Below are 57,671 nucleotides of genomic sequence, written 5' to 3'. Positions count from 1 at the left end.
GGGCTTAGGTCAACCTTCATCGCCACGACACCAATCACCTGTCCTTCGATATCTCGGACCGCCTCGGAAACAAAATATCCCGGTAAATTTGTGGTGACGCCAATGGCAAAAAATTCGCCTCGATTACCCTTTAGAGCCGTATGAAAATAGGGGCGAAAGCCATAATTTTTGCCAACATACGTTGGTGTTTTTCGCCAGTTTGAAGCCGCGATGGTCAAACCCTCGGTATTCATTACGTAAAGAGCGTCCACCTGGGCCTGCTTCGCAAATGTTTCCAAGCGTAGGTTTAGCACTCTGGTGCTGCCAGCTTCTAAACCTTTCACAACAACCGTGTCACGTGCCAATACGAACGGCAGATGCTGATAGCGCTCAAGTGCGGAAACCAGGGAGGAATTATAAAGCGCAGCCCGATCTGACACCCGCTCAAATTCACTTTGCCAATAAACCTGCCGGGCCACGCCATAGACTGTTGTCAATATGAGAGCGGCAACCAGAAAGGTGATTAATCTAAGGATAATTTTGCGCTGCATTAGGAAACGAAACAATTGATGGCTTAACCTTTAATCCAAACCGATCTCATCTGTAATCGATGAGAGGATTAGACATGATAATGATATCCAGCAAAAAATAAACCTGTGTAGGGTTTCTTCCCAGATAACTCTTGTGGGAAAATCAGGCGATAACGTCAATTTTTGCACCTTTTGCCTCTTTTATAGTGTCATCACGTAATATGTACAGGCTTGGTATTTCTCTGAAGAATCATAACAATCTTTGGGTATGTAAGAATTTTGTGTTGAGTCGTACTGAAAGCATAAAAAGGATATTCTGCACCCGATTTGAAATTTGCTAAAATTAAGATAGTCTTTTTGCAGTTTGAGACCGGGAGACCGAAGTATGTAAAGACGTAAATGAACGAGTGAGATGAAGGGCCTGATTGTTTTGTCTGGGCTGAAGGGACAATCTGTTAGCGATATATGCACTGAGCACGGTATCAGCCAGATGCAAATTATCAGTGGCAAGACCAGCTTCTGTCGAATGCTTTGAAAGCCTTTGGTTTGAATTAAAAGAAAGCGAACCGTGGCTATGAAGCGGGGATTTTGTAACAGTGGAGCTTGTTTAAAAGGCTATTAAATATATGACATATTTCAAAGATTTATCTGAATATTCCTACTTTCAAGAATATAATAGACCAAACACGGTGAATATTGGCTGGCTAGAAAATGGACGAAAGTTTCAAAAAGAAACTCCAACAGAAGAGTTTCTAAATCGATTATGGTCTCTTTGTTCCGTATCTGTAGCAGGATCAAGGGGGTTACACAGCTGTGATCTTTGTTCTGATAGCATTTTTATAGTGAATGAGGAACGAAATGGAACTAGCTATTGTTTGGGTAGTTCTGAAATTAGAGTTTTTTCAGATAATGGTATGATATATGCCTCTCCAAATATAATTTATCACTATGTTAAAAAGCATAAGTACAACCCCCCAGAAGAGTTTATTAATGCTGTACTTAGTAGCCCTATACCGCCAGACCCTAAATACTTTAAAATTCTTCATCTTCATGAGTTGGAGTGGCGAAATACACCGCCTAGAAATGATAATAAAATATTAAAACCTTATAGAAAAAATAAGAAAAGAATTTGAGAGAAGGGATACTATCCCTTCTCTCAAATAGGGGATTGATCTCATACAGCTTATTTTTTCCACTGGCGTATCTATCTATAAGTAGCTTATGTTAAAAGTGTTTATATATAGCTCATATCATCCCTGATATACTCTCTCACCCGCCACATAAGTGGCTGAAACCGCGCGGTCATCACCGAGAATCATGAGGGAGAAGAGGACGTCTTCGAGGTTTTCTGATACTTCCTGACGGCTTGCCAGAACGGGAGTACTCTTTGGATCCAGCACAACGATGTCAGCGAATTTCCCTGCATCTAAACTGCCGATTTCGCCGTCGAGTTTCAATTGTTTAGCGTTACCGAGAGTCGCGAGATAGAACGCGTCGTAGGCAGTAATCTTTCGGCCTTTAAGCATGGCAACTTTGTAGGCTTCACCCAAAGTTTGCAGCATGGAATAGCTGGTGCCGCCGCCGACGTCTGTGGCAACGCCGACGCCAACCGGGCGTTCTGATTTACCGAGATGATCGATATCGAACAGGCCAGAGCCTAAGAAGTTGTTCGATGTTGGGCAGTGAACCACAGTGGAACCACTTTCTGACAGGCGGGTGCATTCGCGGTCGGACAAGTGGATGCCGTGGGCGAAGAAGGAATTTTCACCAAGGAGATTAAAGTGATCGTAGACGTCCGTGTAATCCTTGGACCACGGGAACTGTTTTTGCACCGTTGCGATTTCGCCTGCACTTTCAGACAGATGGGTTTGCATCAGGCAATCAGGGTTATCTTTGTAGAGGTCGCCCGTAACCTGAAGCTGTGCATCAGTTGACGTCACAGCAAAGCGAGGTGTGATCGCATACTTCAATCGGCCTTTACCATTCCACTTGTTGATCAATTCTTGAGAATCTCGGCCTGCTGTCTCTGGCGTGTCCAAAACGTTGTCAGGGGCGAGGCGGTCCATCATGGTTTTACCCGTGATCATCGCCATGCCGCGCTTTTCAGCAGCAGCAAACAGTGTGTCTGCACAGGTCTTGTGTACGGAGCAGAAGGCGAGGGACGAGGTGGTGCCATTAGCAAACAGGCGATCAATGAAAAACTCGGCAGCTTTAGCTGCGTATTCTTCGGAACAATAACGGGCTTCTTCTGGGAAGGTGAACCGGTTCAGCCAATCGAGCAGATCTTTACCGGGTGCGGCCAGGATACGGTTTTGTGGAAAGTGAATATGTGGATCGATAAAGCCCGGCAGGATCAATTTGTCATCATAATCATCGCAAGGCAGATCTTTGAATTCGATCGGAAGGTTTGCAAAAGCACCTTGCCAGATAATATTTCCTGACGTGCTGATAACCACAGCACCCTTGGCCTCATAAGAGACAGAGTTTTCTTGCCCTGCTACCCGTGGGTTCGCCTTGAAATTAACGGTGGCTCCGCGCAGGATTTTGTCTGCTTGCTGATCGGTATTGGTCATGACGTGGGCCTTATCTTAACACGCTGGATTATTCGGCGCGCCGGAAGATCCGGCAGACGCGGTTACAAACTTTTGGTACAGAACTCATTTTATGGTGTTGTCAGCCGGGGGATAATCATAATCCCGCGCCGTACTGAGCTATATTCTATCTTTTCGATTGGGCACCAGCCTCAATTTTTATTAAGGCTGGTGTTCTTCCCAAACTTTTCTTCGAAACCCTACTATCGATAAAGTTTCTGTATTTCCTAAGTAACCTTAATTCGGCAACTTATCATCAACACCTTGGACGTACCAGTTCATGCCTAGGAGTTCTCCAACAGCAACGGTCTCGCCTTCTTTAGCTGCAACTGTGCCATCTTGTTTCGTGATTGGTCCTTGGAAGGGGTGTAATTCACCAGATGTGATTTTTGCCTCGGTTTCCTGAGCAGCTTTTTTTACATCATCAGGAAGGTTTGTATACTCAGCCATCACAACCATTTTCTCATTGAGGCCACCCCAGGTGTCTTCTGATTTCCAAGTGCCATCAAGAGCTGCTTGAGTACGGTTGATATAATAAGAAGCCCAGTCGTCGATAATTGATGTGTACTGTGCCTTAGGTGCAAAAGCAGCCATGTCTGATGCTTGACCAAAACCATGCACGCCTTGCTCACCAGCAATCTGAAGAGGGGCGGTAGAATCAGTGTGTTGAGTGATGATATCGGCGCCCTGGCCAATAAGAACCTTCGCAGCATCGGCTTCTTTACCTGGGTCAAACCAGGAATTAACCCAAACAACTTTAAGTTTGAAATCAGGATTTATGGACTGGGCACCAAGCATAAAAGCATTGATACCACGCACAACTTCTGGAATTGGGAAAGAAGCTATATATCCTGCAACACCTGATTTGGATTGCTTGGCAGCAATCTGACCGATGATGTAGCGGCCTTCGTAGAACCGAGAAGAATAGGTAGAAACGTTATCTGAACGTTTATACCCTGTTGCATGTTCAAACTTTACATCCGGGAAGCGTTTGGCAACTTTAAGAGTTGGTTCCATAAAACCAAAGGACGTTGTAAATATCAACTTGGATCCATCACGCACCATACGTTCAATCGCGCGTTCAGCGTCTGGGCCTTCGGCTACATTTTCAACGTAGGTGGTTTCAACTTTATCGCCAAAAGCTTTTTCAACTTCTTGGCGACCTTGGTCGTGTTGATAAGACCAACCGTGATCACCGACTGGACCGACGTAAACAAATCCAACTTTAAGTTTCTCAGCAGCATCGCCGCCAGCAACTTGTTCTCCGCCTGGCTTTTGCATGTTGAGGTAATAATAAGCGCCTGCTGCCACCAATGCGATGACGACGATTGCTCCCAGTATTTTATTCATTAGATATTCCTCCCCGAATGGGTCTAAAAATGTATGGTCTCAGGACGAAACTTTGTTTAAATCCAGTTATCTATCCGGAACAAAGGATTGACCAATACAGGCTGGTGTATTTACACGAGTAAGTGTCTTGTTTCCAGAGATAATAACCAGAGCGATTATTGTGACAAGGTACGGTAAAGACGATAGGAACTGTGATGGTATACCGAACCCGAGCGCCTGTACATAGAGGCCCATGATCCAGACGGCACCAAAGAGGTAAGCCCCGATTGCCAAACGTTTAGGTAGCCAGGTTGAAAAGACAACCAGTGCCAAGGCAATCCAGCCACGACCAGCAGTCATATTTTCAATCCACTGTGGTGTGTAGGCAAGGGACAGATAAGCCCCGGCCAAACCAGAACAGGCGCCGCCAAATAATATACAGGCATACCGTACGGCAATGACGTTGTATCCGAGTGCGTGAGCTGAATTGTGGTTGTCGCCAACAGAACGAATGATCAAACCTGTTCTGGTTTTAAACAAAACATATGTCGTTCCAAAAATAAGGGCGATAGAGGTATATACCAGAATGTCCTGACCAAAGATAATCGCACCAATAAACGGTATTGAAGTCAATAAGGGAACATCAATTTGGCCAAGTTTTACGCCGGGAAGACCAACATAGGCTTCACCGATCAAACCGGATAATCCAAGCCCCAGTAGGGTAAGGGCTAAACCTGTGGCAACTTGATTTGTGGCCAGAGTTTGCGTCATGAAGGCAAATATCAGCGCCATTACCATTCCACCCGCAACTCCAGCGATGATACCAAGTAGGGGAGATCCGGTTTCATATGCCACAGCAAATCCGCAGACGGCCCCCATGACCATCATACCTTCAACCCCAAGGTTGAGAACACCTGATCTTTCAGTGACAAGTTCGCCGATGGCTGCCAGCAACAAGGGTGTTGAGGCGGTGATAATCGTGAGAATGATTGCTTGTGTTGCATCCATTGGTCTTACTCCGCCGCTACTGATTGTTGTTGTTTCGTCGAGCTCAACATTTTAATCCGATAGAGGATCAATGTGTCACAAGCGAGAATAAAAAAGAGCAGTACGCCCTGGAATACCTGCGCCGTTTTATCGGACACACCCAGAGAAATCTGCGCAGCCTCGCCACCGATATAGGTTATGGCCAGCATAATCCCGGCGAAAAGAACTCCTATAGGATTTAAACGACCTAAGAAGGCGACGATGATGGCGGTGAAACCATAACCTGGAGATATACTCGTTTGTAATTGACCGCTGGGGCCTGCGACTTCGCCGATACCGGCAATACCCGCAAGACCACCTGAAAGAAGGAGGCAAAACCAAACGATTTTTTTGCGAGAGAACCCCGCGAAACGCCCCGCACGTGGTGCATTCCCGATGACCAGTATTTCAAAGCCTTTAAGAGTTCTGTTCATCAGCACGGTCAAGATAATGACAGTGATCACGGCAAGAATAATACCAATGTGAACACGTCCACTTCCTAGAGTGGGGAGTAGCTGCCAACCTTCAAACGCAATGGATTGGGGGAAGTTAAAGCCCTGGGGATCACGCCATGGGCCACGAACAACCCAGTCGAGAATAAGTTGGGCAATATATACCAACATCAGTGACGTCAGGATTTCATTGGCATTAAATCGATTTTTCAAAAAAGCCGGAATAGCAGCAAAGGCTGCTCCGCCGAGGGCACCCATAATAAGCATAATCACTAAGGCGAGCGGCGACTGCCAGGAAGAAAATACGATCGGTACAAAAGATCCGGCGAGAGCCCCCATAGTGAGCTGACCTTCTGCACCAATGTTCCAGACATTAGCCATATAACACACAGAAAGACCTGCACCGATCAAAATGAGGGGTGCTGCTTTAACCAGCACTTCCTCGATAGACCATAGAGACGTTATCGGTTCAATAAAATATACAAACAGTGCGGAAAAGGGGTTAAGACCCTGTACTGCAAAGATTATGGCTCCGGTGATCACTGTCAAAGCAATCGCCAATATTGGAGACATAAGCGTCATGAGTTCCGAATGTTCGGAACGCTTTTCTAGGACTAATTTCATGCGCTTACCTTCTCGTCTTGACGGGTGGTTTTCTTTTCGTGTTCGCCAGCCATCAGCAAGCCAATTTTTTCAAGTGACAGACCACTGGACGCATAGGTATCAGAAAGTTGTCCACGGGATATAACGGCAATGCGATCGGCCACTTCAAAAATCTCATCAAGATCCTGGGAAATAACCAAAACTGCAGAACCAGCCAACGAGAGATCAATCATGGCCTGACGGATCAAGGCTGCTGCACCGGCATCAACCCCCCATGTAGGTTGATTGATAACCAGAACCCGTGGTTTGCGATCTAATTCTCGGCCAACAACAAATTTTTGCAAGTTCCCGCCGGAAAGGGATCGAGCTTCAGGATCAGGTTTACCCTTACGGACATCATAATCGCGGGTAATGCGTTCGTTGATGGCAACCGCGCTTTCCCGGTCAAGGAAACCTGATTTTGCCAAGCCGTCATCATCGGAATGTCGGGTAAGAACAATATTTTCCGATAGAGAAAGCCCCGGTACCGCACCATGGCCAAGGCGTTCTTCAGGAACAAACCCTGCACCGTTTTTACGCCGTGTTGTTATATGATCCAAACCACTGTCACGCCCATCAATATGGATAGTTGCGGCAGAATTGGCGATGCGTTCGCCAGAAATAGCATCAAACAGTTCGGACTGACCGTTCCCGGCAACCCCAGCAATAGCCACGACTTCACCAGCTTTAACATCCAGATTGATGTCGAGTAGGGAAACGCCAAAAGGCCCGTCAGCTTCTTGAGAGAGATTATTGAGCTTTAGAAGTGTTTCACCAGGGTTATATTCGCGGTTGGCGTTAATAGCGTGGACATCCGCGCCAACCATAAGCCGGGCAAGACTAGCGGCGGTTTCTTGTTGAGGATCAACGTGTCCCACAACTTTACCCATACGGAGGATTGTCGCGTCGTGGCAAAGTCTTTTGACTTCATCCAGTCTGTGAGAAATATAAAGGACCGCACAGCCTTCGCTTGCGAGGCGCTCAAGAGTGAGGAATAACTGGTCAGCTTCTTGTGGCGTCAGAACGGCTGTAGGCTCATCCATAATGAGCAACCGCGGTTCTTGCAGCAGACAGCGCACGATCTCAATCCGTTGACGTTCGCCAACAGAAAGATCTGCAACCAGAGCAGTTGGTTCTAGAGGCAGGCCATATTCTTGAGAAACTTCAGAAATCTTTTCGGAAAGATCTTTAATATCAGTGTCTTTGGGAAGGGCTAGTGCGATGTTTTCAGCAACATTCAAAGCTTCGAAAAGTGAAAAGTGTTGGAATACCATGCCAACGCCAAGGTTACGCGCCGCGGCAGGATTGGGGATACTAACTTTATCACCGAGCCAGTAGAGTTCGCCTTCAGTTGGCTGAATTGACCCGTAAATGATTTTTACCAGAGTGGATTTTCCGGCCCCATTTTCACCGAGCAAAGCATGGATTTCGCCAGGTGCAATCTTCAGGGTAACATCATCATTCGCGGCAAGGTCACCGTACATTTTGGTGATACCACGCGCTTCAAGCAGATACTCTGCCGAGGCCGCAGTGCCACCTTTTGTGGATATATTTTTCCCCAACGTGAGGCCCTCCATTAGCCTTATTATTCCCTGTTCTGTAAGTTTTTAACTCTCCGGTTTTTAACTTACTAGTTTTAATTCGTTTTTCTTGTGTTATTTATCCAGCTACCGTTCTTGGGCGATCTTTAATGCCGGAAGTTGTTGCTTTGAAACGAGTTCTTCATCCCGCACCAATAGTTCCGCAATTACAGATGCTGCTATTGCGGCTGGGTGTTTTGAATTAATGCCCTCAATACCAATAGGGCAGACCAGTTTTTCAATCGTATCGCTTCCCAGACCTGCATTTCTCAGCCGATTTCGGAAACGGGCTTTTTTCGTTGCTGAACCGATAACACCAACATAGCCAAATCTGTCTTCAGAGAGTGCCGCGTTGACCAGATCCAAATCGAGAGAATGACTGTGGGTCAATATCACAACAAAGGCACCATCCGGAGCCTTACTAAGTGTGCTGACGGGCGAAGGCGTGAAGACCTTGGTCACGTTCCCCGGTACAATTGAGGGAAGGGCATTCTCGCGTGAATCAATCCATGTCAGATCAAAATCCAGGCTTGCCATGCTCAACATCATCGCCCGACCAACGTGCCCAGCCCCGAAAAGATAGACACTGCGTTTTTTCTGTCCAAAGCTTTCGTATAAATGACCATCAGAAGATATTGAAACGTGGGTCAAATCATTCGAAACATCGGGATCGATCATCCGATTAATTTTATTCGCAGTTATATGCCCAATAGTGGAAAAGGGGCCTAAACTCTCTTGTGCTGCTAGCAGCTGAACTTCAGGCAATTGAGATTTCTCAAATACCTCAATTGAAAGTTTGACGACACCACCGCAGCATTGCCCCAGTTCCGGGCCAAGGGCGTGTTTTTTCCAACTCAGTTGCGCCTCACTGTGGCGCATCAGTTTTTGCGCATCAGCCAACACACGCCATTCCAGAGTACCGCCGCCGATGGTGCCATGAAATCCACCATCCGGTCTTATGACCATGTGGGTTCCGGCTTCACGCGGAGCTGAGCCCAGCACTTCAACCATAGTCACCAAGGCACAACAGCTGTTTTCTCGCAGGTGTTTGGCAATGAGGGACCAGGTTTGCATGATTAGTTACCTGCCTGCATTTGTTTGACCGAACGCAGGATGTTTTCTGGGGTCGCCGGGGTATCAATTTGCGGAACGGATCCTGGTTTGAGGCTGGCGATGGCATTGGTAATTGCTGATGTCACGGCTGTCGCCAGCATAACGGGGGGCTCACCGACGGCTTTTGATCTATAGATCGTTTCTTCACGGTTTCCTGTTGAATTCCAGAGATTTACACGGAAGTCTTCAGGTATATCCGAGGCTGTCGGGATCTTATAAGTCGACGGTGCATGGGTTCTAAGTCGTCCTTGGTCATCATAGACCAGCTCTTCCGTCGTCAACCAGCCCATGCCCTGAACAAAACCACCTTCGATCTGGCCGATGTCAATGGCGGGATTAAGGGACTTACCGACATCGTGAAGGATATCAATGCGATCGACGGTCATTTCCCCGGTCAAGGTGTCGATGGTTACTTCAGCACAACAAGCGCCATAAGCAAAGTAGAGGAAAGGACGCCCGTCTTTGGTTTCGCGGTCCCATGTAATGTTCGGTGTCGCATAGTATCCCGTAGAAGACAGGGATACCCGATGCAAAAATGCCTGCTTGGTTAGCTCGGAAAAAGGAATTTCCTGATCACCAACTTGCACCATGTTCTTGGCAAAGGTGACCGTTCTTGCATCTACCTGATAAATTGTGGCGGCCAGATCAATGAGACGGTCTTTAATCGTTTCTGCAGCATATTTCGCTGCCATACCGTTCATGTCTGAGCCAGATGATGCGGCCGTTGGGGCGGTGTTTGGAACCTTGTCTGTCTTCGTCGCTGTGATCTTTACGTCGTCGAGATCAATACCGAATTCTTCGGCGACAACCTGTGCCACTTTGGTGTAGAGGCCTTGACCCATTTCAGTGCCGCCGTGGTTTACCTGAACGGAACCGTCGGTATAGACATGGACCAACGCACCAGCTTGGTTGAGGTGCTTGAGGGTAAAGGAGATACCAAACTTAATTGGGTTAAGGGCCAGACCCTTTTTAAGGAAAGGGCTGGTTTTGTTAAATTCGTTTAAGGCGTCACGGCGTTTACGATAGTCACTGGTTTGCTCCAGTTCTCCGACAAGTTCTTCGAGAATATTGTCTTCCACCTTCATGCCAAAAGGCGTGACATTGCGGCCTTCTTCACCGTAAAAGTTGACTTTGCGAACATCCAGAGGATCCATGCCGAGTTTAATGGCAATGCTGTCCATCATGCGTTCTGAAAAAACCATGCCTTGGGGACCACCGAAACCACGGAAGGCTGTATTGGAAACCGTGTTGGTTTTAACTCGCCGGGAGAAAATCCGGGCCTCAGGATAATAGTAGGAATTATCCGCGTGGAACATCGTCCGGTCATTCACCCCAAGAGATAAATCTGCAGAACAGCCACAACGCGACAGGAACTCAACGTCAACAGCTGAAAGTTTACCCTGATCGTCAAAACCGACTTGCCAGTCACAGCGTTGGTCATGACGCTTACCGGTCATGATCATATCATCATCGCGATCAAGGCGCATCTTGGCCGGACGTCCGGTGACGTGAGCAGCAAGGGCAGCAAGAGCTGACCACTGTGCGGCCTGAGATTCTTTACCACCAAATGCACCGCCCATCCGACGGCATTCACAAACAACAGAGGCATCACTGACACCCAGCATCTTAGCCACGGTGTGTTGAATTTCTGTTGGATGCTGAGTGGATGAATGAACCAGCATCTCGCCTTCATCACCTGGAATAGCCATAGATACCTGGCCTTCAAGGTAGAAATGTTCCTGTCCACCGATATGGAAGCTGTCTGAAATTTTATGCGGGGCTTTGTTAATGGCCTCAGCAGGAGAGCCTTTTAGAAACTCGTAGGGCGGCAGTACAGACGCATCTTGTTCTATACCGTCTTCGACCGTCACCATAGGTTTGGTTTCTTCGATTTCGATCTTGGCTAGTCTAACAGCTTTACGTGCTTCGAGATGACTTTCAGCAGCGACCGCAAAGATCACCTGACCGTGGAACAGGATATGGCCATCCGCCAATATCATGTCATCCCCCATCGCAGGGCTACAGTCATTTATGCCAGGAATGTCTTCCGCGGTTAAGACGGCGACAACGCCAGGGGCAGATTTAACAGCAGTTAGATCTAGTGATTTGATTTTACCACTTGTGGCCTGAGCGTAACCGGGTGCAAGGTGTAAAGTCCCCTTGGGCTCGCGAATGTCATCAATGTAAAGAGCGTTGCCTTTGATATGACGTTCGGCACTATCGTGTTTGTTAGATTTGCCAACAGTATCTGTTTGAACCTGTGTGGCCATATTTTCTTTTTCAGGAGATTTACGTAACATCGTTTTACACAGCCTCCCTGATACCGATAACACGGGTATTAGTTGTTGGGGTACCAGATGCCTCATGAAGTGCCTTTATGAGCAGACCCTTGGCAGCATCCATGCGGTATTCTGCCGAAGCTCGCATATCTGACATTGGTTTAAAATCCACCTCTAAGGCTGAGGCTGCCTTTTGCCAGTCGTCAAAATTGTTTAAATTCAGGCCGATCAGCATCTTTTCCGTTTCAGGGGCGCGTTTGGGGGTCGCTGCCATACCGCCATAAGCTACGCGTGCCTCACTAATAATGCCGTTTTCATGGCTGAACCGGAAGGCGGCGAGGGCGGCTGAGATATCCTGATCAAAGCGTTTCGAAATTTTATAACTACGCAGAGTTTGATTAGAGGCCAGCTTAGGAATGCGTACTTGAGAGACAAACTCACCTGCAACTCTATCCTGTTTGCCATAATCAACAAAGAAATCTTCCAATTCGATCTCTCTGATCTTATTCCCTTTTTGCAAGGTGAGTTTGGCACCCAAGGCAATTAAAAGTGGGGGACTGTCACCAATAGGGGAGCCGTTAGCAATGTTACCACCGATGGTTCCAGAAGCTCGAACCTGGGTAGAGCCAATCCGCCTGATAATTTCAGCAACATCAGGGTCAATTGTAGCTAAGCTATCAATGGCTTGGGCATAGGTCGCGCTGGCACCAATGACAATTTCATCGCCTTTGTCTTCAACAAGATCCAACCCTTCAACGCGGCCAAGGTGAATGATTTTGGGCAAATCGCGGAGTTGTTTGGTGATCCACAAGCCAACGTCTGTTGCCCCTGCAACGATGACGGCATCGGAATGTGTTTCGTATAGCGTGGCGAGGGAATTGATAGATGCAGGTGCAGCAAAAAAACTGATTTCATTCCCGACAAAAAGATCTTCACCATCGTCAATATTGTTAAGCAGGGTGGTTGTCGCTTCAAGGTTTTCTGCAAAACGATCTTCGGCTGATCCGGTACAGCTTTCAAGTGCGGCATCAATAATAGGTCGATAACCCGTGCAGCGACACAGATTGCCAGCGAGTTGGTTATTGATAGAATTACGATCAGCAGCTTTTTCAGCGTGGTAAAGCGTAAAAAGAGACATCACGATACCTGGAGTACAAAATCCGCACTGTGATCCATGGTGTTTGAGCATGGCATCTTGAACCGGGTGCATTCCCTCTTGGCCTTTTGACAGGTCATCAACGGTAATAACCTCTTTACCATCGAGCATGCCGAGCAACTGAATACAGCTGTTTACCGCTTGATATTCGAGTTTCCCATTGTTTACGCTGCCAACGGCTACAGTACAGGCACCACAGTCTCCTTCGCCACAGCCTTCTTTTGTGCCGCAGGATCCTTCACGCAAACGTAGGTAATCCAGCAGGGTTTCGTTTGGTCCCACATCCGTGAGCTCAACAGCTTTTCCATCCCGTACAAATTTGATGCTTTGACGCATTATCTATTAGCTCCCACGATAGGTTGAATAGCCAAAGGGCGACAAAAGAAGGGGTACGTGATAGTGAGCTGTTGCATCTGCAATACCAAATCGTATGGGGATTATATTTAGGAACAACGGATCCGGGAGGTCATGGCTTTGTTGCTTAAGGTAATTCCCAGCCATAAACCGTAGTTCGTATTCGCCAGTGGAAAATTCGTTGTCATCTAAAATAGGTCTGCCCACACGGCCATCATCATTAGTAGTGACAGATTTAACGAGTACAGATTTATCCCCTTCGAACTGCCAGAGTTCGATAGTAAGATCCTTCGCAGGCAAGCCACTTGCGGTATCAAGAACATGTGTTGTTAGTCGCCCCATGCGACCGTACTCCCCAAACGTGGCAATAGCTTGTGTCTCTTTATCGTGGACACTTAAGGCGTAGCCGTAATTATTACTTATTGATTAATTAAAGTATGACAGGTGCGGCGTGATCTAAAAAGAACAATGTTTAGATCTCTGGGATCTAAAAAAGGCATCAATTGATCGGGTGTGCTTTTAGATGTTCAACCACGTGACTTTCAAACATATGAGTGGCCGGAGAAGGTGTTCTTGCAGATTGTCTGATCAGCATCAACCTGTCCATGGGGAGGCTTTTGTCGGTCAGAGGCAGAAATTTTAAAGCTCCTGATTTGAGGTGATGTTCAATACCGACACGAGTTTGAAAGGCAACGCAACGCCCTTCTTGCGCCATGGCAGCCATAACCCGTAGAGAATTGGCTTCCAAAATGGGTTTACGGATAATTTTTGAAGAGCCAGAGGTCTGTTCATTTGTAAAGCCATCAATGGCAGCATCAAGTGCCAGCCTCAGGCTGAGGCCTCGTGCCGGATAGGCGTAGGGGTGCTCAAAGCATTCTTTTAGATCAACGCTTTTCTTTTTTGCCAGTGGATGTGTCGAAGATACAATTGCTCCGACCTCAATGCTTTCTTCAAAACCGATATCAAGTCCATCTAGCGTGGAAGGGTTATAAGTAAAACCAAGATCTGCTTCTCTGGAATGCACCATTTCTGTCACCGCATCGGCTACTGTTACGGTTAATAATATTTCTATTGAAGGGAATTTTTCTGAAAAATCTGCCAAAATTTTTGGAAGTAAATTCACGGAAACAGATTCTGCAGTTGCAATTTTAACCCGCCCTCTTTGCAAGCCTCTGAGCTCATCAATGACGCCAAGGGCATCTTCGTAATCCTGCAGAGATACTTTTGTTTGGGTCAAAAGAACCTGTCCCACTTCGGTAAGTAGCATCGTCCGCCCTGTGCGCTCAAACAATTGCATGCCCAGGGCTTCTTCCAGCATCAAAATCTGTCGGTTTACGGCAGAGGATGCAATATTCAGTTCTCGGGCCGCAGCGCGAATGGACCCGGCCTCTGCTGTGGCTGCAAAGTACCGAAAAGCGGTTGAGACAAAGGCATCATCTATGCGCATAATTAGTCGTCCGAGTAGAGAAAGTTGTTTAGTTATGATTGAGCTAATCTCTTCTTAGGCTATAAGAAAAGGAAATCTTTTCAAACCCATTGTCTGTTTTCGAGGATTCCAATCATTGAAAATTGAGCGCGCTCATACGCTATATTCACCCGCCTTACGGTATTTCGTTGCTGTTGCTGAGCATGGATCCATCCGCGAAGCAGCAAGACAACTCAATATTGCATCGTCTGCGGTGAATAGACAGATTCTTGGGCTGGAAGAAGAGTTTGGTATCCAGGTGTTCGAGCGTGTGGGGCGAGGGTTACGTATTTCACAAGCCGGAGAGTTACTTCTCAAACATGCAAAGGCGGTGCTAACTGATTTTGAGGCTGTTACCGAGCAGATAGATGATTTGCGCGGTCTGCGCCAAGGTGTGGTCAGGATTGCTTCTGTTGAATCCGTAGCCGATGCCGTCTTGCCTGGTTTAAGTCAAAGCTTCTTGGAACTTTACCCGGGTGTTACGCTTGAAGTGACCATAACCAGTTCTGAAAAAGTCAGTAAGATGATTTCTGCTGCGGAGGCTCATATCGGGTTTACTTTTAACCCGCCTGATCATGAAACACTTCGCGAGATTGTGAAGTGGGAGCTGAAAGTTGGTGCTGTCGTTGCGCCAAATCACCCTCTTGCCGGGAGGGAAAGTTGTTCTTTTGCAGATTGTCTGGAGTATCCCTTGGCATTGCCAGCTGGGAATTTGTCATTGGCCAAGATTATTGAAGTTCCCCTCGCACGGCTTAAGAGCAAACCAAAGTCTTTTATCAAGGCAAACTCTTTGAGGTTCATGCGAAACATTGCCCGCAATGGCGAACATGTCACTTTCCAAACCATTCTTGGTATTGAGGCGGAAAGAAAAGCAGGGCTGCTTGCACATATAGAACTTACCGATACCGATATCCCGTATGATCGACTGGTGGTTTTAACCAATGCCACCCGGCAACTTTCCCTTGCGCCTTCAATCTTTGCCGAACACGCTGAAAGCGCACTTAAAGAGTACATTTCAATCTAGTGATCACAAAATAGCATCGATACGATCTAAAAAGACTTCTTTTGTGATCATATAGACTGCGACATACTGCCCCACATAAAAATTAATAATAAAGAAGTTCAGGGTGAGCAGTATGGGGTGTTTAACAACACATGTGCTTGATACAGTATCAGGCACTGCAGCAGCGGGATTGCGTATTGAGCTTTTCCGGGTTGGAGAAACGACCCCGGTTAGGGATGTTGTTACAAATGAAGATGGCCGCGTTGATGGTCCAATTCTTGAAAAAGATAGCTTTTTAAATGGAAGCTATGAACTTCATTTTCATGCTGGTGACTATTTAAGAAACCTTGGGCAGGAACTTCCTGAACCTGCATTTCTTGATGTCATCGTAATCCGTTTTGGCATTGCCGAGACAGACCAGCATTATCACGTTCCCTTGTTACTATCGCCTTATGGTTATTCGACTTATCGGGGGAGCTAATGATGAAGCAATCAGGCTCCTTGATTACGGTTGTGCTAAAGGCACAGCACCTAGCAAAGTCGGGACAAAAAAGAATACCCGGCCTAAATAAAGCAACAGGGGGAAACCTGATATGAGTAAAGTATCCCAAGCAATGGGTAACGGGGGTGCTGCGGTTGATGCACAAACCCTTAAAGATCCCAATTATTGTCCACCTTTAAAAGAAGCTATTCCACTTGGCCTACAACACGTGCTCGCTATGTTTGCGGGTAACGTGACGGTTCCGATTATTATCGCTGGCGTGGCAGGTCTTTCTGGAGGAGACAAGATTTTCCTTATCCAGACCGCTATGTTTGTGGCCGGGGTCGCAACGCTGATCCAGACGATTGGTTTTGGACCTGTTGGTGCCCGTTTGCCGATCGTTCAAGGTACGAGTTTTGCTTTTATTCCGATCATGATCCCAATCGTGAAAACCGCTGGTTTAGGTGCTCTTTTCGCCTCTGCAGCAATTGGAGGGGTTTTCCACTTTTTCCTTGGTACCTTTATTGGGCGACTACGTGGATGCCTTCCACCGTTGGTTACTGGCATTGTCGTGCTGTCCATTGGTTTGGCCTTGATCCCCATTGGTATTAAATACGCAGCTGGTGGCGCAGGTCCTGTTCCTGATTTTGGGGCATGGCATCATCTTGGTTTGGCTCTTTTGGTGATTGTCGTCACCCTTGGGGTGAAGTTCATGGCCAAGGGTTTCCTTTCTGCTTCTGCCATTCTTGTTGGCCTTGTAGTTGGTTACCTCGTTGCGATCCCCATGGGCATGGTTGATTTTGGCCGGGTTGGTTCTGCTGATTGGTTTGCTGTGCCATCTCTTCTTCAGTATGGCTTTGAAATCAATATGGCTGCGGTTGCGGGTATGCTTCTAATATCTGTGGTCAGTGCGATTGAAACGGTTGGTGATATCTCTGGGATTACCACTGGAGGTGCTGGGCGTGAAGCAACGGATAAAGAGCTTGCTGGTGGTACCATGGCTGATGGTCTGGGAACCGCAGTCGGTGCGCTTTTTGGAGCGATGCCAAACACTTCTTATAGCCAAAATGTCGGTCTTGTTGCTCTGACAGGTGTCATGAGCCGTCATGTGGTTACCTGTGGTGCCGTGTTCCTGATCGTTGCAGGTCTGTTCCCCAAAATTGGCGCTGTTATTTCAGTAATGCCTAACGCTGTTCTTGGCGGCGCATCAATTATCATGTTTGGCATGATTGCTGGGGCAGGGCTCAAGCTCTTGTCTATGACGTCTTTATCTCGTCGTGACATGGTTATCATTGCTGTATCTCTGGGTATTGGTCTTGGATTGAAATCAGTGCCAGAAGCAGTCGCGGCTTTCCCTGCAACGGCTAAAATACTTCTTACTTCAGGTCTAGCACCTGCCGCATTCCTGGCAGTTATGTTGAACCTGATCATACCAAAAGAAGCTTCCGAAGAAGCTTAACGCTACTGGATATAAAGAACGATATGAAAACTCTATTAATTAAAAACGCACGTGTTCTCGTCACGATGGATGAGAACCGTAGAGAGCTCAAAGAAGGTGCTCTTTATGCCGTGGACGGTGTAATCAAGGCGGTCGGATCAGTAAGTGATCTGCCCCAGGATGCGGATACCGTTCTGGACTTGAGGGATCATATCGTTCTTCCCGGTTTGGTGAACACGCACCACCATCTCTACCAATCACTTACACGAACATTTGCCCAGGATGAACCCCTGTTTCCCTGGCTCCAGTCCCTCTATCCGGTCTGGTCACATCTAACACCCGATGCAATCAAAGTATCTGCTCAGGTGGGCATTGCCGAACTGTTGTTATCCGGCTGTACCACCACAAGTGATCACCTCTATCTATTCCCTAACGGCAGCCGCTTGGATGATTCCATTGAAGGCGCCATGGAAATGGGCATTCGTTTCCATGCAACCCGTGGCTCGATGTCCTATGGCGAGAGCGACGGTGGTTTGCCGCCTGATAGTGTGGTCGAAAAAGAAGATGCAATTCTCAAAGACAGCCAACGGCTGATTGAAACCTATCACGATGCTTCCGAGGGCTCCCGCCTTCGCATCGCCTTGGCCCCTTGTTCGCCGTTTTCCGTATCACGCGACTTGATGCGTGAATCTGCAATTCTTGCCCGATCCATGGGGGTTGGTCTGCATACCCATTTAGCAGAAAACGTCGAAGATGTTCTCTACAGTAAAGAAAAATTTGGCCTCACACCGGGACAGTATGCCGAAGAACTCGGATGGACCGGGGATGATGTCTGGCATGCCCATTGTGTGCAGCTTAATTCGGATGAAATCTCTCTCTTTGCCCGCACCGGAACCGGTGTAGCGCATTGTCCTTGTTCCAACATGCGTTTGGGATCTGGCATCGCTCCGGTTCGTGAAATGTATGATGCGGGGGTAAAGGTTGGCCTCGGTGTTGATGGATCAGCGTCGAATGATAGCGGACACCTGTTGGCAGAAGCGCGTCAGGCCATGTTGTTACAACGGGTTAAACTTGGCGCACGGGGTATGAAAATCCGTGAGGCGATTGAAATTGCGACAGTAGGCGGAGCCAAGGTGCTCAACCGATCTGATGTCGGGGTGTTGGCGCCGGGTTATCAGGCTGACTTTGCCGCTTTCAAACTCGATGCGTTATATCATTCTGGTGCGGAACTCGATCCCGTTGCAGGTCTCATGCTCTGCACGCCAGCCAATGCCAATTACACGGTTGTTGGCGGAGAACTTTTGGTCAGCGAGGGAAAAATCACCCGCTTAGACATGCAGCCTCTGTTACAACGCCATCGAAATATCGCAATCGATCTCGCAAATAAAGCGGTCTGATTGCTCACGCATTCGGTCATTATTCCGGGTGTAATTGAAATAATGGGTGTCATAACACCCGACTAAAATCGCGATTTATAAATTGCGAAATACGATCAGGAAGGATGAATTTTCATGGAATCATTTGCTGTAGACTGGCTCAACCTGCTTATCCGTTGGGCGCATTTGATTGCCGGTGTGGGCTGGATTGGAACATCCTTTTATTTCATCGGTCTCGACCTTTCTTTGCGTAAACGTGAAGGTCTGGACAAAGATGTTTATGGTTCCTCCTGGCAGGTCCATGGCGGTGGATTTTACAACGTCGAAAAATACCTCGTTGCCCCAAAGAAACTTCCCGATGATCTCGTGTGGTTTAAATGGGAAGCGTATCTGACCTGGGTGACGGGTTTTGCCTTGCTTGTGGTGCAGTATTATTGGAACGCAAACTCTTATTTGATTGATCCAGGCGTTATGGTTCTGGAACCTTGGCAAGCAATCTCGATTTCTGTCGCCAGCCTTATTGGCGGGTGGTTGATTTATGATGGCATCTGTCGTTCTCCCATAGGTAAGAACACAGGCCTGCTGGCTGTTTGCCTATTCATCCTGATCTTGGGTGCGAGTTATCTCTTTACCCATGTCTTCTCTGGCCGCGGTGCCCTGATCCATGTTGGTGCCTTTGTCGGTACGATCATGGCGGTCAACGTATTCGGGATTATTATTCCTAATCAGAAAAAAGTCGCTGCAGCTTTGATGCGCGGGGAAGCGCCGGATGCGCGTTATGGTCAAATTGGTAAACAGCGTTCCGTCCACAACAATTACCTGACCGTTCCTGTTTTGCTGATGATGGTGAGCAATCACTATCCTATGCTTACCGGGCATCCGCATAGCTGGCTCTTGGTTGCTCTTATCCTGGTTATAGGTGCATCCATACGTCACTTGCTTAACCGTCACGAAGCCGGAGATGTGTTCAAACAATATGCCTGGACATTGCCGCTTGCGGCTGTTGGTTTGATCGCAGCGATGATCATGACGGCACCTGTTGCACGGGATTACGGCGATGGTAAAGTTTCTGACACCGCTGTGTTAAACTTGATGGATAAGCATTGCACCAGTTGTCATGCTGCGGCACCGACCAGTGATATGGTTGATGAAGCCCCTCAGGGACTTGAGTTTGAAAGTATAGCAGATATCAAACGCTATATGGGTCGGATCAAGGCCCAGACGGTTGATAGTGATGCCATGCCACTCGGTAATGAAAGCGGTATGACCGAGGCAGAGCGCACCACGCTTGGTGCTTGGATTGCGCAACAGTAAATTGGGAATGGTTAAAGGTACTTAGTGATGACATCTAACTATTCACTCGAAGCTGTTAACGCCTTGGATGTTGCATCTTTTGCAGACATCTTTGGTGATATTGCAGAGCATTCTCCCTGGGTGGCGGAAGGGGCGGGCCTTGTCCGTCCTTTCCCAAGCCGGGAAGACATGATTTCTGTTTTCGCACAAGTTATGCAAGCTGCCGAACGTGACGCACAGCTCGCTTTGATCAGGGCCCATCCAGATTTAGCAGGGAAGGCCGCTTTGTCAGGCGAGTTGACAGAGGATTCAAAAAACGAACAGGCGGGGGTTGGACTTGATCAACTCAGTGCAGAAGAATTTGCCCGCTTTACCGATTTGAATAATCGCTATCTGGAGAGTTTCGGTTTTCCTTTTATCTTTGCAGTGAAGGGCGCAACCAAGTTCATGATCCTAGAAGCATTTGAAAAACGCTTGAATAATGATCCCGAGGTTGAGTTTCAAACTGCGCTTGAGCAAATAGCCAGAATTATTCGTTTTCGTTTAGAGGACCGCGTTCAATGAGTTCTAGCTCTTCAGAATACCCAAGAGACCTTATCGGTTACGGGAGCGATGCTCCCAAAGTCATTTGGCCGGGTAAAGCAAGGGTCGCAGTCCAGTTCGTCCTCAATTATGAAGAGGGCGGTGAGAACTGTACTCTACATGGTGATCCCGCTTCAGAAACATTCCTGTCAGAGATCATTGGCGCAGCGGCTTTCGAAAACGCCCGTCATATGTCCATGGAATCAATCTATGAATATGGCTCTCGGGCCGGGGTATGGCGTATTCTAAAGCTGTTTAAAGAACGCGATATACCGATAACGCTGTTTGCCGTTGCTATGGCCATGGAGCTCAATCCTGATGTAATAGAATCTGCCATGAAAGATGGTCACGAGATCTGTAGCCACGGATATCGCTGGATCAACTATCACGGTATGTCGATAGAGCAAGAGCGCGAACATATGGATCGGGCGATTGAGATCCAGAAGCGGATCACGGGGGAACGACCACTGGGGTGGTACACGGGGCGGACGTCAGAAAATACCCGACAACTCGTCGCCGATAACGGTGGTTTTGTCTATGACGCGGATGACTATTCCGATGATCTGCCGTTCTGGTCAACCCAAGTGGATAAGCCTCATCTGGTGGTGCCCTATACGTTAGATACCAACGACATGAGATTTGCATCTGCTCAAGGATTTAACACGGGTGATCACTTCTTCACCTATCTCAAAGATGCTTTTGATACGCTTTATGAAGAGGGCGCGGAAGAACCAAAAATGATGTCAATTGGTTTACACTGTCGTCTGATCGGTCGACCCGGGCGTTTTGCTGGCTTGAAGAAGTTTGTCGATTACATCCAGTCACATGACAACGTCTGGTGTGCGCGGCGTATCGACATTGCCAACCACTGGATCGAAAACCACCCTTATCTGGAAACATAGCACCCTGTATTTGCTATACTGATTGAAAACTTTAAGAAAAGAACTCGAGATGTCGTCTGAAATTGTTACCCTTCGTCCTGAACCGCTAACGGCAAAGGCTTTTGCGCCTTTTGGTCAGGTGATAGAGGCTGATCACGATAAAAGCTATTTGATCAACGAAGGCACAACCAGACGCTTTCACGATCTCGCTCAAGCTGATGTGGCTGACGAAGAGGGGGAGGCGATCCTCTCGATCTTCCGGGGCACACCACGTTCTTTACCGATTGCGATATCGATGCTGGAACGCCACCCCCTGGGCAGTCAGGCTTTTGTGCCTATGCAACCCGCGCCTTGGTTGATTGTGGTATCGGAAGACGAAAATCCAACCCCTGCTTCGTGTCGGGCGTTTCTTGCCACCGGGAGCCAAGGGGTTCAATATGGCAAGAACATCTGGCACCACCCCTTGCTTGTTCTGGAACCGACCCAGGATTTCCTGATCGTGGATCGTAAGGGAATGGGTGATAATTTAGAAGAACGCTGGTTTGAAGGACAAGGGGCCATCCTTCAGATACCTTAGGAAAATACCTTAATCCCATCATAAGTTTATCGTCCTAGAATAAGGTAGTACAAGATAATCAGATTTTTACAGTAAACCTTAGTCAAATTTTTAAACACCTAAACACTAAAGCTGGACACCACTTAAAAACTAGCTGGAAAGTATAACAATGACTGATCGCATTAAGATCGGCACCCTGCGGATAGAAAAAATCCTGCATGACTTCGTAACAAACGAAGCGTTGCCAAACACCGGAATAACCCCTCACAATTTTTGGAGTGGTCTAGAAACTCTGCTTGTTGAACTCACACAGGAAAACAGAGATCTGCTCGCCAAAAGGGGAATGTTGCAACAACAACTGAATAATTGGCATAAAACAAATCCGGGTCCCATCCAAGACCATGCCGCCTACCAAACCTTTCTAGAAGAGATCGGATATTTGGTTCCCAAAGGTGATGATTTCACCATTGAAACGGCTAATGTCGATAACGAAATTACCTCTGTCGCAGGTCCGCAGCTTGTGGTGCCCGTAATGAATGCCCGTTACGCCCTGAACGCTGCTAATGCGCGTTGGGGAAGCCTTTATGATGCCCTCTATGGCACAGATGCCATATCCGATAGCGGCGGGGCAGAAAAACAAGCCAAGTTTAATCCGTTACGCGGTGAAAAAGTCATCGCGTGGGCGAAATCTTTTCTGGATAAAGCAGCTCCTTTGGTTGATGCATCCCATGGTAACGCGGTTTGTTACCAGATAGATGATGGTAAACTCATGGTCAAACTTGATGATGGCGCGCGGGTTCGTCTCAGTGCGGAAGCCGAGTTCCTGGGCTATCGTGGTGATCTGCAAGGAGCCTTTGCCATTCTTATCCGTCACAACGGTTTACATCTTGAAATCCTGATTGATCGCAAACACGCCATCGGTAAGTTCGATCAAGCGGGCATTGCGGATGTTGTGATTGAATCTGCGCTTTCGACCATTATGGATTGCGAAGATTCCGTCGCGGCTGTGGACGGCGACGAAAAGGTCGCGGTTTATCGGAACTGGCTCGGTTTGATGAAGGGTGATCTCGAAACCCAACTCAACAAAGGCGGTAAAACCATTACCCGCAGTCTACAGGCTGATCGTACTTACCAAAAAGCATCAGGTGAAGAATTCACCCTTCAGGGCCGCAGCCTGATGTTGGTGCGTAATGTTGGTCATCTTATGACCAACCCGGCGATCCTCGTGGGCGAAGAAGAGCTTGAAGTGCCAGAAGGGCTGATGGACGCCATGATTACCGCTATGATCGCAATCCACGATCTGAAGAAAGCAACGGGCCCCCGCAACAGCCGGACAGGCTCGGTTTATATCGTTAAGCCAAAGATGCATGGCCCGGAAGAGGTCGCTTTTGCAGACAAGATATTCACACGGGTAGAAGAACTCTTAGGCCTTGAGCGCCATACCCTGAAAATTGGCATCATGGATGAAGAGCGCCGGACGACGGTGAACCTTAAAGAGGCCATCCGTGCCGCCAAAAATAGAGTGTTCTTTATCAACACGGGTTTCCTTGATCGCACCGGGGATGAAATCCACTCCGCCATGGAAGCCGGACCCATGATCCGCAAAGGCGATATGAAAAATGCCGCCTGGATCAAAGCCTACGAAGATTGGAACGTGGACATTGGTCTTGCCTGTGGCTTCAGTGGTCGGGCCCAGATCGGTAAAGGCATGTGGGCGATGCCCGATTTGATGGCAGACATGCTCAATCAAAAAATCACTCACCCCTTGGCTGGCGCCAATACATCATGGGTACCTTCACCCACAGCTGCGACCTTGCACGCCAGTCATTATCACGCGGTGAACGTCTTCGATCGTCAATCTGAACTGGCCAGTAGAGAACGTGCCTCTCTCAATGATCTGATTTCAGTCCCGGTCGAAAAAAACACCAACTGGTCCCCGGACGAAGTGCAACGCGAACTCGATAACAATGCCCAGGGTATCCTCGGCTACGTCGTGCGTTGGATCGATCAGGGCGTTGGCTGTTCAAAAGTACCGGATATTAACGACGTCGGTCTGATGGAAGACCGTGCCACCCTGCGGATCTCAGCTCAACACATGGCCAATTGGCTGCACCATGGCATCTGTAGTGAAGCACAAATACTGGAAACCATGAAGCGCATGGCAACCGTCGTTGATAGCCAAAATACAGGCGATAGCAGCTATCAGCCGATGTCAGCCGACTACGAAAACTCCGTCGCCTTCCAAGCCGCCTGTGATCTCGTGCTCAAAGGTGCTGTCCAGCCCTCAGGTTATACTGAACCAATCCTGCACGCCAAGCGGTTGGAACTGAAAGCAAAAGCTTGAGATTATAACAATTAATCTTCATGATAAAAGGCGGGTGAGAGAAAGTCTCTCACTCGCTTTTTTTTATTCTCAATCTTTGGGTTATTATTTAGGGATCAAAAAGTTGATGATTGTGAGTAATGCAAAAAAGTTATTATTATCTGTATGTTTACTTGGTTTGTTTGCTTGTGATCCTGGCCCAGGTTTAGCGTTTCGAAATCACTTTAATATAGCGTTATCAACGGTGAGCGTGACGTTAACCGCATCTGTTTGAGCTAATGAATAATGGTTATGCTTCATTTTTCTTTTGAATGGAGCGTTTAATGTCAGCAATTGAGAACGATTTATCGCGAACAGAATTCCATTGGCTTGAGCATGCGCGTTCGTGTGAGTTAAACGGGGTGGGCATGAAAGCTTATGCCGAGGCACACGATCTTGACCTGAAGGATTTTTATCATCAAAAGGGGGAGCTTGTTAAGCGGGGTCTTTTTGTTGTTTCTAGTCGAGATGAAAATTTACACAAGATTGTAAATGGTTCAGCTGATGGCCCAGGCTTATTGTATTGTCAGGTTTGCCTTCGTAACGGGCTAGAAGTCAAATGGCCTGTTTCGGGGAGAACATCGGATTTAACATCTATTGTAGATGCACTTGAAGGTCTGTGATGCGGCGGCCTTCAGATGCTTTGCCCGTCATTTATCTTTGCGCAAATCCCGTTGATTTTCGTCGCGGCATAAATGGTTTGTCGATGCTTGTTGACGACATCCTCAGCCTTGATCCATTCTCTGGCTACCTCTTTGTTTTTTCTAATCGTCTAAGCAACAAGGTCAAGTTACTTTACTGGGAGAAAAACGGATTTTGTTTGTGGCAAAAGAGCCTTGAAAAAGATCGGTTTCATTGGCCACGACACTTGAGCAAAGGAGCCCGTATAGAGCTCAGTGGTCGCCAATTGAACTGGTTGCTGGATGGTGTTGACCTCCGTCATGTGAAAGAGCATAAGCCTGTAAATTATTCGGAGATATATTAAATATTTACAGCACTTTATACTGTTTTGAAGAGTATAAATTTGGTATACTTCGGCTATGTCAAAAGCGCCCATTTCTTTCCCTGAAAGCCTTGAAGAATCACGTATTTTAATAGGTGGTCTTCATGCGCGTATTGATATTCTTGAAGAGCAAAACAGATTATTGCGTCATCAGCAGTTTGCCGCTTCCAGTGAGAAGACATCCCCGCAAGAGCAAGGTCTCTTGTTTGATGAAGCAGAGGAAGCGGCTGAGGACGACACAGGGGCAGAAGACGATGATAAAGAGATCAAAGTTCCAGCTCATACCCGTAAAAGGGGTGGACGCCGCTCTTTGTCAAAAGACTTGCCCCGTGTGCGGATTGAACACGATATCCCCGAAGAAGAAAAGATTTGCGCTTGCGGATGTGGTCTTATGGCCAGAATTGGGGAAGAAGTCACCGAACAATTGGATATAATTCCGGCTAAAATGCAGGTTCTTCAGCATGTGCGTTTCAAATACGCCTGTAAATCATGCGAAGAAGGCGTAACAATCGCGCCCTTGCCACCACAGCCCATCCCCAAAAGCATCGCTTCTGCTGGACTTCTTGCTTATGTGGTAACGGGAAAGTATGTGGATGGCCTGCCTCTCTATCGTATGGTACCTGTTCTGAACCGCTCCGGTGTGGAGTTTAACCGTACATTACTCTCGCGGTGGGTGATCAAATGTGGTGATCTTGTTCAGCCCCTGATTAATCTGTTTACCGACCATCTCCTAAACTACGATATCATTGCCATGGATGAGACTGGCGTTCAGGTCTTGAAAGAACCTGGGAAAAAACCTCAAAGCAAATCCTACATGTGGGGGCAAAAAGGAGGCCCTCCGGACCAGCCAGTGATCCTGTTCCACTACGATCCCTCCAGGGCGGAGGATGTGGCAAGGCGATTGTTGGAAGGTTACACTGGGTATCTTGTTAGTGATGGATATCAGGTCTATCTGAATGTGACATCCGACAGCACAATCATCGGCGTCGGATGCATGGCTCACGCCCGGCGTAAGTTCAATGATGTCATCAAGGCACGGAAGAAGTCCAAAAGGCGAAAACCCGGCCTTGCCGATCATGCCATGGAGGCCATCAGAGCTTTGTACCGCATTGAAAAGCTCGCAAAAAACATGAGCGATAACGAACGTCGGCTATTACGCAAGGAAAAGGCCAAACCAATCCTTAAAGACTTGAGAGAGTGGATTACCAAGGTCAAATCGTCGGTGCCGCCGACATCGTTACTTGGCAAGGCTTTGCACTACATTGATAAGCAGTGGCCTCGGCTCATTCGCTACCTTGATGATGGCCGCTTGCCAATTGATAACAATGAAATGGAGCGCGTAATTAAGCCGTTTGTAATAGGAAGGAAAAATTGGCTGTTCTCAAAATCCCAAAATGGTGCCAAGGCCAGTGCAAATCTTTACTCTATCGTCGAGACCGCCAAGGCTAACGGGATCGAGCCATATTCATATCTTCGACACATTTTTACCCAATTACCTAAAGCAAAAACCGTCGAAGACTTTGAAGCTCTGCTGCCCTGGAACGTCAACAGAAACAACGTAACACCTTACATCATGCAAAAATAGGTGCGGTTAACGTCACGCTCACTATCAACGTATGAAATATACGAACAATCTCATAATTCTATTGTCACAGAATGGCCTGTTTGTGAGATCAAATACGTAAGGACAAAAGCTTATTTTGATGAACACTATGTTCGTAAACTAATAATTTTCGATAGTGATAAGGAAGTAAAGGTACTTACAGAAACTCAACTAAACGAGATAAGCTCAAGAATTTACGATTTAGCTGTCCAAAATGGAGGAAAAGGTTTCGGATTTATAGTTGAGGTAGATGCAGACCATATAAATATCTATGAGAAGAAATTCACCACAGATAATGGGTTTTGCTTGTAATTAATTATGATAATTTGGTATCGACCTACCAACCAGATCGCTTACAATTTTGGCTCAATTCAATTGTAAGCTTTGCTGTTTTAGAAAATGGAATTTAATTGATTGAAACTTTAACTGCTTTTGAAAAGGGAATGGCAACTTAGGTTTATCAACGTACTATTCCGCATATTCTTATACTGTTAGAAAGGGAGGAGGGTAATAAATGGATGCGAAAATATTACAACATACTCCAATGTCAGGCAGATATAAGGAGTTGCAATTTGATGTAAATGACCAGACAACATGGGTCATATTTGAAGATGAAGATTACGATGAGTATTGTGGCTCTTCTCCGCTTTGTTGAGTAGAAAAAGATGCCGACCGCCAAGTAACCTGTTGATATGTATGGTTTCTGATAACTTTACATAGAGCAGGTATATGACAATCAACATCTCGCAGCATATTTTAGGCCTCAAAGGGCAACGTGTAAATGAAATTAAACTGGATGACGGCGGTGTTAAGATTGTCATTCACTGCAGCCGAGACGCGCGTAGGAGGGCTATAGACCCTGCTACAGGCCAGAAGGGAAGCATCAACCAGCATGTCCGCCGACAAGTAAACGACATCCCCCTTTTTGGGTATCCTTGTGTGGTCGAGATTGAGCTGGCGCAGGTTTATATTAACAAGGGCGAACGCCGCATTGAGGGGTGTGATTTTGTTGATAAAGGGTGCCGTTTCACTCACCGATTTTGCCGACTGATCAGTGGATTATGTCGGCATATGTCTATTCAAGCGGTTTCCAGACATTTGGATATACGATGGGAAACGGTCAAGAATATCGACAGGGCATACCTTATTGAAACTCTCCCTACGCTTGATCCTGCAGAGCTAACTGGCTTGGAATATATTGGTGTAGATGAAGTTGCCCGGGCGAAAGGTCATGACTACATGACGGTGGTCTACGATATGGTTGGCGGTCATCTGATCTGGGTTGAAGCAGGCCGAACTGCCGAGGTTTTTTCAAGGTTTTTGAAACAACTGCAACCAGATACAGCCTGCAAAATAAAGGCCGTAGCGATGGATATGGGGCCTGCCTACCAAAAGGCTGTCAGAGAGTCCTTGCCGTTGGCCGACATAGTATTTGACCGTTTCCACGTCATGAAAAACTACAGCAAAGCTATCCATAATCAGCGTCGACTTGAGTTCAGAAAGGCCGATCCAAGTGGTAAAGAGTTGATGAAAGGGACACATTATCTGTTGCTCAAAAATGCGGATAAGTTGAGTGAAAAACAAAGTGACAAGCTGCAAAGGTTGCTGGAGAGCAATAGCAACCTGAATGCACTTTACGTCTTGAAAGAACAGCTTCAGCTGCTGTGGAGTGCCGCTTCATTTGAGGCGATGGCGGAGCAACTGGAACGTTGGTGCCTGATAGCAGATCAGTCACAGATGCTCTATCTAAAAAAGTTCGCGAAATCCCTACGGAAACATTGTGTGGGCATCTGCAACTACGCCAAACACAAGCTCACAAGCGCCAGGATAGAGGCTGGTAATGTCAGTATAGGAATGATCCGTAAGCGAGCCAGAGGCATCAAGGATACCGAATACTTCAAACTCAAAATTAGACAATCATCCATTCCAGATAATCAATCTATGCTCTATTTGAAATCCTAAATCTACTCAACAAAGCGGAGAAGTGCCAGTATTGTGGTGTTTTTGGTGGGGGAGATAAGCCTGGGTCAATGTTAGCAATTGAAGATAATATCGTATTTTTAGTTTCATTTGGTCAGGGTTATCTGTTTGATATAAATGGTAGAAAATTACTCCACAAGACAGATTGTGATTATTTGGTAAATATTATTTCAGGGAAATATAAAAAATATTTCATTGCTAGTACTTTGACTGATATCATTATTTATAAAGAAGATGAAATATGGTCTAGTGACCGAGTTTCATCCGATGGCATTAATTTCACGAAGATAAATAATAACGTACTTCATGGTGAAATTTACGATTTTAGTAATTGGGTTCCATTTACCCTAAATCTTGAAACATTTGAATATAAATGCTCATGGGAATTTCCTTTTTAAGGAAGCATCTAGGATAGATGTAGTAATCTCAAAAATAATTTTCAAATTCTACTTATGCGTAGACCTCCCTTTATAAAGTCGAATTGGCATTACCTAAGTCAGCAATGAAATCATACATCCTTCCGAACAGTACGATCACTAACCCGCGTATATAGCTCATAAGCTGGGGTTCTAGCCATGGCGGCGGCGTTTACGACAAGGTTGTCGGGGCCTTCTTTTCTTTCACGTTTTCTATTTGTGCTCTTAAACTAAAAATCTATTTTTGAACCTTCATAGGTATCCCCTCGACTAAATCGTCAAATGGTTCATTTCAACCAAACGATTAATCATAGGAGCTCGTTATGAAGTATTCTGATTTCACATGTACAGCTTTGTTGTTGGGAGGATTGTTGTCAATCCCTCAGTTAGCAGCGGCTGATCCCGTGAATATTTCAACGGGAAGCATGGCAATAGGTAGTGATGGCACTCAATATGTAATTAAACATTTTGGGGCTCTATCGGCCAATGTTGAGCTCGATGCAGGAGTAGATGGTCGGTTAAAAAACTGGACCACGTTCTTTAAATTAAGAACAGAAGAGGTTCCTTGGGATTATTTTGAAGAGTCAAAATCTCCTAATCAACATTATACATGGCTCGAAAATATTAATGCGGTGGAAAAGACCGTCCCATTGGAAATGCCCGCTCTTTCTTTTACGACTTATGTTGTGAATAAATGCAATGGGATGGCGAATGATTTACGCCAAGGTGGTCTTGGTGATGCTGCTATATTTAGTGTTGATAGAAATATAGATATTTCCGTCATAGAGCATTTCGATTTCACAATTTATTCAGAAAGTGGGTTTGGAACGGATAACTATAATTGGGGACAAGCTGCTGATTTTACCGTGACTTGTGAAAAATGGGCAGGAGCAGTCGTTCAAACAGGCGTAACGGGACTTTCCCCAGTTGCTCCGGTGGTGTTGGGTTCTTGGCTTTTTGCGGAAGAAACATCGCTTCCCAATGGTTATTGTAAGATTAGGTTAAACGGCACCTTCAAGGCATCACAGCCCGGGCTGGAAGTGGAATTTCATTACGAAGACAACACCGGTCTTGAAAGCGATAAGAAAACGGAAACCGCTGATGGAAACGCCAATGCGGCTTTTTCACATGAATACGGCGTCCCTTATAGCCCTGCTGGTCCTGTAAGTGGCTGGATAAAAATTGTCGGGGACAGTCACGAGTTTGAGTCCCAGCCTATGAACTATGAAATGGATTGTGCGCCTGCGGGCAAGGGCCAGACCCAGTTTGGTATAACACAGCCACCAAAAATTAAAGTGGATCATGTAGAACTCAAGAATTTTATTATGCTGGCGGACAAACGCGTTTGTCCGATGAAAGCAACTGTTTATGGTGTGGTATCAACAAATGGCACGCCCTTCGATGGTAATGCCGCCTTACAGGTGAAGGTTCATGAACAAAACAAGTATTCTGGTGTTCAAAACCTTCATATTGGTGCAAATGGATCATGGCCTGTTGTTCACACTGTCGACCTGGACTGGTCATCGCAAAGTCCATCAAACGGAACTTTTGCACAATCAAATGCAATCGGTCCAACCTCTATGACGCTTTATAGCAAGGTAAAACTTTATAATGCTGACATGGAGGCCATTCAGCCCGTTATGCCTTTGTCCCCCTTGTTGGTAGAATGTAGAAACGCCTATACCAGCATACAATCTTCATTGTCTCAGGCTTTTGTAAATCAGCAATCCAATGCACGTTCAGGTAGCCCGAAGAAAAACGCGGTACGCGCAGGGACTTCTACACGAACAATTCTAAGTACAGGTCTTGCGAGACAAAAACAAACCCGTGTAGGAACTCCTGCGAAGGCGGTTACGCGAGCTAATGTAAAAGCCATCAAGGTTGAGTTACCGGATTTAGTGGTGAAGTCTGCTTCTGTTGTTGGTCAAGGGAATTGGCGGATTAAGGTTGCCAACATCGGGAAAGCCAAGTCAGCTGCGACCACAGTTTGGCTTAAGGGGAAAAACGGAAAATCCCTGGTTGGTAAGGTCGGCCCACTTAACAAAAGACAGAGTGCATGGGTTACGGTTAAATCTGGATCCCTCATTGTAACTCCGACAATTATGATTGATCCCAGAGGGCAGATCGTCGAAGCAAACGAAAAGAATAACCGCCTCAAAGTCCGCTAGAATACGTTTTTAATTTGGCACGGATATAAAGATGTTCGGAAGTATGTACTATAAAACATACTTCCGAACTGTCCGATCACTAACACGGGTAAACAGCTCGTAAGCTGAAGTTCCGGCCATAGCGGCAGCGTTTTCGACCAGGCTGTTGGGGCCGAATATTTCGACCATGTCGCCTTTATTGAAAGCGTCTGAAGGAATATCTGTGAGATCGATGGTGATCATATCCATGGAGACACGGCCGAGTATTGGGGTGTTGAACCCGTTGAGGGATACCTCGTGACCTTCTTTGGTTTCATGCCGGAAGAAAGCGCGCATCACACCATCGGCATATCCACAGAGAATAACGCCGATTTCGCTATCTTCGATCATTTCTGTCGCACCATAACCCACGGCATCTCCGGCCTTGAGGTGTTTTATCTGAGCCAGTGGAGCCCTGAAAGTGGCGACAGTTTTAAGGCGAGAGCAGTTATTTTCATAATAATGCGGATCGTGGCCATAGAGACCGATGCCGGGACGAACGAGATCAAAGTGATATTCCGGTCCAAGTAAGATGCCGCCGGTATTTGCAAGACTAGCGGGTACATTTGGAAATTCAGCGCGGATTACCTTAAAGGCTTCGAGCTGTTCTGGATTGTGACGGGACTGTTGCTCATCTCCGCTTGAAAGGTGGCTCATGACCAGTTTGATGTCGAGTTGACCAAGCTTCGTTTTATCGGAAAGCAATGTTTCCAAGTTTTGAGTGGAAAGGCCCAGACGATTAATTCCGGTTTCAAAGTGCAGTGCCACAGGCGCAGGGTTGCTGTGGGCTGAAATCCAGAGGTCAATACCTTCGATATCATAAAGGCAGGGAACAAGGTTGTGTTCTTTGAGCAGATCGCAATCCAAAGTGAGAAAGGGCGAGAGCACGAAGATCTTTGCATTGGGGAGCAGGGCTCTGATTTCCACACCTTCACCAGCCAGAGCGACAAAAAAGGTTTCGCAGCCTTCTTCACTGAGAACCTGCGCGACCCGATCACTGCCCATGCCATAAGCATTGGCTTTAATCACCCCCGAACATTCACCTGAAACCAAGCCTCTAAGTGTTTTGTAGTTCTCTACGACCGCACCGAGATCGACAACAAGCTCTGGGCTTGTGCTTTGAGGGGGAGTGTTGCTGGTGTATGTCTTTGTCATCAAGGGCGGCCCTGCTGGGGTAAGAATAGGCTGCCAGGTTGGGACGGAGGCAGCCTATTTTTCACTTATGGAGAGTTTGTCTTTTAACTCTCGTGTTTAACTTGCGAGAGCTTGTTCAATGTAAAGTTGGCGCAAGCGTTTAGCCAGTGGGCCCGGTTTGCCATCGCCAATGGCTTTGCCATCGAGAGAAACCACCGGTGTCACAAAGGTTGTGGCCGAGGTTACGAAAGCTTCTGCTGCATCGGCGGCTTCTGCCAAGGTAAAGGCGCGCTCTTCAACTTCCATGTCTGCTTCGTTGGCAAGCGAGAGTACAGCCCGGCGGGTGATGCCGTGCAGGATCTCGTTACCAAGATTGCGGGTTACGATGGTGCCCGCTTTGGTGATGATATAGGCGTTGTTAGAACTGCCTTCGGTGACATAACCATCTTCATAGAGCCAGGCATCATCAACGCCAGCAACCACAGCGGCCTGCTTTGCGAGGGCCGGAGCCAACAGACCAACGGTTTTAATGTCGCGACGGCCCCAACGGATGTCTTCAACGGAAATGACAGAAATCCCTCTTTCAGCAGCAGGGCTGTTGAGAAGGTTCTTTTCCTGGGTAAACATCACAAGCGTTGGCGTGGTATCTTTTGGGAAAGCGAAGTCACGATCGGCAGCGCCACGGGTGACCTGAAGGTAAAGGCCACCTTCTTTGAGGCCATTGCGCTTGATAAGTTCGTTTTGGATTTCAACGATCTCATCCATGGATACCGGGCTACCCATTTGAAGTTCGTTCAAAGAGCGCTGCAACCGTACCAAGTGGGCGTCGTTGTCAATCAGGCGGCCCTCGAGAACGGTGGAGACTTCATAAACGCCATCGGCAAAAAGAAACCCACGGTCAAAGACGGATACTTTAGCGTCTTCTTCTGGAAGGTAAGATCCGTTTACATAAACTGTTCTGCTCATATTCTTAAATCCTTAACCCCATAACGCTTTTTCAGGTGGGGAAATTTCGACACCAGTGAATATCAAACCAGGTTGGCAATCTTCTGCCAACAACAACGGTGCATCAAGATCGACAAGTTGACTTCCCTGAGCAACGACCATGGCGGGTGCCATAGCAAGGGATGATCCCAGCATGCAACCGGTCATGATTTCAAAGCCAAGAGCTTCAGCTTCTTTTTTCATTGCAAGCGCTTCGGTCAGACCACCGGTTTTATCGAGTTTGATATTGATCATATCGTACTTGCCAACAAGTTTTGGCAGGGACTTACGATCGTGACAGGACTCATCAGCGCAAATAGTAATAGGACGATCCAGATCTTTGAGGATCTCGTCATCAGCAGCCGGGAAGGGCTGTTCGATCATCTCGACGCCGAGCTTTAGTAATTCAGGAATAAGAGTTTCGTAAATCTCTTTGGTCCAGGCCTCGTTGGCATCAACGACGATACGGGCAGTGGGATGGCCTTTGCGAACAGCAGCCACGCGTTCCAGATCACCAGCCCCACCAAGCTTGAGCTTGAGAACGGGTTTGTCCTGATTATCGCGGGCACTTTGTTCCATTTTCTCTGGTTCTTCGAGAGAAAGTGTATAGACCGTGGTCGCCGAAGTCATATCTATACCGGCAATTTCCCACGCACGTTTGCCTGCTTTTTTTGCTTCGAGATCCCAGAGGGCGGCATCGACAGCAAAACGTCCAGCACCAGGGGCCAGAGCATCTTGCAATTCTTCGCGGCTCATACCTGCTTCCAATGCAGATTGGATCGCCTGGATCTGCGCAGTAACAGATTCCACGGACTCACCATAACGCGGGTAGGGGACGCATTCACCCTGTGCTTTGATGCCGTCTTCTTCGATATAGACGTTGAGCACGACGGCTTCGGTCTTGGACCCGCGAGAGATCGTGAAAGATCCCCTTATGGGCCAAGGGGTCGAAGATATGGTTACAGTTCTTTTTGAACTCATGACAGGTTGTCCACGATGGATGCAACACCCGTACGAACGGGATCAACAGTTGGCAGGCCAAACTCTTCTTCTGTTTTGGCAAGATAAGCTGTGGCTTCTTCTTCGCTAAGCTTGGAAGTATTCACAGCAATGCCGACGAACTTGGCGTTTTTGTTGGTCAGTTTTGCCGCTGCAAGGTTGGCATCCATGCATTCTTGAATGGTTGGCAATCCGAAGTCAGGCAGACCACGCATGTGTGTGCGTGTTGGTTCATGACAAAGAACCAGCGCATCAGGCTGAGAGCCATGGATCAAACCAAGGGTTACACCCGCAAATGAAGCGTGGAACAGGGATCCCTGTCCTTCGATGATGTCCCAGTGATCGTCAGAATTAGCCGGAGAATGGGTTTCTACGGAGCCGGAAATGAAATCAGCAGCCACAGCATCGACGGATACACCGTCGCCAGTGATCAGGATACCTGTTTGTCCTGTGGCACGGAAGTCTGCATCAACGCCACGGGCCCGAAGTTCTTTTTCAATCGCAAGGGTGGTGTACATTTTCCCGCAAGAGCAATCAGTCCCAACCGCGAGCAGGCGTTTACCAGAACGTTTGGAACCCGCAGCAACAGGATAAGCGCGGGAAGGATGGCGCACATCATGGATTTCACGGCCAAGGCGTTTGGCAGCTTCAGCCAGTTCTGGAACATCGGCGAGTTTGTTGTGCAGACCCGCAGCAAGATCAAGGCCTGCTTCCATGGCTTCGATAAGAGCAGTAACCCAGGTCGCATCGATAACGCCACCGCGGTTGGCAACGCCAACAACCATACTTTTTGCACCCTGAGCAACAGCTTCTGATGGTGTCATGTCAGTGAGGCCAAGATCTGCGTTGCAGCCCTCAAGGCGCAATTGTCCAACACAGTTTTCAGGACGCCAGTCACGAATGCCTTGGGCAACTTTAGCGGCAAGCGGATCAGCGGCATTGCCTAGAAATAAGAGATAAGGTGTTTTAATGCTCATACTATTTACTCCCAAATTGCACTATAGAATGGTGCAAGGTATTGCTCATAAAGCCCATCGTTTGTTCTTTGGGCGGTTTGCGGAAGCTATTTTTGGTGCGGGTTTTTGTTCAAATTTCCCCGTTCAGCCGAGTTGTTATCAGCTGAAAGAATAGACTTCTTTTTTCATCGTTCAACAGTTGGTTAGTGTTGGTGACTTAATTTTGGGGAATTATGCCAAATATTTTCTCGAAAAGGTTCCGAAAGTTTGCTATTAGAATTACTTTGTTTGGAAAATATTTCAAACAATTTTTAATTTAATAGGATATTATCCCGTGGATAAGATTGATGCGAATATTCTTACTGCTTTACAGCAAGATTGTAGAATGCCGATTTCTGTTTTGGCAGATAAGGTTGGGCTTTCGACATCGGCTTGTCACAGGCGGATAAAGTTACTTGAAAGTGGCGGGCAGATTTATGGGTATGTTGCCCAACTCGATCCAAAAGCCTTGGGTTATACAATCGAAATTTTCATGGAAATAACCCTGACCTCTCAAAGTGAAGAGGCCTTTGATAAATTTGAAACCGCGGTCCAGCAAACGCCTGAGATCTCTGAATGCCACTTTATGGCTTGTCAGGCTGATTATCTGTTACGTATTGTCGCCAAAAACGTTGCCGATTATGAACAGATCCATAGATCGGCACTGTCTCGTCTGCCTGGGGTCGCCCATATGCAGTCCAACTTTACCTTAAGAACTGTGCGGCCTTGGCGCGGGTATCCGGTCGGATAGATCTAAGACCCTATTGATACTTCTCGTGAATTTTCCTCATGGTGCCATCTTCATGCATATCAAAGATGATTTCTGAAATGCGACTGGTGAGGGCAACGTGTCTAGATCTTCGTGAGGTCGCAAAATAAACCGGTACTTCTTTCTTTGGATTAAAGAGCGCTTTTTCTAACTTTTCTTTGTACCCCATGGTCAAGATTTCATAGGACGCGTTGGGATCTGTGCCGACGTAGGTATCAATCCGCCCGGAATGTAGCATGGGAAGAAGCCTTTGTTCTTTATCCACATCAACTTTGGGAACTTTGCTGTCACTGTTAAAGGGTTCAAAGTAATGAGATTTGGATACGTAACCTACTCTTAGTTTATATAGGTCGTCGTAGCTTTTTAAACGGGCTGTTTCTCCTTTTCTGACATAGAAAACCACAGCTACGGCGGAATAGGGCGTTTCTGCGTATGCCATATATTTTTCACGTTCCGGATTGCGGGCAATGCCAGACATCAAATCAAGTTCGCCGTGCTCCATTTCCACTAAACAACGCTTAAAGGGGCAGTCTCTAATTATAAATTCAATTCCCAAACGGTTGGAAATCTCAAGGCCGACGTCATAGTTGATACCCGCAATTTGTTTTTGCTCGGTCAACCCGTAAGGGGGCCAATGAGATATGCCATAGTGGATTTTATCTGCAGCAAGGGCATAAGTGGAAGAGAATAGATATCCCAAAAGGGACAGATGCAGGAGGTGCTGCTTTAAAGATACCATCACAAATTCTTTCTTTATGCAGCGAGCTTATACATTATATCGAGAATAGATTAACCATAAGATAACGAAATTTATATCGGTATACTATAGTCTTAGCGTTATTTTTATAGCTAATTATATCGTTATGGTTAATAGAAAAATTTATCAAATGATAAAAAAAATTGACTATCCGGCAATATTCACCTTAGAATTATGACAAACAGGGATAGATACCACCCCGATAGAGGGCGGATCTAACGTCATATAAGTACTAAAAAGTACATAGTCAGGAGAATATGGATGACTACGAACACCGGTAGTAGGCCGGATATCCAATCTAAGCGTCTTGCCGATGAAGATTACAGCAAGAATTTCGGGGATATCCACCCACCTCTTAATACTCATGAAGCTCTGGTAGAGGCCGATCGTTGTTACTTCTGTTACGACGCGCCGTGTACTGTGGCTTGCCCAACTTCCATCGACATTCCAATGTTTATTCGCCAGATTTCTGCGGACAATCCCAAGGGATCAGCGAAGACAATTTTTGAAGAGAATATCCTCGGTGGCATGTGCGCCCGAGTTTGCCCCACAGAGACATTGTGTGAGCAAGCTTGTGTGCGCCAGGAAGCCGAAGGAAAACCTGTAAAAATCGGCTTGTTGCAACGCTATGCAACGGACCATTTGCTCGAGGCCGGTGATAAGGTCTTTGAGCGTGCAGCATCAACCGGGAAACGTATTGCGGTTGTGGGAGCAGGCCCTGCTGGCCTCTCCTGCGCGCACCGTTTGGCCATGCACGGTCACGATGTCGTTGTTTTTGATGCGCGTGAAAAAGCGGGCGGCCTGAACGAATACGGTATCGCGGCCTATAAGTCCGTTAATGACTTTGCCCAACGTGAGGTTGAGTTCCTGCTTTCCATCGGTGGAATTACGATCGAAAACGGCAGCAGTCTTGGTGATCAAATTTCTCTCGCAGATCTGCGTCAGAACTTTGATGCTGTGTTCTTGGGCATGGGGCTAGCAGGGGTAAATTCTCTGAGAGCCGAAGGGGAAGATCTAGACGGTGTGGTCGATGCGGTTTCTTACATCGCTGATCTTCGCCAAAGTACTGATCTTTCCAAGCTATCAGTTGGGCGTAAAGTTGCTGTTATTGGTGGTGGTATGACGGCTGTGGATGCAGCGGTTCAATCCAAGTTACTCGGTGCTGAAGAGGTCACAATCCTTTATCGCCGCGGGCAAGAGCAAATGAATGCAAGTGAATACGAGCAGGAATTGGCTCAGACAAATGGTGTTTCCATTCGCCATTGGGTAAAGCCTAATAAACTCATTGGCGAAGGTGGGAAAGTCGTTGCCATAGAGTGCGAATATACCGAAACCAAAGATGGTTCTTTGGTGGGGACAGGGGAAACCTTTATCCTTGAAGCCGACATGGTGTTCAAGGCCATTGGTCAAAACTTTATCGCAGCTCCGCTTAACGGATCTGCAGAAGCAATCCAGCTTGAAAGTGGTCGTATCCAGGTTGATGAAAGTCGCCGTACTAGCCTTGGTGACGTCTGGGCGGGTGGTGATTGTATCGCAGGCGGTGAGGATCTCACAGTTGCGGCGGTAGAAGACGGAAAGGTTGCTGCTGAAGCAATCAACAAAGTCTTGGGCGCTTAAAGAAAAGCGACACCTTCACAATTACTCTTGGGTACTGACCTTCAAGGAATTTTAAAATGGCTGATCTTAGTTGCAATTTTCTCGGTATTAAATCTCCAAATCCCTATTGGCTCGCTTCAGCGCCGCCAACGGACAAGGAATACAACGTCGTCCGCGCTTTCGAAGCCGGTTGGGGCGGTGTGGTCTGGAAAACGCTGGGCGAGGGGGATCCTGTCGTAAACGTAAACGGTCCTCGTTACGGTGCAATCCATGGACCTGATCGTCGTCTACTCGGTCTGAATAATATTGAGCTGATTACCGACCGCTCTCTTGAAACCAATCTAGAAGAAATCACACGGGTTAAGAAGAACTGGCCTGACCGTGCGCTTATCGTTTCTTTGATGGTGCCCTGTGAAGAGCAAAGCTGGATCGATATTCTCAAGCGTGTTGAAGAAACCGGTTGTGACGGGGTTGAGTTAAATTTTGGCTGCCCGCATGGCATGTCCGAACGTGGCATGGGTGCCGCTGTTGGTCAGGTGCCGGAATATGTTGAGATGGTTACACGCTGGTGTAAAACCCACTCTGACCTGCCTGTAATCGTAAAGCTTACCCCGAACATTTCTGATGTCCGTCAATCCGCAAGGGCTGCTCATCGTGGTGGGGCCGATGCGGTGTCTTTGATAAACACGATCAACTCCATTGTCTCTGTCGACCTTGATGCCATGGCACCAAATCCAACGGTTGATGGTAAGGGGACGCACGGTGGTTATTGTGGTCCTGCGGTTAAGCCGATTGCTCTCAGCATGGTGTCAGAAATCGCCCGTGATCCAGAAACCCATGGACTTCCAATCTCCGGAATTGGTGGTGTTACCACCTGGAAAGATGCTGCTGAATTCATGGCACTTGGTTCCGGGTCAGTTCAGGTTTGTACTGCTGCCATGACTTACGGCTTTAAGATCATCGAAGAACTTAATGCAGGGCTGTCCAACTGGATGGATGAAAAAGGCTATGAAAAGCTCGATGACTTTATTGGTATGGCAGTGCCAAACGTAACAGACTGGCAGTACCTCAATCTCAATTACATCGCCAAGGCGAAAATTGACCAAGACGCTTGTATCAAATGTGGTCGTTGTCATATCGCCTGTGAAGATACTTCGCATCAGGCGATTACCGCCACTGTCGATGGTGCGCGTATGTTTGAGGTGATTGATGAAGAATGCGTTGGTTGTAATCTTTGTGTCAGTGTTTGCCCGGTGGAAAATTGTATCACCATGGAACAAATGACAGAGGGAACGGATCCTCGGACCGATAAGCCCATTGATCATAAATATGCAAACTGGACAACGCATCCAAATAACCCCAGCGCTGTAGAGGCGGCTGAATAATTTAATATTATATCGATGGACATTTAGGGCTGACCCGCTAGTCTTTCGCGAAATAATGAATGTTTCAAGGAAGATAGCGTGTCAGTCGGTCCCGAAACTGAAGTTCAAAAAGAGCAGCTAACCGGCTTGGGAGAAAAGAAAGCACATGGTGCCATGCTGCTTTTTATCTTCTTTGTCAGCACGTCCTTTCCCGTTGGATCAGCGATTACACATGCGCTAGATCCCACTGCGCTCACCTTCCTTCGTTTTGTTATCGCTTCTGGCGCCTTTGCCGTTTTGCTTTTGGTCAAAAAGCAATGGTCCTGGCCCGGACCTCTGTTGTGTATCAAATACTTTTGGTTAGCCGCACTTCTCGTTGTCTTTTTCATTACCATGTTCGAGGGCTTGCGTTGGGGAGGCCCCGTTAGTCTTGGTGCCGTTTTTACCCTGATCCCTTTGATGACAGCGGTGATTGCATTTTTCCTGATTGGCCAGCGCACGACCCTTCGGCTTTGGGTAGGGCTTTTTATCGCTGCCCTTGGGGCGGTTTGGGTCGTTTTTGATGGCGATGTAGAGAAGATATTCAGCTTTTCTGTAGGCAAAGGTGAACTTATTTTTCTGGTTGGTTGTTTTACCTACAGTGCTTATTCGCCGTTTGTGCGTAAATACCATCAGGGCGAAAACTTATTGGTATTGACGTTTTGGACCCTGGTTGCCGGAGCAATTATTCTTGGGATCTATGGTTGGAGCAAAATTACCAACAGTCCGTGGTTGGAAGTGCAGCCCCATGTGTACGTCGCCATCGTTTATTTGGCGATATGTAATACGGCGATTTCCTTTTTACTGCTCAAATTCGCCAGCTTTAAACTCCCCGCAGCCAAGGTTATGGCTTACACCTTTCTGACCCCGGCCATCGTCCTTGGGATTGAAAGCGTGATTTCAGGTCAATTGCCCGAACTGACCATCCTGGCTGGTGCCGGAATAACAGCGCTTGCAATGGTGTTCTTGCAAGGGGCGCGTGAAAAGCGCTGATCGGTTATGGCTCTATGATACCTGTATTGCATTTCGGATGGCGTTCTCCATTTCCTGAACAGCTTTGGAATTTGTTTTTGAATTCTTTATCAGGGTTAGGGAGGATCTGGGTAATGTTGGAAAACCAGCCCTCTTGTCCAGTATATACATTGAGGGATCAAGTGAACTGTGGGCAAGGATGCCAATGCCAAGTCCAGACATTATTGCAGCGCGTACGCTGTTAAAGTTTTCACTGAGATAAGCTACTCGCCATTTGATGGATGCCTGATCCAGTGCATCTGTAGCAACGTTCCTCCACCAGCAATTTCTATCAAAAAGAACGAGAGGTACGGGCTCTCCTTCTTTGTGTTTAAATTCAGCGTGTGCCGCCCAGACGGTTGGCTCAGAGTACAGAGAATTTTTATCCGGAATCGGTCCTGCGGAAAAGATAGCCAAATCTAGTTCATTCTTTCTGATTGCTTCTGGAAAGCCTTCACTACAGCCTGCGCGCGTGAATATTTCTACTTTTGAATGTTTTTTAACAAATTGACCTAATGCACGTTGTAAAATGGTTTCTGCATAGTCATCCGGAATACCTATTTTCAAACGTCCCGCAAGCGGATCAGTAAACAGGGTTTCGGCCCGGTAAACTTCCTCCAGTACATTTATCGCGACAGGAAGCAATTTGGTACCATTTTCTGTCAGTGTAACACCGCGAGCGCCACGGTCGAATAGTTGAACCGAAAGGAGGTCCTCAAGTTTTCTGATTTGTACACTGACCGCGGATTGTGTCCGCCCCAACCTGGAGGCTGCTTGTGTCACATTTCCAAGATCGGCTACAGCATGAAAGGTCTGCAGAAGATCACTGTTTATTTTTAAGCGTATAGTTTTGTTCATGGCAGTTATCGTAATTATTCATTTTTAATATGGCTATTCTTTTCCTACTTTTTGTCCAATTAATTTTAATTGGGGGTAAAAAGTGACAGTAGGAGTTTTTTGTTTACTTATTGTTGTCGGGTTTTTCGGGGGCGTCTGGAATGCGATGGCAAGTGGGGCCACTCTTTTTACATTTCCAGCTCTTATTGCAGTTGGATTACCGCCAGTGATGGCAAATGCAACTAATTTTCTTGCACTTTTGCCGTCAAATGCGGCTGCTTTGCCCGCTTATAAAAAGGAATTAAAAAGTGTCGGTAGGGCCATTTGGCCTGTTTTAACCATATCGAGTATTGGAGCTGTATTAGGCGCGCTTCTATTGCTTAACAGCGGTGAGGTAATTTTTATCAATTTGATTCCCTTTTTAATATTTGGGGCCACTCTTCTATTTATGTTTGGCAATCAGATGAGAAACTTATTGATATCTCAATTTGAAGAAACAGGCCGGATAGCTCTGTTCGTATCGCTCAGTATGCTTTTTATCTTTTCTATTTACGGGGGGTATTTCGGTGCGGGGGCTGGGATAATCATTCTGGCCACGATGCAGATCATGGGGTATTCCAATTATCATGTTGCTAATAGCCTGAAGAACCTTCTGGCAACCAGCCTTACTATTTTCAGTATAATCGTCTTTGGTTTGAATGGCGCGATTGCCTGGCCAGAAGCTCTGGTTATGATGATCGGCAGTACGGTTGGGGGGTATGTTGGTGGATTATTTGGTCGAAAAATTAACGAACGTTATCTCAAGATTGTTATGGTCTGTTTTGGTTTTTTCTTGAGTGGTTATTATTATCTGAATAGTTAGAGAACTGGGATAAGAAAGTCTGTGACCTGTTAGTATTTGAAATTCAGGCATGGAATTCGCAGTTTTTATAATGATTATTTATTGCCTCGGTTTAAGACCCTCAAAGAAAATGGTGCTGATGGTTTTACCAGCTTTTGCGAAGTAGTCGGGCTGATCGACCTCTTCTCCGAGTATGGCGCGCATCTGGATTTTGAAATCCGCGTAGTGCTGGGTAGAGGCCCAGATCATGAATATCAGATGGTAAGGATCGACATCCGTAAGTTTACCATCGTCAATCCACTTTTGGATCACCACGGCTTTTTCATCGACCAGGCTTTTGAGGGATCCCTTGAGCACGTGCTCAATCATGGGCGCGCCGTGGAGGATTTCGTTGGCAAACAGTCTTGAAGCGGTAGGATCGTTTTCAGACATTTGCAGTTTCAAGCTGGTGTACTTACCAATTTCCTCAATGGGGTCGCCGTCGGGATCAAGTTCGGTGAGGGGGGTAAGCCATGTTTCCAGGGTGCGTTCTAGAACCGAGATGTAAATGTCTTCCTTGCGGCGGAAATAATACAGCAAGTTAGGTTTAGACATTTCTGCTTTTTGAGCAATCTGGTCGATGGTCGTGCCTCTAAAGCCAAAGGTGGCGAATATATCCAGGGCAGCCTCGAGGATTTTTGCCTCGTTAAGGGCCTGAATACGTGTCCGCTTTTTTGTCTGACCAGCTCTTGGGTTCATGTCTGCAGTTTCTTTTCTTTATTGTGTTTTGTTACGTAACGATCTCACCTACGGGCACCGATACCGGTGAGAATTATCTCTATAGCATTGTCTTTCGCCGTTTGATACTGCGCATCACTTAAAGGTGTCCCGCCATTGAGGGTCTCAATCTGGTGATTGAAATCAGCATAGTGCTGTGTGGTCGACCAGATCATGTAGAGCAAATACTGAGGATCAACCGGATTGATTTTCCCTTGATCGATCCACCTTTGGATGATCGCAACCCGGGATTCCGTCCAATCTTTTAGGGTGGTTTCCAGATAATCCTGGATGACAGGGGCGCGGCGGATGATTTCATTGGCCCATACTTTTGAGCCCATAGGGTTTTCCCGAGATATATCCATTTTCTTTTCAATATAACGGGTGAGGGCCTCTATGGGATCATCGCAGTCATCAAAAGAGTCCGCAGCCTGAAGCCAGATGTTGAAAATATTGTCTACGACCTGTCGATAGAGAGCTTGTTTTGTAGGGAAATAATAGTGCAAATTTGCTTTGGGAATATTCGCACGTTCTGCAATCATACTGGTTGTTGCACCCCGAAATCCAAATTCAGCAAAAACACTTTCTGCCGCTTTGAGAATTGTCTTCTCATTTTCTTGGCGAATTTTTGCCTTAGCAGTTGTTTTGATTGCTCTTTCGGGCTTACTCATTCATGCTTCCTGGCTTGGTTTTTATCGAGGCCCAGTCTGGGGTTTCATCCACAGTTTTATCAGACATTTTTGTAGTTGACCAGATGGTCAGGATTTAGTAGCGTTAATTTGACCAAATGGTCAGGATATAGGGAAATATACCCTAAAATATTGACCATAAAGTAAATAAATACATAAGGCAGGTTAAACAACTGCCTAAATAAAAACAAGTACCGGGGATTAATCACACCGGATGAACAGGGAGTTTTAGTACATGCATAAAGTAGGTGGTAGCGACTGAACAATTCAACTTTATCCTGGAAAATACGTATTTTTTGTATCTCTTGATAAAGCTAAATAGATAACGATCTGGTATGTTTTTGCTTTAAAATCGTTATGTCTGCTTCCTGACTTATGTATCCATATCGTTATGGTACTGACACGTTTCCTATTCATTCATTAAAATTATTTTCGGTTTCTCGTAGGCAGATTTCTTTGTCCAGCTTTTGTGCAAAAGAAATCATTAACACCTGAAAGTCTCAATAAGGCTTTTTGACCTGATATGGGCCGTATGCGCCCAAAATGACAAAATATAAGAGTGATGAATATGGAACGGATCAGTAATGCAGTGGCAGGCGAAAGACGCCTTTCTTCAAGCTCTCGTAGTTCGCAGGTGTTTAACCCTGCAACTGGCGAGCAGATTGCGGAACTTCCTCTTTCAACTGTGGATGAAGTAAATGAAGCTGTAGCATCTGCCAAGGCTGTTGCTAGAGAGTGGGGGCAGATGCCGCCTCTTAAGCGTTCACGCTACATGTTCAAATTTAAAGAACTTCTGGATGCACATGCGGATGATATTGCCCGTGAAATCAGTCGTGAACATGGCAAGACCCATGAAGATGCGTTGGGTGAGGTTGCCCGCGGCATAGAGGTTGTGGAATTTGCCTGTGGTATTCCTCATCTTTTAAAGGGTGAGTTCAGCCGTAACGTCGGCCCACAGGTCGATACCTATTCCGACCGTCAGGCACTAGGCGTTGTTGCTGGTATTACACCGTTTAACTTCCCCGCCATGGTACCTTTGTGGATGTACCCAATCGCGATTGCGGCTGGTAACACCTTTGTACTCAAACCATCCGAGCGTAATCCTTCAGCCCCAATGCTCATTTGGGATCTGTTCAAAAAAGCAGGTTTTCCGGACGGTGTCTTAAACGTGGTCCACGGTGACAAGGAAGCGGTTGATACCTTGTTAGATCACCCGGATGTCAAAGCGATTTCCTTTGTTGGCTCCACGCCGATTGCGGAATACGTCTATTCACGCGGCACGGCCAAAGGTAAACGGGTACAGGCTCTTGGTGGTGCTAAAAACCACATGATTGTTATGCCTGATGCGGACATGAATAAAGTCGCGGATGCCTTGATGGGGGCAGGTTACGGTTCTGCCGGTGAACGTTGCATGGCAATTTCCATGGCCGTTCCTGTCGGGGAAGAAACTGCGGATCGTTTGGTCGAAACCCTGAAACCGCGTGTTGAAAGCATGCGGATTGGTCCAAGCACTGATTCAGATGCGGATATGGGACCAGTTATCACCAAAGCCCATCAGGAAAAAGTTTTGGGTTATATCGATAGCGGAGTGGAGCAGGGAGCTGAGCTGGTTGTTGATGGTCGTAATTTTAGCCTTCAGGGTTATGAAAACGGTTATTTTGTCGGTGGAACGCTGTTCGACCGCGTGACGTCTGATATGACCATCTACAAGGAAGAAATCTTTGGCCCTGTCTTGTCTGTATTGCGCGCCAAGGACTACGACGAAGCTGTCGATCTGATCAACAAACATGAATACGGTAATGGAACAGCAATTTTCACCCGCGATGGAGATGCCGCACGTTCCTTTGCCAATGACATCGAAGTTGGCATGGTTGGGGTCAATGTTCCGATCCCTGTGCCCGTTGCCTACCATTCTTTCGGGGGTTGGAAAAGATCCCTATTTGGCGATCATTCGATCTATGGCCCGGAAGGTATTCGTTTCTATACCCGTCTGAAAACGGTCACCACGCGTTGGCCTGAGGGTATCAAGGAAGGGGCAGTTTTTAACTTCCAAAACATGGAATAAAGTTTAAGGGCCGTGATTGTCCCCAGGAATACCTGGTGGTGGTCACGGCCTTCCCGTTTTTAGCTAATAAATAATAAACAAATTTAAAGAATTTCAGGGAGTAATCTGATGAGCAAACCAGCCGATAATATGCATATCAATTCCCCACGTTTGTGGGAAAGCTTGATGGAGATGGCCAAAATTGGCCCAGGTGTTCGCGGTGGTAATAATCGTCAGACCCTGACAGACGAAGATGCAGAAGGCCGCCACCTTTTCAAAAGCTGGTGTGAGGATGCGGGCATGACCGTTGGTATCGATAGCATGGGCAATATGTTTGCCCGTCACGAAGGTACTGACTCAAGCCTTCTTCCGGTTATGGTGGGGTCTCATTTGGATACCCAGCCAACCGGCGGTAAGTACGACGGTGTTCTTGGCGTGCTTGCTGGTTTGGAGATCGTCAGAAGCCTCAATGATATGGGCATTAAAACCAAGCGTTCTATCGAAGTGGTAAACTGGACCAATGAAGAGGGCACACGTTTTGCCCCGGCTATGTTGTCTTCGGGTGTTTTTGCGGGCGTTCATACCCAGGATTGGGCCTATGATCGTGAAGATGCTGAAGGTCTTAAGTTTGGCGATGAACTCAAACGTATTGGCTTTGTCGGTGATGAGCCTGTTGGCGAGCGTAAAATGCATGCCATGTTTGAGCTCCATATTGAGCAGGGACCGATCCTCGAAGACGAAAACGTTGATATCGGCGTTGTTACTCACGGCCAGGGCTTGAACTGGATCCAGGTAACGCTCACAGGTAAGGAAAGCCATACCGGTTCTACACCAATGCCAAAGCGTGTTAACGCGGGTCTTGGTGCTGCGCGTATTACTGAACTCGTCAACGATATTGCTTTGAGCTTTGCGCCACATGCCGTTGGTGCAGTTGGACATATGGATATCTACCCGAATTCGCGTAACATTATTCCGGGTAAGGCAATCTTCACCATCGATTTCCGCCACCCCAATAAAGACGTGATTACGGCGATGGAACAAACGCTCAAGTTTGAAGGGCGTGCAATCGCTGAAGAACTTGGGCTTACAATAGAGTTTGAACAGGCAGGAGCCTTTGATCCCGTTACATTTGATGAGGGCTGTGTAACCGCTGTTCGTAATGCTGCCGTCCGTTTGGGGTATAGCCACCGGGATATCGTATCCGGTGCGGGCCACGATGCTTGCTGGGTTAACCGGGTTGCCCCAACAGCCATGGTGATGTGCCCTTGTGTTGATGGCCTAAGCCATAACGAAGACGAAGATATTTCACCAGAGTGGGCCGCAGCAGGAACGGATGTACTGTTCCACGCCGTCGTTGAAACCGCAGAGATAGTTGAATAAGGGAGCGTGATCAAATGAGCACAGTCATTAAAGGCGGTACCGTTGTTACTGCAGATCTTTCTTACGAAGCCGATGTTTTAGTCGAAGGCGGCACCATTACCGAAATCGGCAAGAACCTATCGGGCACTGAAACTCTGGATGCAACTGGTTGTTATATCATGCCAGGGGGAATTGATCCTCATGTACATCTGGAAATGCCGTTTATGGGCACCCATTCCGCAGATAATTTCGAAAGCGGAACCCGCGCAGGTCTTGCCGGTGGTACAACAATGGTGGTTGATTTCTGTCTGCCCCAACCCGGTCAATCCTTGATGGAAGCCCTTGCCATCTGGCAACAAAAATCAGGGTCAGCCTGTTCAGACTATTCCTATCATATGGCGGTCACCTGGTGGGGTGAAAAAGTATTTGATGAAATGGAAGAGGTCGTTGGTCGTGGCATCAATACCTTCAAACATTTCATGGCCTATAAAGGCGCTTTGATGGTTGATGATGATGAGATGTTTGCGTCTTTTTCTCGGTGTTCAGCTTTAGGTGCGATGCCATTGGTTCACGCAGAGAACGGTGATGTTGTTGCGACACTACAGCAAAAGCTACTTGCCGAAGGCAATAATGGTCCTGAAGCCCATGCGTTCTCACGCCCGCCAGAAGTAGAAGGTGAGGCGGCTAACCGTGCGATTATGATCGCGGATATGGCGGGTGTTCCGCTTTATATTGTACACACTTCTTGTGAACAGGCTCATGAAGCGATCCGCCGGGCGCGTCAAAAGGGGATGCGTGTTTATGGGGAGCCATTGATCCAGCATCTTACTTTGGATGATAGTGAGTATTCGCATCCTGATTGGGATCACTCGGCACGTCGGGTGATGTCACCTCCTTTCCGTAATAAACAGCACCAGGATAGTCTCTGGGCTGGTTTGCAGTCGGGATCCTTACAGGTTGTGGCGACTGATCACTGTGCCTTTACCGCCGAACAAAAGCGCTTTGGTATCGGTGATTTTACAAAAATTCCAAATGGAACCGGTGGTCTTGAAGACCGCATGCCGATGCTTTGGACACATGGAGTGAAAACTGGCCGTCTAACCATGAACGAGTTTGTCGCTGTGACCTCGACCAATATTGCCAAGATTTTAAACATGTACCCGAAAAAGGGTGCTGTTATGGTTGGTGCTGATGCCGATCTCGTAGTGTGGGATCCAAATCGTTCCAAAACCATTACGGCTAAAAATCAGCAGTCGGTCATCGAATATAATGTCTTCGAAGGTAAAGAAGTTACCGGCTTGCCACGCTTTACCTTAACCCGTGGCAAAGTCGCGGTTGAAGAAAGCACAATGAGGGACGAGCCGGGTCATGGTAAGTTCGTCGGCCGTGATCCTTATCCTGCGGTCAATAAGGCACTTTCCAAGTGGAAAGAGATTACCGCGCCGCGTAAAGTAGAACGCAAGCCTGAAAATATGCCAGCTGGAGTATAACTCCCTAAGGTATTTGGTAATAAAATCAAGAGGGTGGTGTGATTTGTTTTGCACCATCCTCTCACAAGAACGATAACTGTCATTAAAGACAGAGTTCAAAACACAGGGAGTTTAGCCATGCTGCAATCAACACAAGCGAATGCAACTGGCGCCGCCGGAGATACCGGAGAGGCAGAAAAGATGGGTACTGAAACAATGAATGCAGATGCGATGGCTCGTCCACAAAAACAGCCAGATCAAAATGAAAGTTCTGTTGTTGAAATCAAAGGTTTGTCGCTGACTTTTGAGACCAACGATGGTCCAGTTCATGCGCTATCAGATATTGATCTCTCCATTAATCGCGGTGAGTTCGTTTCTTTTATTGGCCCTTCTGGTTGCGGTAAAACAACTCTTCTACGTGCCGTTGCAGATCTGGAGCAACCAACAGGTGGTAAGTTGGAAGTAAACGGGGTCAGCGCTGAACAGGCCCGCCTAAACCGTGACTATGGTTATGTGTTTCAGGCGCCGGCATTGTATCCTTGGCGGACGATTGCCGGGAACATCTCTCTGCCTCTCGAAGTGATGGGTATTGCAAAATCGGAGCGTCAGGACCGGATTGCTAAAAATCTGGAGTTGGTAAATCTATCCGGTTTTGAAAAGAAGTTCCCTTGGCAGTTGTCTGGCGGTATGCAGCAACGTGCCTCTATTGCGCGTGCTTTGTCCTTTGATCCAGAGTTGCTTTTAATGGATGAGCCTTTTGGCGCCCTGGATGAGATTGTACGGGATCACCTGAACGAGCAACTGCTCAGACTTTGGGATAAAACAAATAAAACAGTTCTTTTTGTCACTCACTCCATTCCTGAAGCCGTCTTCCTCTCTTCAAAGATTGTTGTGATGTCCCCCCGTCCAGGCCGGATCTATGATGTAATAGATTGTAACCTTCCGCGTGATCGTGGACTTGATATTCGTGAAACGCCTGAATTCTTAGAGATTGCGCACCGTGTCCGCGAAGGTTTGAAAGAGGGCCATAGCTATGACGATTGAGGCAACTGTATCGCCGCCTCGCGCCATGGGGGCTCAAAGTTTATGGTCGCGCTTGATGTCAGGTAAAGTGGGGCCTGTATTCGTGATTGTCCTGGCTATAATTGCGATCTGGTATTTTTCTGCTGTTCTTCTCAATACGCCGTTTCAAAAAGATATCTACAAGCGGGGTAATGTCGAATGGACCACAGAGCAGTTAATCACAGATACTTTGGCACAGGAAAGGCCTGTGTTGCCCGCGCCACATCAGGTCATGGTCGAGCTTTACAACACAACGATATTAAAAAAGATTACGTCTAAAAGGTCCCTCGTTTATCATAGCTGGATTACCCTTTCGACGACCTTGCTGGGCTTTGTTATCGGAACGGTTCTGGGCATCCTCCTTGCTGTGGGGATCGTTCACAACAAAAGTTTGGAAAAGAGCTTGATGCCATGGATTATCTCTTCTCAAACCATTCCGATCCTTGCCATCGCACCAATGATTATTGTGGTTTTAAATGCGGTTGGTATCCAAGGTATTCTCCCTAAGGCATTTATTGCCACCTATCTCAGTTTCTTCCCAATCACAGTCGGTATTGTTAAGGGCTTGCGTTCCCCAGAACTTATTCACCTTGATTTGATGCGGACCTACAATGCCTCAAATTGGGATTTGTTTTGGAAGCTACGCTGGCCTTCATCAGTACCGTATCTTTTCACGGGTATGAAAGTTGCTATTGCGACCAGCCTTGTTGGGGCCATTGTTGGCGAATTACCGACAGGGGCTGTTGAAGGACTTGGTGCACGTTTACTTGCGGGATCATACTATGGCCAAACCATACAAATTTGGTCCGCACTGATTGCGGCTGCACTGCTTGCTGCTGCGCTGGTGTCTATCGTAGGTATTTCCAATAAAATTGTTCTTAAAAAGATGGGGATGGCGCAATGATTAACTTTCGTCAAACCTTAGCTATCATGGCAGGGGGACTGGCTCTCATAGCTATTTTATTGCCATTGGGAGAGGTGGGTGGTGTATCCCAATCCCTCTGGAATGATAGTGGATTAATGGTATTCGCCATAGTTGGAGTACTTACATCGGTAGCGATTGTCTTGGATAAGATTAAAGGCCAGATCGCTGATCTAGTTATGGTGATTTTACCTCATATCGGTGCTTGGTTTTTACTTTCCAGATTGGATGTCGCTGAACAACAACTTTCATCCGGTTATTGGTGTTTGGTTATTTCAGCCTGGTTGATGGCTTGGCTGCTTGTGGACCAGCTCTCTGCTAAAACGTCCCGATCCCAGGGTGTGAAGCGGTTTTACAATATAATTGTTCCGGTTCTCTTTGGTGTTTGGCTCTTGATCTTATGGGAAGTTGTGGTTCGGGGCTTGCAGGTTCCAACGGTTCTATTGCCGCCGCCAAGCATGATTGGCGAGCGTTTTATGGCTTCGACTGACATACTTTGGGCTGATTTCCAACAGACTTTCCTCAAGGCTGTATTGATCGGTTATGTCCTAGGGTGCGGTAGTGCTTTTATAACGGCTATCCTGATTGATCGAAGCCCGTTTCTCCAGCGGGGCCTTCTGCCGATTGGAAATCTTGTCAGTGCGTTACCTATTATTGGTGTCGCACCGATCATGGTGATGTGGTTTGGCTTTGACTGGCACTCCAAGGCAGCGGTTGTCATTATCATGACTTTCTTCCCTATGTTGGTGAACACAGTTGCCGGATTATCCATTACGTCCTCGATAGAAAAGGATATGATGAAAACCTATGCAGCAAGCTATTGGCAGAGCCTTTTTAAGCTCCGTTTGCCTTCCGCATTACCTTTTATTTTCAATGCCTTGAAAATTAACTCAACTCTTGCCATGATTGGTGCCATCGTAGCCGAATTCTTCGGTACGCCAATTGTGGGCATGGGCTTTCGTATTTCAACCGAAGTAGGCCGTATGAACGTCGATATGGTCTGGGCTGAGATTGCAGTGGCTGCACTGGCGGGAACTGCTTTTTATGGAATCATGGTCGTCATAGAACGGGCATGTACATTTTGGCATCCATCTTTCCGAAGTTGGAATTGACCCAATTGGGGGCAGAACCACGAAGAAAGAGGGAACCATTAACAGGGAGATAATAATGAAAAAAATGTTATTAGGTGCTGTTGCTTTGGCATTTGGTGCCGGAGCCTTTGGTGCATCTGTTCAAGCTAGTGATACTGTTAATCTACAGCTCAAATGGGTCACACAGGCTCAATTCGCTGGTTATTATGTTGCTCAGGATAAAGGCTTCTATGAAGACGCTGATCTTGATGTAAATATCAAGCCTGGCGGTCCTGATATTGCCCCTCCACAGGTTATCGCAGGCGGCGGCGCTGATGTGGTTGTAGACTGGATGCCTTCTGCATTGGCCTCTCGCGAAAAAGGCGTGCCGTTGGTTAATATTGCACAGCCTTTTAAAACATCCGGAATGATGCTGACTTGTCGTAAAGAAACCGGCATCACTTCTCCTGCAGACTTCAAAGGAAAAACACTCGGTGTTTGGTTCTTTGGTAATGAATATCCATTCCTGAGCTGGATGTCGAAACTGCAGATACCGACGACGGGTGGGGATAATGGTGTTTCCGTTTTAAAGCAGGGTTTCAACGTCGATCCAATTCTACAAAAGCAGGCTGATTGTGTTTCCACAATGACTTACAATGAATATTGGCAGGTTATTGATGCAGGTATTCCTGCAAGCGAACTCGTTGTGTTCAAATATGAAGAGCAGGGCGTCGCAACACTTGAAGATGGGTTATATGTTCTGGAAGATAACCTGAAAGATCCTGCATTTGTCGATAAGATGGCTCGTTTTGTTGCCGCCAGTATGAAAGGCTGGGATTGGGCCCGTGCCCATCCTAAAGAAGCCGCAATGATTGTGCTCGATAACGATGCCAGTGGTGCTCAAACTGAAAAGCATCAGGTTCGTATGATGGGTGAGATTAACAAACTTACAGCTGGTTCAGATGGCAAGCTTAATCCTGCGGATTACGAGCGTACCGTAAGCACACTGCTCGGTGGTGGCTCTGATCCGGTGATTACCAAAAAGCCTGAAGGGGCTTGGACACATGCTGTAATTGATGCGATCAAGTAAAATACAACCTTGATGCATCTTAGCTACTGATCTTGTTATATAATCCAGGCAGAATATACTTCTTATTCTGCCTGGATTTTTCTTATTTTGGCCTACTAAAATAATAACTACTGCTAATTTATACTAATAATTACGTATGTTTATGCATTGTAAGCACCAACTGTTCTTAATGTGTTGTATTTTAGGTAAATTTTAGAACTTTTTATTCCTCATTTTGTTAATACGATCTTCATAGAAATCCCCCAATATAACCCTCAAACTATATTAGTAATGGATGCAAACACATTGAGAATACCTCCCTAAAGGAGAGCCAATGTGTGATCTTGCCAACACGTGGAGTTCGGTTATGGCAGATCAGGGGTAAGGGGTAAGAGATATTACTACGACTTATAAAACAGCCGTAGAAGATGATGCTGTGCTCAACATCTCTTCAGAAAAGAAAGATCTGGATAAAGTCCTTGAAGTAAATCCGGATCGATTGCCTGGTCTGGAAGATATCTCTTCGGCAGCCAACCTCCACTATGGTTCTCCTGAACAAGGGGACAATTTTGATATCTCTCTGGTGGAGAGTTCCATTGTCGTAGATGACATTTCTGATGTTTTGATTTTTGATATAGAAAATAATCTTTCAGAAATTCTGAATCCTAAAAATACTTCTGGGACTGATTATGGAACAACTGAACTTACTCAAAGCATTGCAACTCCCCCTGTCGAAAGTCAAAATACGGCATCTTCATCTCAGTCAAGTTCCACAGAAATTAGTGAATTACTTCCATTTAAACTCAATATTGCAGATTTAGATCTCAGCGATCAGTTTATTGCACAGATAACTGTACAACAGGAAAAAAGCGAGAACACCGAAGCAGAGGTTCCAACCACGTTTGTTGATACGACTGCGCTCACTGACATTACCCTGTCTGAAAGTTCAGTATCTGAAGCCGCATCTATCGGTGATACGGTTGCGACAATCTCTGCAACGGATGCTGAAAGTAATAATTTCACTTACATTATCGTTTCCGACCCGGATAACAAGTTCATCATTGAGGGCGATCAGCTCAAACTTAACGCTGGTGTTGATGCTGAGACATCGACCGCCCACACCGTCACCATCGAGGTCGATGATGGTTCGGGAAATACCTATCAGGAGACATTCTCTGTTGGTGTTTCAGACGTTGATGATACCGCCGCCACAGATATTGCACTGTCGAACAGCTCCGTAACCGAGAGCGCCGGTGTAGGTACCGTTGTTGGTAACCTGTCTGCCACCGATGTCGATAGCAGCTCATTCAGCTACTCCATCGTATCTGATCCAGATAATAAGTTCATCATCGACGGCGACCAGCTCAAACTTAACGCAGGTGTTGATGCGGAGACATCGACCGCTCATTCGGTGACTATTGAAGTCGATGATGGCTCCGGAAATACCTATCAGGAAACTTTCTCCGTTGGTGTCACAGACGTTGATGATACCGCGGCGACTGATATTGCGCTGTCTAACAGCTCTGTAGCTGAGAGCGCAGGCGTTGGTACCGTTGTTGGTAACCTGTCTGCAACCGATGTCGATAGCAGCTCATTCAGCTACTCCATCGTTTCTGACCCGGATAATAAATTCATCATCGATGGCGACCAGCTCAAGCTTAACGCCGGTGTTGATGCGGAGACATCGACCGCTCATTCGGTGACTATTGAAGTCGATGATGGCTCCGGAAATATCTATCAGGAAACTTTCTCCGTTGGTGTCACAGACGTTGATGATACCGCGGCGACTGATATTGCGCTGTCCAACAACTCCGTAGCCGAGAGCGCCGGTGTAGGTACCGTTGTTGGTAACCTGTCTGCCACCGATGTCGATAGCAGCTCATTCAGCTACTCCATCGTATCTGATCCAGATAATAAGTTCATCATTGATGGCGACCAGCTCAAACTTAACGCAGGCGTTGATGCGGAGACATCGAACGCACATTCGGTTACCATTGAAGTCAATGATGGCGCGGGTAATACCTATCAGGAAACATTCTCTGTTGGTGTTACAGACGTTGATGATACCGCGGCGACTGATATGGCGCTGTCCAACAACTCCGTAGCTGAGAGCGCAGGTGTTGGTACCGTTGTTGGTAATCTGTCTGCGACCGATGTCGATAGCAGCTCATTCAGCTACTCCATCGTTTCCGATCCGGATAATAAGTTCATCATCGATGGCGACCAGCTCAAGCTTAATGCCAGTGTTGATGCCGAGAATTCTACCGCTCACTCCGTCACCATCCAGGTGGATGATGGCGCGGGTAATACCTATCAGGAGACTTTCTCCGTTGGTGTCACAGATGTTGATGATACCGCTGCGACAGATATTGCGCTGTCTAACAGCTCGGTAGCCGAGAGCGCCGGGGTTGGCACCGTCGTTGGCAACCTGTCTGCAACTGATGTCGACAGTAGCAGCTTTAGTTATACGATTGTTTCCGACCCGGATAATAAATTCGTAATCGATGGCGACCAGCTCAAACTTAACGCTGGTGTTGATGCGGAGACATCGACCGCTCATTCGGTTACCATTGAAGTCGATGATGGCTCCGGAAATACCTATCAGGAAACATTCTCTGTTGGTGTCACAGACGTTGATGATACCGCGGCGACTGATATTGCGCTGTCCAACAACTCCGTAGCCGAAAGCGCAGGCGTTGGCACTGTTGTTGGTAACCTGTCCGCCACTGATGTCGATAGTAGCTCCTTCAGTTACTCAATCGTTTCCGACCCGGATAACAAGTTCGTAATCGACGGCGATCAGCTGAAACTTAACGCCGGTGTTGATGCTGAGACATCGACTGCTCACTCTGTTACCATTGAAGTCGATGATGGTTCCGGAAATACCTATCAGGAAACCTTCTCTGTTGGTGTCACAGACGTGGATGATACCGCGGCCACTGATATTGCGCTGTCTAACAACTCAGTTGTTGAGAGTGCTGGAGTAGGTACCGTTGTTGGTAATCTGTCCGCCATTGATGTTGATAGTAGCTCATTCAGCTACACGATTGTTTCTGACCCGGATAACAAGTTCGTAATCGACGGCGATCAGCTCAAGCTTAACGCAGGTGTTGATGCCGAGACATCGACCGCCCACTCTGTCACCATCCAGGTCGATGATGGTTCGGGAAATACCTATCAGGAAACCTTCTCTGTTGGTGTCACAGACGTGGATGATACCGCCGCGACTGATATTGCGCTGTCTAATTCATCTGTCGCCGAGAGCGCCGGGGTAGGCACTGTTGTTGGCAACTTGTCCGCAACCGATGTCGACAGTTCTACCTTCAGCTACACGATTGTATCTGATCCCGACAGCAAGTTCGTAATAGATGGCGACCAGCTCAAGCTTAACGCCAGTGTTGATGCCGAGAATTCTACCGCTCACTCCGTCACCATCCAGGTGGATGATGGCGCGGGTAATACCTATCAGGAAACATTCTCTGTTGGTGTTACAGACGTTGATGATACCGCGGCGACTGATATAGCGCTGTCTAACAACTCAGTTGTTGAGAGCGCCGGGGTTGGCACCGTCGTTGGCAACCTGTCTGCAACTGATGTCGACAGTAGCAGCTTTAGTTATACGATTGTTTCCGACCCGGATAATAAATTCGTAATCGATGGCGACCAGCTCAAACTTAACGCTGGTGTTGATGCGGAGACATCGACCGCTCATTCGGTTACCATTGAAGTCGATGATGGCTCCGGAAATACCTATCAGGAAACATTCTCTGTTGGTGTCACAGACGTTGATGATACCGCGGCGACTGATATTGCGCTGTCCAACAACTCCGTAGCCGAAAGCGCAGGCGTTGGCACTGTTGTTGGTAACCTGTCCGCCACTGATGTCGATAGTAGCTCCTTCAGTTACTCAATCGTTTCCGACCCGGATAACAAGTTCGTAATCGACGGCGATCAGCTGAAACTTAACGCCGGTGTTGATGCTGAGACATCGACTGCTCACTCTGTTACCATTGAAGTTGATGATGGTTCCGGAAATACCTATCAGGAAACCTTCTCTGTTGGTGTCACAGACGTGGATGATACCGCGGCCACTGATATTGCGCTGTCTAACAACTCAGTTGTTGAGAGTGCTGGAGTAGGTACCGTTGTTGGTAATCTGTCCGCCATTGATGTTGATAGTAGCTCATTCAGCTACACGATTGTTTCTGACCCGGATAACAAGTTCGTAATCGACGGCGATCAGCTCAAG

49 protein-coding genes (2 of these 49 cut by a window edge) are annotated in these 57,671 nt (G+C 47.0%); 29 read left to right on the top strand and 20 right to left on the bottom strand.

All coding sequences use genetic code 11. The features are described 5' to 3' along the window. Window positions 1-476, bottom strand: partial view of a sensor histidine kinase gene (locus tag ACOGW3_RS19930; protein WP_419904551.1) — the beginning only. Its footprint begins 1,219 nt before the window's first position; only the first 476 of its 1,695 coding nucleotides appear in the window; its start codon is at window positions 474-476; its stop codon lies beyond the left edge, outside the window. Window positions 477-1,135: 659 nt separating this feature from the next. On the opposite strand from ACOGW3_RS19930, the gene ACOGW3_RS19925 reads away from it, so the two are divergent. Further along, the gene (locus ACOGW3_RS19925; protein WP_419904550.1) at window positions 1,136-1,642 is read left to right on the top strand and encodes a hypothetical protein; all 507 of its coding nucleotides are present in this window, start codon (window positions 1,136-1,138) and stop codon (window positions 1,640-1,642) included. A 117-nt stretch (window positions 1,643-1,759) separates the two neighbouring features. Here the strand turns inward: ACOGW3_RS19925 and guaD are convergent, their stop codons facing one another. The 10 genes from guaD to ACOGW3_RS19875 form a co-directional block, all read right to left on the bottom strand. Further along, window positions 1,760-3,082, bottom strand: coding sequence for a guanine deaminase (gene guaD / locus ACOGW3_RS19920; RefSeq protein WP_419904549.1), 1,323 nt, complete (start codon window positions 3,080-3,082; stop codon window positions 1,760-1,762). A gap of 255 nt (window positions 3,083-3,337) precedes the next feature. Then, window positions 3,338-4,450 (bottom strand): BMP family ABC transporter substrate-binding protein, encoded by a 1,113-nt coding sequence (locus ACOGW3_RS19915; RefSeq protein WP_419904548.1) that lies wholly within the window; start codon window positions 4,448-4,450, stop codon window positions 3,338-3,340. A 66-nt stretch (window positions 4,451-4,516) separates the two neighbouring features. After that, entirely contained in the window at window positions 4,517-5,437 is a 921-nt protein-coding gene (locus ACOGW3_RS19910; protein ID WP_419904547.1) for an ABC transporter permease, read from the bottom strand. Between the two features lie 5 nt (window positions 5,438-5,442). Beyond that, on the bottom strand, window positions 5,443-6,531 hold the full coding sequence (locus ACOGW3_RS19905) for an ABC transporter permease (protein ID WP_419904546.1): 1,089 nt from the start codon (window positions 6,529-6,531) through the stop codon (window positions 5,443-5,445). Then, complete coding sequence (locus ACOGW3_RS19900; RefSeq protein WP_419904545.1) at window positions 6,528-8,126, bottom strand: ABC transporter ATP-binding protein; 1,599 nt, start codon at window positions 8,124-8,126, stop codon at window positions 6,528-6,530. Before ACOGW3_RS19900 ends, ACOGW3_RS19905 begins: the two co-directional genes overlap by 4 nt. A gap of 90 nt (window positions 8,127-8,216) precedes the next feature. Beyond that, on the bottom strand, window positions 8,217-9,203 hold the full coding sequence (gene xdhC / locus ACOGW3_RS19895) for a xanthine dehydrogenase accessory protein XdhC (RefSeq protein ID WP_419904544.1): 987 nt from the start codon (window positions 9,201-9,203) through the stop codon (window positions 8,217-8,219). A gap of 2 nt (window positions 9,204-9,205) precedes the next feature. Beyond that, complete coding sequence (gene xdhB, locus ACOGW3_RS19890; RefSeq protein WP_419904543.1) at window positions 9,206-11,542, bottom strand: xanthine dehydrogenase molybdopterin binding subunit; 2,337 nt, start codon at window positions 11,540-11,542, stop codon at window positions 9,206-9,208. A gap of 4 nt (window positions 11,543-11,546) precedes the next feature. Continuing rightward, window positions 11,547-13,013, bottom strand: a complete 1,467-nt coding sequence (xdhA, locus tag ACOGW3_RS19885) for a xanthine dehydrogenase small subunit (RefSeq protein ID WP_419904542.1) — start codon at window positions 13,011-13,013, stop codon at window positions 11,547-11,549. Window positions 13,014-13,019: 6 nt separating this feature from the next. After that, the gene (uraH, locus tag ACOGW3_RS19880; RefSeq protein WP_419904541.1) at window positions 13,020-13,373 is read right to left on the bottom strand and encodes a hydroxyisourate hydrolase; all 354 of its coding nucleotides are present in this window, start codon (window positions 13,371-13,373) and stop codon (window positions 13,020-13,022) included. A 157-nt stretch (window positions 13,374-13,530) separates the two neighbouring features. Further along, the gene (locus tag ACOGW3_RS19875; RefSeq protein WP_419904540.1) at window positions 13,531-14,478 is read right to left on the bottom strand and encodes a LysR family transcriptional regulator; all 948 of its coding nucleotides are present in this window, start codon (window positions 14,476-14,478) and stop codon (window positions 13,531-13,533) included. A gap of 115 nt (window positions 14,479-14,593) precedes the next feature. Between ACOGW3_RS19875 and ACOGW3_RS19870 the strand changes: the two genes are divergently transcribed. The 12 genes from ACOGW3_RS19870 to tnpC all read left to right on the top strand — a co-directional run bounded on the left by ACOGW3_RS19870 (window position 14,594) and on the right by tnpC (window position 27,056). Beyond that, the gene (locus ACOGW3_RS19870; RefSeq protein ID WP_419904539.1) at window positions 14,594-15,520 is read left to right on the top strand and encodes a LysR family transcriptional regulator; all 927 of its coding nucleotides are present in this window, start codon (window positions 14,594-14,596) and stop codon (window positions 15,518-15,520) included. 112 nt (window positions 15,521-15,632) lie between these two features. Further along, entirely contained in the window at window positions 15,633-15,980 is a 348-nt protein-coding gene (uraH, locus tag ACOGW3_RS19865; RefSeq protein WP_419904538.1) for a hydroxyisourate hydrolase, read from the top strand. Between the two features lie 112 nt (window positions 15,981-16,092). Then, on the top strand, window positions 16,093-17,439 hold the full coding sequence (locus ACOGW3_RS19860) for a uracil-xanthine permease family protein (protein WP_419904537.1): 1,347 nt from the start codon (window positions 16,093-16,095) through the stop codon (window positions 17,437-17,439). A gap of 23 nt (window positions 17,440-17,462) precedes the next feature. After that, a complete protein-coding gene (locus tag ACOGW3_RS19855) occupies window positions 17,463-18,815 on the top strand; it encodes an 8-oxoguanine deaminase (RefSeq protein ID WP_419904536.1) in 1,353 nt (450 codons plus the stop codon). A gap of 114 nt (window positions 18,816-18,929) precedes the next feature. Then, window positions 18,930-20,108: a urate hydroxylase PuuD gene (locus ACOGW3_RS19850; protein ID WP_419904535.1), complete on the top strand. Its 1,179-nt coding sequence runs from the start codon at window positions 18,930-18,932 to the stop codon at window positions 20,106-20,108. 27 nt (window positions 20,109-20,135) lie between these two features. Then, window positions 20,136-20,651, top strand: a complete 516-nt coding sequence (uraD, locus tag ACOGW3_RS19845) for a 2-oxo-4-hydroxy-4-carboxy-5-ureidoimidazoline decarboxylase (RefSeq protein ID WP_419904534.1) — start codon at window positions 20,136-20,138, stop codon at window positions 20,649-20,651. Beyond that, the gene (gene puuE, locus ACOGW3_RS19840) at window positions 20,648-21,571 is read left to right on the top strand and encodes an allantoinase PuuE (RefSeq protein ID WP_419904533.1); all 924 of its coding nucleotides are present in this window, start codon (window positions 20,648-20,650) and stop codon (window positions 21,569-21,571) included. The genes uraD and puuE overlap by 4 nt, the downstream gene beginning before the upstream one ends. Before the next feature lie 49 nt (window positions 21,572-21,620). Then, window positions 21,621-22,127 carry an ureidoglycolate lyase gene (locus ACOGW3_RS19835; protein WP_419904532.1) on the top strand — a complete coding sequence of 169 codons (507 nt, stop codon included), beginning with the start codon at window positions 21,621-21,623 and terminating at the stop codon, window positions 22,125-22,127. 148 nt (window positions 22,128-22,275) lie between these two features. Beyond that, a complete protein-coding gene (locus ACOGW3_RS19830) occupies window positions 22,276-24,450 on the top strand; it encodes a malate synthase G (protein WP_419904531.1) in 2,175 nt (724 codons plus the stop codon). A 302-nt stretch (window positions 24,451-24,752) separates the two neighbouring features. Then, window positions 24,753-25,091, top strand: a complete 339-nt coding sequence (locus tag ACOGW3_RS19825) for a hypothetical protein (protein ID WP_419901112.1) — start codon at window positions 24,753-24,755, stop codon at window positions 25,089-25,091. Then, window positions 25,091-25,453, top strand: a complete 363-nt coding sequence (gene tnpB / locus ACOGW3_RS19820) for an IS66 family insertion sequence element accessory protein TnpB (protein ID WP_419901111.1) — start codon at window positions 25,091-25,093, stop codon at window positions 25,451-25,453. Before ACOGW3_RS19825 ends, tnpB begins: the two co-directional genes overlap by 1 nt. A 55-nt stretch (window positions 25,454-25,508) precedes the next feature. Continuing rightward, the gene (gene tnpC, locus ACOGW3_RS19815) at window positions 25,509-27,056 is read left to right on the top strand and encodes an IS66 family transposase (RefSeq protein WP_419901110.1); all 1,548 of its coding nucleotides are present in this window, start codon (window positions 25,509-25,511) and stop codon (window positions 27,054-27,056) included. A 617-nt stretch (window positions 27,057-27,673) separates the two neighbouring features. Here the strand turns inward: tnpC and ACOGW3_RS19810 are convergent. Continuing rightward, window positions 27,674-27,817 (bottom strand): hypothetical protein, encoded by a 144-nt coding sequence (locus ACOGW3_RS19810; protein WP_419904530.1) that lies wholly within the window; start codon window positions 27,815-27,817, stop codon window positions 27,674-27,676. Between ACOGW3_RS19810 and ACOGW3_RS19805 the strand changes: the two genes are divergently transcribed. From ACOGW3_RS19805 to ACOGW3_RS19795, 3 genes are all read left to right on the top strand, one after another. Beyond that, entirely contained in the window at window positions 27,804-29,036 is a 1,233-nt protein-coding gene (locus ACOGW3_RS19805; protein ID WP_419901077.1) for an ISL3 family transposase, read from the top strand. The genes ACOGW3_RS19810 and ACOGW3_RS19805 overlap by 14 nt on opposite strands. A 68-nt stretch (window positions 29,037-29,104) precedes the next feature. Beyond that, window positions 29,105-29,452 (top strand): hypothetical protein, encoded by a 348-nt coding sequence (locus tag ACOGW3_RS19800; RefSeq protein ID WP_419904529.1) that lies wholly within the window; start codon window positions 29,105-29,107, stop codon window positions 29,450-29,452. Between the two features lie 341 nt (window positions 29,453-29,793). Next, window positions 29,794-31,638, top strand: coding sequence for a hypothetical protein (locus tag ACOGW3_RS19795; RefSeq protein WP_419904528.1), 1,845 nt, complete (start codon window positions 29,794-29,796; stop codon window positions 31,636-31,638). A gap of 48 nt (window positions 31,639-31,686) precedes the next feature. On the opposite strand, the gene alr is transcribed toward ACOGW3_RS19795, so the two are convergent. The 4 genes from alr to dgcN form a co-directional block, all read right to left on the bottom strand. Further along, window positions 31,687-32,811 carry an alanine racemase gene (gene alr, locus ACOGW3_RS19790; protein WP_419904527.1) on the bottom strand — a complete coding sequence of 375 codons (1,125 nt, stop codon included), beginning with the start codon at window positions 32,809-32,811 and terminating at the stop codon, window positions 31,687-31,689. 96 nt (window positions 32,812-32,907) lie between these two features. Further along, window positions 32,908-33,756, bottom strand: coding sequence for a D-amino-acid transaminase (locus ACOGW3_RS19785; protein WP_419904526.1), 849 nt, complete (start codon window positions 33,754-33,756; stop codon window positions 32,908-32,910). Between the two features lie 12 nt (window positions 33,757-33,768). Next, window positions 33,769-34,755: an N-acetyl-D-Glu racemase DgcA gene (gene dgcA, locus ACOGW3_RS19780; RefSeq protein WP_419904525.1), complete on the bottom strand. Its 987-nt coding sequence runs from the start codon at window positions 34,753-34,755 to the stop codon at window positions 33,769-33,771. Beyond that, complete coding sequence (gene dgcN, locus ACOGW3_RS19775) at window positions 34,752-35,750, bottom strand: N-acetyltransferase DgcN (protein WP_419904524.1); 999 nt, start codon at window positions 35,748-35,750, stop codon at window positions 34,752-34,754. The genes dgcA and dgcN overlap by 4 nt, the downstream gene beginning before the upstream one ends. Before the next feature lie 313 nt (window positions 35,751-36,063). Here dgcN and ACOGW3_RS19770 point away from each other — a divergent pair, with 313 nt between their 5' ends. After that, window positions 36,064-36,519, top strand: a complete 456-nt coding sequence (locus ACOGW3_RS19770; protein ID WP_419904523.1) for an Lrp/AsnC family transcriptional regulator — start codon at window positions 36,064-36,066, stop codon at window positions 36,517-36,519. 10 nt (window positions 36,520-36,529) lie between these two features. Here ACOGW3_RS19770 and ACOGW3_RS19765 read toward each other — a convergent pair whose 3' ends face one another. Continuing rightward, window positions 36,530-37,276 carry a substrate-binding periplasmic protein gene (locus ACOGW3_RS19765; RefSeq protein ID WP_419904522.1) on the bottom strand — a complete coding sequence of 249 codons (747 nt, stop codon included), beginning with the start codon at window positions 37,274-37,276 and terminating at the stop codon, window positions 36,530-36,532. 279 nt (window positions 37,277-37,555) lie between these two features. On the opposite strand from ACOGW3_RS19765, the gene ACOGW3_RS19760 reads away from it, so the two are divergent. The 3 genes from ACOGW3_RS19760 (at window position 37,556) to ACOGW3_RS19750 (ending at window position 41,286) form a co-directional block, all read left to right on the top strand. Further along, a complete protein-coding gene (locus ACOGW3_RS19760; protein ID WP_419904521.1) occupies window positions 37,556-38,911 on the top strand; it encodes an NAD(P)-dependent oxidoreductase in 1,356 nt (451 codons plus the stop codon). 56 nt (window positions 38,912-38,967) lie between these two features. Then, window positions 38,968-40,275 carry an NAD-dependent dihydropyrimidine dehydrogenase subunit PreA gene (gene preA, locus ACOGW3_RS19755; RefSeq protein WP_419904520.1) on the top strand — a complete coding sequence of 436 codons (1,308 nt, stop codon included), beginning with the start codon at window positions 38,968-38,970 and terminating at the stop codon, window positions 40,273-40,275. A gap of 78 nt (window positions 40,276-40,353) precedes the next feature. Then, window positions 40,354-41,286, top strand: a complete 933-nt coding sequence (locus tag ACOGW3_RS19750; RefSeq protein ID WP_419904519.1) for a DMT family transporter — start codon at window positions 40,354-40,356, stop codon at window positions 41,284-41,286. Window positions 41,287-41,298: 12 nt separating this feature from the next. Here the strand turns inward: ACOGW3_RS19750 and ACOGW3_RS19745 are convergent, their stop codons facing one another. Beyond that, entirely contained in the window at window positions 41,299-42,162 is an 864-nt protein-coding gene (locus tag ACOGW3_RS19745; protein ID WP_419904518.1) for a LysR substrate-binding domain-containing protein, read from the bottom strand. An 82-nt stretch (window positions 42,163-42,244) separates the two neighbouring features. Between ACOGW3_RS19745 and ACOGW3_RS19740 the strand changes: the two genes are divergently transcribed. Next, complete coding sequence (locus tag ACOGW3_RS19740) at window positions 42,245-43,003, top strand: sulfite exporter TauE/SafE family protein (protein ID WP_419904517.1); 759 nt, start codon at window positions 42,245-42,247, stop codon at window positions 43,001-43,003. A gap of 78 nt (window positions 43,004-43,081) precedes the next feature. Here ACOGW3_RS19740 and ACOGW3_RS19735 read toward each other — a convergent pair whose 3' ends face one another. Both ACOGW3_RS19735 and ACOGW3_RS19730 read right to left on the bottom strand, forming a co-directional pair. Continuing rightward, on the bottom strand, window positions 43,082-43,720 hold the full coding sequence (locus tag ACOGW3_RS19735) for a TetR family transcriptional regulator C-terminal domain-containing protein (protein ID WP_419904516.1): 639 nt from the start codon (window positions 43,718-43,720) through the stop codon (window positions 43,082-43,084). 44 nt (window positions 43,721-43,764) lie between these two features. Next, complete coding sequence (locus tag ACOGW3_RS19730) at window positions 43,765-44,409, bottom strand: TetR/AcrR family transcriptional regulator (protein WP_419904515.1); 645 nt, start codon at window positions 44,407-44,409, stop codon at window positions 43,765-43,767. 586 nt (window positions 44,410-44,995) lie between these two features. Here ACOGW3_RS19730 and ACOGW3_RS19725 point away from each other — a divergent pair. From ACOGW3_RS19725 to ACOGW3_RS19690, 8 genes are all read left to right on the top strand, one after another. Next, window positions 44,996-46,492: a CoA-acylating methylmalonate-semialdehyde dehydrogenase gene (locus ACOGW3_RS19725; protein WP_419904514.1), complete on the top strand. Its 1,497-nt coding sequence runs from the start codon at window positions 44,996-44,998 to the stop codon at window positions 46,490-46,492. 108 nt (window positions 46,493-46,600) lie between these two features. Further along, the gene (locus ACOGW3_RS19720) at window positions 46,601-47,851 is read left to right on the top strand and encodes a Zn-dependent hydrolase (RefSeq protein WP_419904513.1); all 1,251 of its coding nucleotides are present in this window, start codon (window positions 46,601-46,603) and stop codon (window positions 47,849-47,851) included. Window positions 47,852-47,865: 14 nt separating this feature from the next. Continuing rightward, window positions 47,866-49,320: a dihydropyrimidinase gene (gene hydA, locus ACOGW3_RS19715; RefSeq protein WP_419904512.1), complete on the top strand. Its 1,455-nt coding sequence runs from the start codon at window positions 47,866-47,868 to the stop codon at window positions 49,318-49,320. A 210-nt stretch (window positions 49,321-49,530) separates the two neighbouring features. Further along, window positions 49,531-50,343 (top strand): ABC transporter ATP-binding protein, encoded by an 813-nt coding sequence (locus ACOGW3_RS19710; protein WP_419905964.1) that lies wholly within the window; start codon window positions 49,531-49,533, stop codon window positions 50,341-50,343. Next, window positions 50,333-51,265: an ABC transporter permease gene (locus ACOGW3_RS19705; protein WP_419904511.1), complete on the top strand. Its 933-nt coding sequence runs from the start codon at window positions 50,333-50,335 to the stop codon at window positions 51,263-51,265. Before ACOGW3_RS19710 ends, ACOGW3_RS19705 begins: the two co-directional genes overlap by 11 nt. Beyond that, the gene (locus ACOGW3_RS19700) at window positions 51,262-52,395 is read left to right on the top strand and encodes an ABC transporter permease (RefSeq protein WP_419904510.1); all 1,134 of its coding nucleotides are present in this window, start codon (window positions 51,262-51,264) and stop codon (window positions 52,393-52,395) included. Before ACOGW3_RS19705 ends, ACOGW3_RS19700 begins: the two co-directional genes overlap by 4 nt. Before the next feature lie 55 nt (window positions 52,396-52,450). Further along, window positions 52,451-53,443, top strand: coding sequence for an ABC transporter substrate-binding protein (locus ACOGW3_RS19695; RefSeq protein ID WP_419904509.1), 993 nt, complete (start codon window positions 52,451-52,453; stop codon window positions 53,441-53,443). A 415-nt stretch (window positions 53,444-53,858) separates the two neighbouring features. After that, window positions 53,859-57,671 carry the 5' portion of a cadherin domain-containing protein gene (locus tag ACOGW3_RS19690; RefSeq protein ID WP_419904508.1) on the top strand. The gene runs 3,057 nt beyond the window's last position, so 3,813 of the gene's 6,870 nt are visible here — the first part of the coding sequence; the start codon lies at window positions 53,859-53,861; its stop codon lies off the right edge, out of view.

Source organism: Kiloniella sp., assembly GCF_965205715.1.
Taxonomy (GTDB): Bacteria; Pseudomonadota; Alphaproteobacteria; order Kiloniellales; family Kiloniellaceae; genus Kiloniella.
This window is presented reverse-complemented; position numbering and strand designations above follow the sequence as displayed.

Excerpts from the sequence above, each read along its gene's own strand:
- ACOGW3_RS19760 (WP_419904521.1), top strand. The coding sequence starts at position 37,556 with ATGACTACGAACACCGGTAGTAGGCCGGATATCCAATCTAAGCGTCTT.
- tnpC (WP_419901110.1), top strand. The coding sequence starts at position 25,509 with ATGTCAAAAGCGCCCATTTCTTTCCCTGAAAGCCTTGAAGAATCACGT.
- tnpB (WP_419901111.1), top strand. The coding sequence starts at position 25,091 with ATGCGGCGGCCTTCAGATGCTTTGCCCGTCATTTATCTTTGCGCAAAT.
- xdhB (WP_419904543.1), bottom strand. The coding sequence starts at position 11,542 with ATGTTACGTAAATCTCCTGAAAAAGAAAATATGGCCACACAGGTTCAA.
- guaD (WP_419904549.1), bottom strand. The coding sequence starts at position 3,082 with ATGACCAATACCGATCAGCAAGCAGACAAAATCCTGCGCGGAGCCACC.
- ACOGW3_RS19725 (WP_419904514.1), top strand. The coding sequence starts at position 44,996 with ATGGAACGGATCAGTAATGCAGTGGCAGGCGAAAGACGCCTTTCTTCA.
- ACOGW3_RS19900 (WP_419904545.1), bottom strand. The coding sequence starts at position 8,126 with ATGGAGGGCCTCACGTTGGGGAAAAATATATCCACAAAAGGTGGCACT.
- ACOGW3_RS19765 (WP_419904522.1), bottom strand. The coding sequence starts at position 37,276 with ATGGTATCTTTAAAGCAGCACCTCCTGCATCTGTCCCTTTTGGGATAT.
- ACOGW3_RS19830 (WP_419904531.1), top strand. The coding sequence starts at position 22,276 with ATGACTGATCGCATTAAGATCGGCACCCTGCGGATAGAAAAAATCCTG.
- ACOGW3_RS19730 (WP_419904515.1), bottom strand. The coding sequence starts at position 44,409 with ATGAGTAAGCCCGAAAGAGCAATCAAAACAACTGCTAAGGCAAAAATT.
- ACOGW3_RS19905 (WP_419904546.1), bottom strand. The coding sequence starts at position 6,531 with ATGAAATTAGTCCTAGAAAAGCGTTCCGAACATTCGGAACTCATGACG.
- alr (WP_419904527.1), bottom strand. The coding sequence starts at position 32,811 with ATGACAAAGACATACACCAGCAACACTCCCCCTCAAAGCACAAGCCCA.
- ACOGW3_RS19855 (WP_419904536.1), top strand. The coding sequence starts at position 17,463 with ATGAAAACTCTATTAATTAAAAACGCACGTGTTCTCGTCACGATGGAT.
- ACOGW3_RS19705 (WP_419904511.1), top strand. The coding sequence starts at position 50,333 with ATGACGATTGAGGCAACTGTATCGCCGCCTCGCGCCATGGGGGCTCAA.
- hydA (WP_419904512.1), top strand. The coding sequence starts at position 47,866 with ATGAGCACAGTCATTAAAGGCGGTACCGTTGTTACTGCAGATCTTTCT.
- dgcA (WP_419904525.1), bottom strand. The coding sequence starts at position 34,755 with ATGAGTTCAAAAAGAACTGTAACCATATCTTCGACCCCTTGGCCCATA.
- preA (WP_419904520.1), top strand. The coding sequence starts at position 38,968 with ATGGCTGATCTTAGTTGCAATTTTCTCGGTATTAAATCTCCAAATCCC.
- ACOGW3_RS19810 (WP_419904530.1), bottom strand. The coding sequence starts at position 27,817 with ATGTTGATTGTCATATACCTGCTCTATGTAAAGTTATCAGAAACCATA.
- uraD (WP_419904534.1), top strand. The coding sequence starts at position 20,136 with ATGACATCTAACTATTCACTCGAAGCTGTTAACGCCTTGGATGTTGCA.
- ACOGW3_RS19700 (WP_419904510.1), top strand. The coding sequence starts at position 51,262 with ATGATTAACTTTCGTCAAACCTTAGCTATCATGGCAGGGGGACTGGCT.
- ACOGW3_RS19925 (WP_419904550.1), top strand. The coding sequence starts at position 1,136 with ATGACATATTTCAAAGATTTATCTGAATATTCCTACTTTCAAGAATAT.
- ACOGW3_RS19805 (WP_419901077.1), top strand. The coding sequence starts at position 27,804 with ATGACAATCAACATCTCGCAGCATATTTTAGGCCTCAAAGGGCAACGT.
- ACOGW3_RS19795 (WP_419904528.1), top strand. The coding sequence starts at position 29,794 with ATGAAGTATTCTGATTTCACATGTACAGCTTTGTTGTTGGGAGGATTG.
- ACOGW3_RS19835 (WP_419904532.1), top strand. The coding sequence starts at position 21,621 with ATGTCGTCTGAAATTGTTACCCTTCGTCCTGAACCGCTAACGGCAAAG.
- ACOGW3_RS19850 (WP_419904535.1), top strand. The coding sequence starts at position 18,930 with ATGGAATCATTTGCTGTAGACTGGCTCAACCTGCTTATCCGTTGGGCG.
- ACOGW3_RS19875 (WP_419904540.1), bottom strand. The coding sequence starts at position 14,478 with ATGCGCATAGATGATGCCTTTGTCTCAACCGCTTTTCGGTACTTTGCA.
- uraH (WP_419904538.1), top strand. The coding sequence starts at position 15,633 with ATGGGGTGTTTAACAACACATGTGCTTGATACAGTATCAGGCACTGCA.
- ACOGW3_RS19800 (WP_419904529.1), top strand. The coding sequence starts at position 29,105 with ATGTTAGCAATTGAAGATAATATCGTATTTTTAGTTTCATTTGGTCAG.
- dgcN (WP_419904524.1), bottom strand. The coding sequence starts at position 35,750 with ATGAGCATTAAAACACCTTATCTCTTATTTCTAGGCAATGCCGCTGAT.
- ACOGW3_RS19695 (WP_419904509.1), top strand. The coding sequence starts at position 52,451 with ATGAAAAAAATGTTATTAGGTGCTGTTGCTTTGGCATTTGGTGCCGGA.
- puuE (WP_419904533.1), top strand. The coding sequence starts at position 20,648 with ATGAGTTCTAGCTCTTCAGAATACCCAAGAGACCTTATCGGTTACGGG.
- ACOGW3_RS19745 (WP_419904518.1), bottom strand. The coding sequence starts at position 42,162 with ATGAACAAAACTATACGCTTAAAAATAAACAGTGATCTTCTGCAGACC.
- ACOGW3_RS19825 (WP_419901112.1), top strand. The coding sequence starts at position 24,753 with ATGTCAGCAATTGAGAACGATTTATCGCGAACAGAATTCCATTGGCTT.
- ACOGW3_RS19785 (WP_419904526.1), bottom strand. The coding sequence starts at position 33,756 with ATGAGCAGAACAGTTTATGTAAACGGATCTTACCTTCCAGAAGAAGAC.
- xdhC (WP_419904544.1), bottom strand. The coding sequence starts at position 9,203 with ATGCAAACCTGGTCCCTCATTGCCAAACACCTGCGAGAAAACAGCTGT.
- ACOGW3_RS19915 (WP_419904548.1), bottom strand. The coding sequence starts at position 4,450 with ATGAATAAAATACTGGGAGCAATCGTCGTCATCGCATTGGTGGCAGCA.
- ACOGW3_RS19720 (WP_419904513.1), top strand. The coding sequence starts at position 46,601 with ATGAGCAAACCAGCCGATAATATGCATATCAATTCCCCACGTTTGTGG.
- xdhA (WP_419904542.1), bottom strand. The coding sequence starts at position 13,013 with ATGCGTCAAAGCATCAAATTTGTACGGGATGGAAAAGCTGTTGAGCTC.
- ACOGW3_RS19910 (WP_419904547.1), bottom strand. The coding sequence starts at position 5,437 with ATGGATGCAACACAAGCAATCATTCTCACGATTATCACCGCCTCAACA.
- ACOGW3_RS19860 (WP_419904537.1), top strand. The coding sequence starts at position 16,093 with ATGAGTAAAGTATCCCAAGCAATGGGTAACGGGGGTGCTGCGGTTGAT.
- ACOGW3_RS19735 (WP_419904516.1), bottom strand. The coding sequence starts at position 43,720 with ATGAACCCAAGAGCTGGTCAGACAAAAAAGCGGACACGTATTCAGGCC.
- ACOGW3_RS19710 (WP_419905964.1), top strand. The coding sequence starts at position 49,531 with ATGGCTCGTCCACAAAAACAGCCAGATCAAAATGAAAGTTCTGTTGTT.
- uraH (WP_419904541.1), bottom strand. The coding sequence starts at position 13,373 with ATGGGGCGACTAACAACACATGTTCTTGATACCGCAAGTGGCTTGCCT.